The 54,375-nt window shown below is 65.6% G+C and carries 60 protein-coding genes, 1 tRNA gene and 1 other RNA gene (2 of these 62 running past the window's edge); 32 read left to right on the top strand and 30 right to left on the bottom strand.

Annotated elements, in window-relative coordinates; translation table 11 throughout:
- On the bottom strand, positions 1-928 hold the 5' portion of the coding sequence (locus C3E99_RS19690) for a P-loop ATPase, Sll1717 family (RefSeq protein WP_158682170.1). The gene continues 164 nt to the left of window position 1, outside the view; 928 of the gene's 1,092 nt are visible here — the first part of the coding sequence; its start codon is at positions 926-928; the stop codon falls past the left edge of the window.
- A gap of 57 nt (positions 929-985) precedes the next feature.
- Here C3E99_RS19690 and C3E99_RS06810 point away from each other — a divergent pair, with 57 nt between their 5' ends.
- A complete protein-coding gene (locus C3E99_RS06810) occupies positions 986-1,642 on the top strand; it encodes a hypothetical protein (protein WP_158682169.1) in 657 nt (218 codons plus the stop codon).
- 335 nt (positions 1,643-1,977) lie between these two features.
- Here C3E99_RS06810 and C3E99_RS19685 read toward each other — a convergent pair whose 3' ends face one another.
- Genes C3E99_RS19685 through C3E99_RS19680 form a run of 3 tightly spaced genes read right to left on the bottom strand, consistent with a single transcriptional unit; the run spans position 1,978 to position 3,572 of the window.
- Positions 1,978-2,148, bottom strand: coding sequence for a hypothetical protein (locus C3E99_RS19685; protein WP_156878228.1), 171 nt, complete (start codon positions 2,146-2,148; stop codon positions 1,978-1,980).
- Entirely contained in the window at positions 2,145-3,059 is a 915-nt protein-coding gene (locus C3E99_RS06805; RefSeq protein WP_104959575.1) for an IS1595 family transposase, read from the bottom strand. The genes C3E99_RS19685 and C3E99_RS06805 overlap by 4 nt, the downstream gene beginning before the upstream one ends.
- 36 nt (positions 3,060-3,095) lie before the next feature.
- Positions 3,096-3,572, bottom strand: coding sequence for a P-loop ATPase, Sll1717 family (locus C3E99_RS19680; RefSeq protein WP_158682168.1), 477 nt, complete (start codon positions 3,570-3,572; stop codon positions 3,096-3,098).
- 204 nt (positions 3,573-3,776) lie between these two features.
- On the opposite strand from C3E99_RS19680, the gene C3E99_RS06800 reads away from it, so the two are divergent.
- The 6 genes from C3E99_RS06800 (at position 3,777) to phoB (ending at position 9,817) form a co-directional block, all read left to right on the top strand.
- A complete protein-coding gene (locus C3E99_RS06800) occupies positions 3,777-4,826 on the top strand; it encodes a substrate-binding domain-containing protein (RefSeq protein ID WP_076075584.1) in 1,050 nt (349 codons plus the stop codon).
- A 137-nt stretch (positions 4,827-4,963) separates the two neighbouring features.
- Positions 4,964-6,340: a phosphate ABC transporter permease subunit PstC gene (pstC, locus tag C3E99_RS06795; protein ID WP_076075586.1), complete on the top strand. Its 1,377-nt coding sequence runs from the start codon at positions 4,964-4,966 to the stop codon at positions 6,338-6,340.
- Complete coding sequence (gene pstA / locus C3E99_RS06790; protein ID WP_076075589.1) at positions 6,333-7,589, top strand: phosphate ABC transporter permease PstA; 1,257 nt, start codon at positions 6,333-6,335, stop codon at positions 7,587-7,589. The genes pstC and pstA overlap by 8 nt, the downstream gene beginning before the upstream one ends.
- A gap of 2 nt (positions 7,590-7,591) precedes the next feature.
- A complete protein-coding gene (gene pstB / locus C3E99_RS06785; protein ID WP_067110142.1) occupies positions 7,592-8,374 on the top strand; it encodes a phosphate ABC transporter ATP-binding protein PstB in 783 nt (260 codons plus the stop codon).
- A 25-nt stretch (positions 8,375-8,399) separates the two neighbouring features.
- Entirely contained in the window at positions 8,400-9,119 is a 720-nt protein-coding gene (gene phoU / locus C3E99_RS06780; protein WP_076077882.1) for a phosphate signaling complex protein PhoU, read from the top strand.
- On the top strand, positions 9,119-9,817 hold the full coding sequence (gene phoB, locus C3E99_RS06775; protein ID WP_067183957.1) for a phosphate regulon transcriptional regulator PhoB: 699 nt from the start codon (positions 9,119-9,121) through the stop codon (positions 9,815-9,817). Before phoU ends, phoB begins: the two co-directional genes overlap by 1 nt.
- A 298-nt stretch (positions 9,818-10,115) precedes the next feature.
- Here phoB and C3E99_RS06770 read toward each other — a convergent pair whose 3' ends face one another.
- Complete coding sequence (locus C3E99_RS06770) at positions 10,116-11,462, bottom strand: OprO/OprP family phosphate-selective porin (RefSeq protein WP_104959574.1); 1,347 nt, start codon at positions 11,460-11,462, stop codon at positions 10,116-10,118.
- 196 nt (positions 11,463-11,658) lie between these two features.
- Here C3E99_RS06770 and C3E99_RS06765 point away from each other — a divergent pair, with 196 nt between their 5' ends.
- Together C3E99_RS06765 and C3E99_RS06760 are read left to right on the top strand one after the other, a co-directional pair.
- Positions 11,659-12,561 carry an SDR family oxidoreductase gene (locus C3E99_RS06765; protein ID WP_067107670.1) on the top strand — a complete coding sequence of 301 codons (903 nt, stop codon included), beginning with the start codon at positions 11,659-11,661 and terminating at the stop codon, positions 12,559-12,561.
- A gap of 124 nt (positions 12,562-12,685) precedes the next feature.
- Entirely contained in the window at positions 12,686-13,747 is a 1,062-nt protein-coding gene (locus C3E99_RS06760) for a hypothetical protein (protein ID WP_076075594.1), read from the top strand.
- On the opposite strand, the gene C3E99_RS06755 is transcribed toward C3E99_RS06760, so the two are convergent.
- From C3E99_RS06755 to C3E99_RS06730, 6 genes are all read right to left on the bottom strand, one after another.
- A complete protein-coding gene (locus tag C3E99_RS06755) occupies positions 13,719-14,072 on the bottom strand; it encodes a DUF2794 domain-containing protein (protein ID WP_076075597.1) in 354 nt (117 codons plus the stop codon). The two genes, C3E99_RS06760 and C3E99_RS06755, sit on opposite strands and share 29 nt — an antisense overlap.
- Positions 14,072-14,791 carry a serine O-acetyltransferase EpsC gene (gene epsC, locus C3E99_RS06750; protein WP_067107799.1) on the bottom strand — a complete coding sequence of 240 codons (720 nt, stop codon included), beginning with the start codon at positions 14,789-14,791 and terminating at the stop codon, positions 14,072-14,074. Before epsC ends, C3E99_RS06755 begins: the two co-directional genes overlap by 1 nt.
- 85 nt (positions 14,792-14,876) lie before the next feature.
- Entirely contained in the window at positions 14,877-15,509 is a 633-nt protein-coding gene (locus C3E99_RS06745) for a hypothetical protein (protein ID WP_067183968.1), read from the bottom strand.
- Between the two features lie 111 nt (positions 15,510-15,620).
- Complete coding sequence (locus C3E99_RS06740; RefSeq protein ID WP_104959573.1) at positions 15,621-17,030, bottom strand: pyruvate dehydrogenase complex E1 component subunit beta; 1,410 nt, start codon at positions 17,028-17,030, stop codon at positions 15,621-15,623.
- Position 17,031: 1 nt separating this feature from the next.
- Positions 17,032-18,102 carry a pyruvate dehydrogenase (acetyl-transferring) E1 component subunit alpha gene (gene pdhA / locus C3E99_RS06735; protein WP_067107687.1) on the bottom strand — a complete coding sequence of 357 codons (1,071 nt, stop codon included), beginning with the start codon at positions 18,100-18,102 and terminating at the stop codon, positions 17,032-17,034.
- Between the two features lie 138 nt (positions 18,103-18,240).
- Positions 18,241-18,567, bottom strand: a complete 327-nt coding sequence (locus C3E99_RS06730) for an FtsB family cell division protein (protein ID WP_067107690.1) — start codon at positions 18,565-18,567, stop codon at positions 18,241-18,243.
- Between the two features lie 124 nt (positions 18,568-18,691).
- Between C3E99_RS06730 and C3E99_RS06725 the strand changes: the two genes are divergently transcribed.
- A complete protein-coding gene (locus C3E99_RS06725; protein WP_076075601.1) occupies positions 18,692-19,450 on the top strand; it encodes a class I SAM-dependent methyltransferase in 759 nt (252 codons plus the stop codon).
- Between the two features lies 1 nt (position 19,451).
- On the opposite strand, the gene eno is transcribed toward C3E99_RS06725, so the two are convergent.
- The gene (gene eno / locus C3E99_RS06720) at positions 19,452-20,726 is read right to left on the bottom strand and encodes a phosphopyruvate hydratase (RefSeq protein WP_076075604.1); all 1,275 of its coding nucleotides are present in this window, start codon (positions 20,724-20,726) and stop codon (positions 19,452-19,454) included.
- A 216-nt stretch (positions 20,727-20,942) separates the two neighbouring features.
- On the opposite strand from eno, the gene C3E99_RS06715 reads away from it, so the two are divergent.
- The 6 genes from C3E99_RS06715 (at position 20,943) to pyrF (ending at position 23,997) form a co-directional block, all read left to right on the top strand.
- Positions 20,943-21,485 carry a hypothetical protein gene (locus tag C3E99_RS06715; RefSeq protein WP_076077885.1) on the top strand — a complete coding sequence of 181 codons (543 nt, stop codon included), beginning with the start codon at positions 20,943-20,945 and terminating at the stop codon, positions 21,483-21,485.
- A 6-nt stretch (positions 21,486-21,491) separates the two neighbouring features.
- A complete protein-coding gene (locus tag C3E99_RS06710; RefSeq protein WP_076075607.1) occupies positions 21,492-21,944 on the top strand; it encodes a phage holin family protein in 453 nt (150 codons plus the stop codon).
- Entirely contained in the window at positions 21,944-22,330 is a 387-nt protein-coding gene (locus tag C3E99_RS06705; RefSeq protein ID WP_067107699.1) for a hypothetical protein, read from the top strand. The genes C3E99_RS06710 and C3E99_RS06705 overlap by 1 nt, the downstream gene beginning before the upstream one ends.
- Positions 22,308-22,667 (top strand): hypothetical protein, encoded by a 360-nt coding sequence (locus C3E99_RS06700; protein WP_234002627.1) that lies wholly within the window; start codon positions 22,308-22,310, stop codon positions 22,665-22,667. The genes C3E99_RS06705 and C3E99_RS06700 overlap by 23 nt, the downstream gene beginning before the upstream one ends.
- A 156-nt stretch (positions 22,668-22,823) precedes the next feature.
- The gene (locus C3E99_RS06695) at positions 22,824-23,042 is read left to right on the top strand and encodes a DUF4170 domain-containing protein (RefSeq protein ID WP_067107700.1); all 219 of its coding nucleotides are present in this window, start codon (positions 22,824-22,826) and stop codon (positions 23,040-23,042) included.
- Between the two features lie 133 nt (positions 23,043-23,175).
- Positions 23,176-23,997: an orotidine-5'-phosphate decarboxylase gene (gene pyrF / locus C3E99_RS06690; protein WP_199775074.1), complete on the top strand. Its 822-nt coding sequence runs from the start codon at positions 23,176-23,178 to the stop codon at positions 23,995-23,997.
- A gap of 58 nt (positions 23,998-24,055) precedes the next feature.
- Here the strand turns inward: pyrF and C3E99_RS06685 are convergent, their stop codons facing one another.
- The 3 genes from C3E99_RS06685 to C3E99_RS06675 all read right to left on the bottom strand — a co-directional run bounded on the left by C3E99_RS06685 (position 24,056) and on the right by C3E99_RS06675 (position 27,901).
- Positions 24,056-24,334, bottom strand: coding sequence for an ETC complex I subunit (locus C3E99_RS06685; protein WP_067183988.1), 279 nt, complete (start codon positions 24,332-24,334; stop codon positions 24,056-24,058).
- 71 nt (positions 24,335-24,405) lie between these two features.
- Complete coding sequence (hrpB, locus tag C3E99_RS06680) at positions 24,406-26,880, bottom strand: ATP-dependent helicase HrpB (RefSeq protein ID WP_104959572.1); 2,475 nt, start codon at positions 26,878-26,880, stop codon at positions 24,406-24,408.
- 7 nt (positions 26,881-26,887) lie between these two features.
- Positions 26,888-27,901, bottom strand: coding sequence for a polyprenyl synthetase family protein (locus tag C3E99_RS06675; RefSeq protein ID WP_067107808.1), 1,014 nt, complete (start codon positions 27,899-27,901; stop codon positions 26,888-26,890).
- 104 nt (positions 27,902-28,005) lie between these two features.
- Here C3E99_RS06675 and C3E99_RS06670 point away from each other — a divergent pair, with 104 nt between their 5' ends.
- A complete protein-coding gene (locus tag C3E99_RS06670) occupies positions 28,006-28,293 on the top strand; it encodes a chorismate mutase (RefSeq protein WP_067107705.1) in 288 nt (95 codons plus the stop codon).
- On the top strand, positions 28,290-28,985 hold the full coding sequence (locus tag C3E99_RS06665) for a glutathione S-transferase N-terminal domain-containing protein (RefSeq protein ID WP_076075620.1): 696 nt from the start codon (positions 28,290-28,292) through the stop codon (positions 28,983-28,985). The genes C3E99_RS06670 and C3E99_RS06665 overlap by 4 nt, the downstream gene beginning before the upstream one ends.
- Positions 28,986-29,254: 269 nt before the next feature.
- Here C3E99_RS06665 and C3E99_RS06660 read toward each other — a convergent pair whose 3' ends face one another.
- The 9 genes from C3E99_RS06660 to ffs form a co-directional block, all read right to left on the bottom strand.
- Entirely contained in the window at positions 29,255-30,559 is a 1,305-nt protein-coding gene (locus C3E99_RS06660) for a sensor histidine kinase (RefSeq protein ID WP_076077888.1), read from the bottom strand.
- Between the two features lie 109 nt (positions 30,560-30,668).
- Complete coding sequence (locus C3E99_RS06655; protein WP_067107710.1) at positions 30,669-31,334, bottom strand: response regulator transcription factor; 666 nt, start codon at positions 31,332-31,334, stop codon at positions 30,669-30,671.
- A gap of 118 nt (positions 31,335-31,452) precedes the next feature.
- Positions 31,453-31,761 carry a hypothetical protein gene (locus C3E99_RS06650; protein ID WP_067183997.1) on the bottom strand — a complete coding sequence of 103 codons (309 nt, stop codon included), beginning with the start codon at positions 31,759-31,761 and terminating at the stop codon, positions 31,453-31,455.
- A gap of 88 nt (positions 31,762-31,849) precedes the next feature.
- A tRNA-Val gene (locus tag C3E99_RS06645) sits at positions 31,850-31,924 on the bottom strand.
- Positions 31,925-32,076: 152 nt separating this feature from the next.
- Positions 32,077-32,349 (bottom strand): HU family DNA-binding protein, encoded by a 273-nt coding sequence (locus C3E99_RS06640; protein WP_067107716.1) that lies wholly within the window; start codon positions 32,347-32,349, stop codon positions 32,077-32,079.
- 157 nt (positions 32,350-32,506) lie between these two features.
- A complete protein-coding gene (gene lon / locus C3E99_RS06635) occupies positions 32,507-34,903 on the bottom strand; it encodes an endopeptidase La (RefSeq protein ID WP_076075625.1) in 2,397 nt (798 codons plus the stop codon).
- Positions 34,904-35,056: 153 nt separating this feature from the next.
- Entirely contained in the window at positions 35,057-35,392 is a 336-nt protein-coding gene (locus C3E99_RS06630) for a YbaB/EbfC family nucleoid-associated protein (protein WP_067107723.1), read from the bottom strand.
- Positions 35,389-37,095: a DNA polymerase III subunit gamma/tau gene (locus C3E99_RS06625; protein WP_082797028.1), complete on the bottom strand. Its 1,707-nt coding sequence runs from the start codon at positions 37,093-37,095 to the stop codon at positions 35,389-35,391. The genes C3E99_RS06630 and C3E99_RS06625 overlap by 4 nt, the downstream gene beginning before the upstream one ends.
- 102 nt (positions 37,096-37,197) lie before the next feature.
- An RNA gene (ffs, locus tag C3E99_RS06620) (signal recognition particle sRNA small type) lies at positions 37,198-37,295 on the bottom strand.
- Between the two features lie 182 nt (positions 37,296-37,477).
- Between ffs and C3E99_RS06615 the strand changes: the two genes are divergently transcribed.
- On the top strand, positions 37,478-37,834 hold the full coding sequence (locus C3E99_RS06615) for a nuclear transport factor 2 family protein (protein WP_199775073.1): 357 nt from the start codon (positions 37,478-37,480) through the stop codon (positions 37,832-37,834).
- A 7-nt stretch (positions 37,835-37,841) separates the two neighbouring features.
- Here C3E99_RS06615 and C3E99_RS06610 read toward each other — a convergent pair whose 3' ends face one another.
- Positions 37,842-38,180 (bottom strand): 2Fe-2S iron-sulfur cluster-binding protein, encoded by a 339-nt coding sequence (locus tag C3E99_RS06610; RefSeq protein ID WP_104959571.1) that lies wholly within the window; start codon positions 38,178-38,180, stop codon positions 37,842-37,844.
- Positions 38,177-39,262 (bottom strand): cysteine desulfurase family protein, encoded by a 1,086-nt coding sequence (locus C3E99_RS06605; protein ID WP_076075634.1) that lies wholly within the window; start codon positions 39,260-39,262, stop codon positions 38,177-38,179. Before C3E99_RS06605 ends, C3E99_RS06610 begins: the two co-directional genes overlap by 4 nt.
- Before the next feature lie 241 nt (positions 39,263-39,503).
- Here C3E99_RS06605 and C3E99_RS06600 point away from each other — a divergent pair, with 241 nt between their 5' ends.
- A complete protein-coding gene (locus C3E99_RS06600; protein WP_067107735.1) occupies positions 39,504-40,160 on the top strand; it encodes an alpha/beta hydrolase in 657 nt (218 codons plus the stop codon).
- 23 nt (positions 40,161-40,183) lie between these two features.
- Here C3E99_RS06600 and C3E99_RS19965 read toward each other — a convergent pair whose 3' ends face one another.
- Complete coding sequence (locus tag C3E99_RS19965; protein ID WP_169799658.1) at positions 40,184-40,348, bottom strand: hypothetical protein; 165 nt, start codon at positions 40,346-40,348, stop codon at positions 40,184-40,186.
- Between the two features lie 114 nt (positions 40,349-40,462).
- On the opposite strand from C3E99_RS19965, the gene rpiB reads away from it, so the two are divergent.
- From rpiB to C3E99_RS06575, 5 genes are read left to right on the top strand one after another with little or no spacing between them, the layout of a single operon-like run.
- Positions 40,463-40,912, top strand: coding sequence for a ribose 5-phosphate isomerase B (rpiB, locus tag C3E99_RS06595; protein WP_067107737.1), 450 nt, complete (start codon positions 40,463-40,465; stop codon positions 40,910-40,912).
- Positions 40,909-42,216 carry a serine hydroxymethyltransferase gene (gene glyA, locus C3E99_RS06590; protein ID WP_067107740.1) on the top strand — a complete coding sequence of 436 codons (1,308 nt, stop codon included), beginning with the start codon at positions 40,909-40,911 and terminating at the stop codon, positions 42,214-42,216. Before rpiB ends, glyA begins: the two co-directional genes overlap by 4 nt.
- A gap of 4 nt (positions 42,217-42,220) precedes the next feature.
- Positions 42,221-42,439 carry a hypothetical protein gene (locus C3E99_RS06585; RefSeq protein WP_076077890.1) on the top strand — a complete coding sequence of 73 codons (219 nt, stop codon included), beginning with the start codon at positions 42,221-42,223 and terminating at the stop codon, positions 42,437-42,439.
- A 3-nt stretch (positions 42,440-42,442) separates the two neighbouring features.
- A complete protein-coding gene (nrdR, locus tag C3E99_RS06580) occupies positions 42,443-42,913 on the top strand; it encodes a transcriptional regulator NrdR (protein ID WP_067107743.1) in 471 nt (156 codons plus the stop codon).
- A complete protein-coding gene (locus tag C3E99_RS06575) occupies positions 42,910-43,650 on the top strand; it encodes an RNA methyltransferase (protein WP_104959570.1) in 741 nt (246 codons plus the stop codon). Before nrdR ends, C3E99_RS06575 begins: the two co-directional genes overlap by 4 nt.
- On the opposite strand, the gene C3E99_RS06570 is transcribed toward C3E99_RS06575, so the two are convergent.
- A complete protein-coding gene (locus tag C3E99_RS06570; RefSeq protein ID WP_067107749.1) occupies positions 43,647-43,952 on the bottom strand; it encodes a chorismate mutase in 306 nt (101 codons plus the stop codon). The two genes, C3E99_RS06575 and C3E99_RS06570, sit on opposite strands and share 4 nt — an antisense overlap.
- A 200-nt stretch (positions 43,953-44,152) precedes the next feature.
- On the opposite strand from C3E99_RS06570, the gene rpsD reads away from it, so the two are divergent.
- Complete coding sequence (rpsD, locus tag C3E99_RS06565; RefSeq protein ID WP_067107752.1) at positions 44,153-44,764, top strand: 30S ribosomal protein S4; 612 nt, start codon at positions 44,153-44,155, stop codon at positions 44,762-44,764.
- Positions 44,765-44,821: 57 nt separating this feature from the next.
- Here rpsD and C3E99_RS06560 read toward each other — a convergent pair whose 3' ends face one another.
- Positions 44,822-46,807: a S9 family peptidase gene (locus tag C3E99_RS06560; protein WP_104959569.1), complete on the bottom strand. Its 1,986-nt coding sequence runs from the start codon at positions 46,805-46,807 to the stop codon at positions 44,822-44,824.
- A gap of 226 nt (positions 46,808-47,033) precedes the next feature.
- On the opposite strand from C3E99_RS06560, the gene C3E99_RS06555 reads away from it, so the two are divergent.
- The 4 genes from C3E99_RS06555 (at position 47,034) to C3E99_RS06540 (ending at position 51,483) form a co-directional block, all read left to right on the top strand.
- On the top strand, positions 47,034-48,710 hold the full coding sequence (locus C3E99_RS06555) for a M28 family metallopeptidase (protein ID WP_104959568.1): 1,677 nt from the start codon (positions 47,034-47,036) through the stop codon (positions 48,708-48,710).
- 138 nt (positions 48,711-48,848) lie between these two features.
- Complete coding sequence (locus tag C3E99_RS06550; protein ID WP_104959567.1) at positions 48,849-49,832, top strand: agmatine deiminase family protein; 984 nt, start codon at positions 48,849-48,851, stop codon at positions 49,830-49,832.
- Positions 49,833-49,889: 57 nt separating this feature from the next.
- Positions 49,890-50,741: an N-carbamoylputrescine amidase gene (aguB, locus tag C3E99_RS06545; protein WP_076075646.1), complete on the top strand. Its 852-nt coding sequence runs from the start codon at positions 49,890-49,892 to the stop codon at positions 50,739-50,741.
- A 46-nt stretch (positions 50,742-50,787) separates the two neighbouring features.
- Positions 50,788-51,483, top strand: a complete 696-nt coding sequence (locus C3E99_RS06540; protein WP_067107764.1) for a Crp/Fnr family transcriptional regulator — start codon at positions 50,788-50,790, stop codon at positions 51,481-51,483.
- On the opposite strand, the gene C3E99_RS06535 is transcribed toward C3E99_RS06540, so the two are convergent.
- A complete protein-coding gene (locus C3E99_RS06535) occupies positions 51,484-52,155 on the bottom strand; it encodes an OmpW/AlkL family protein (protein ID WP_076075652.1) in 672 nt (223 codons plus the stop codon).
- Between the two features lie 229 nt (positions 52,156-52,384).
- On the opposite strand from C3E99_RS06535, the gene ccoN reads away from it, so the two are divergent.
- Positions 52,385-54,043, top strand: a complete 1,659-nt coding sequence (ccoN, locus tag C3E99_RS06530) for a cytochrome-c oxidase, cbb3-type subunit I (protein ID WP_067107770.1) — start codon at positions 52,385-52,387, stop codon at positions 54,041-54,043.
- A gap of 11 nt (positions 54,044-54,054) precedes the next feature.
- Positions 54,055-54,375: the beginning of a cytochrome-c oxidase, cbb3-type subunit II gene (gene ccoO, locus C3E99_RS06525; RefSeq protein WP_067107773.1), read on the top strand. It continues 429 nt past the right edge of the window; only the first 321 of its 750 coding nucleotides appear in the window; the start codon lies at positions 54,055-54,057; its stop codon lies off the right edge, out of view.

Raw genomic sequence — 54,375 nt, 5'->3', positions numbered from 1 at the left:
CGTCACGGGTCATTCCCCAAATCGAAGAAAGGCTTTCTGGAGTTTGCTCTGTTTTTTCTCCCCTCAATTTTTCCAGAAACGGCCGTTCGTCGGGATACTCCGCAAAAAGATACGTATTGAGCCGAGTTTCAGAAACTCGGGGTAGTGCCTGCTTGAACACCGATCGGTCAAAAATCTGTAGATCAGGCGCCGGGTTTTCGCCTCTCTCCAGACGCCGAATCTCTTCATCTCTCAAACAATTTAAAAGATGAATCAACTCGCGAGGAGCCGTATTTCCCGAAGCATCCGCACATCGTCCCACCATCCAATCAAAGGTCGCCGCCTTCCTTGAGCCTTGATCGACTTGGAGCGGGAAAACCTTGTCGAATACCTCCTTCTGCCTATCGGCAGAAGATAGGATTTCATCCCTGTCTAATCCATATTCATCACAAATAACATCATTACTCAATAATCTCCGCATAATAAGATTTAGGAGCATGGGAGCAGTCCATTGCATCACCTCATAGCGAACTATGTGGCTTGCTTCCCGAAAACCTGCATCCGTTACTCTTTTCCAAATGTCTTCGCGCAGAAAAATTTTTAGGCTTATACGATCAAAAGCATTCAGATCGCTATAAGCTCTAATCAGCGCCCTGATGGCATTCGCTTCTAATTCATGGCTGTCAGCAAAGGCGACATCGAGCCGATCAAGCAATACCCAGATCGTTAGCTTCCGCTCTGCCAAAGCCTTGTTGAGCTTCTCAAACATGCCATCGATGGAATTTATACCTGCGCTGCGAAGTTCACCGGAAGGCTCTGCTAGCGAAATCTTTCCCACGACGCCTGTCGGGAGCCCCGTAATCGCATCGATATTCAGGCCGCCTTCAAGAGCCGTGATTCCCAGCAGCCTTCGAGCAAAGCTCTGCGTACTTCGGAGCAAACCCGCCAAATTGAGGGGGCCTATATACCTGTTTGACCCACGATCCGAATGCGGCAATATCGGCCAATGGCAGGGGGCGATTCGAGCAAGCATAGCGACATCGAACCGATCAGCGCTTCGCAGTATGAGCGCTGGGTTCAGCCGCGTATTGCGATCCAAAAACTACAGCCATTTTTGGATGACTTCGGTGCTCGGAGGGAGATTTACCAGCGATTGTGCGGTGGCGCGCTACTTTGCGTTGCAAGAACGGCCAATTGGTATGGAAAAGGCTCTGTTGAAGTGCGGGAATACGGAAAGCTCGGTGCATTCCTCTGGAAGACTAATAGCGAACCGAAAGAGTATGAGAATTTCTGGAAGAGCGGGACCCATACGCTCACCCGCCCGATTGACCCTTACAGAACGGATAACCGCTATCCCATCGAATGCTTTGGCATCCGCCTCGACCCGGCGGGGATAGACACGATCCTTCGAGATTCCGGCGCCTCGACGGACGGCGAGCCAAGAGAGCAAAAGCCTCCGTCCAGTCCGTTGTCGGATGCCGAGGCAAGGCGGTTCGCAGCGGCGATTGTCGCTGGGTGGCCAGAGGCTTCACAAGACTGGGCGCACGAAAAAGCGCAGCTCTTTTTTCCCGACAAATCCATATCTCGCGACAATTTCCGCGTGATATTCCGCGCAATTCAGGGGCCGAAAACCCCCGGAAAAACCAAGAAAACTGGCAATTAGGCGGATAAATTCCGCTTAAATGCCGCGCAATTGCCGCGCAAATTGACCGCGCAATTCGCGAACGGCAGATTTGCTCCATCAACCCGGAAAGCCGGGCAACCGATGGAGCGAAACATGGGACCATGATCTAGCAGAAACGAAAAAGGCCACCCTCGCGGGTGACCTTTCGTGCCGGTGCCGAAGCGACCGATCTAAGCAATCAAACAGTCGCACCAATCGGACCCGGATGCAACCCACATCATGCGATGGAGGGACCGATGGTCTATATCCAAGCGTATTTCCGCATCAGGTTCGGACGTGTTGAATACGTCCGCGCCCACTTCCGCACCCAGTAGCTAAGGTTGCTCGGCTTCGGTTTCGTCACCTGGCCCCCGCTTCGGCGGGGGCTTTTTTCGTGTCAGCTTCACCTTATCGGGCAGCTCTTTGGGATCGGTCCCTATGAACCGCTCCAGTGCCTCACCAAATGGCATGTCCAGCCCCAAGGGCCGCTCGCGCTGGCCGGTCATGCGATCAGCGCCTTGTAGGTCAAGCGGCCATTGGTCTGCGACAGGAGCGCGTTCACGCGGTCGCCTTCGTCGATCGAGCGGAGATTGAAGCGCCACGTCATTTCGCCAAGGTAGGCGTTAATGTGCTTCGGCGAAAGCCAATGATGGGTGCCGACAATCTGGCGCTTGAACAGCGCCCACACGCTTTCGATGCCGTTCGTGTGAAGGCAGAAGTGGCGGACATATTCGCCCGCCGAATGATTGACGCGATGGTGGCTGTAATCGCGACCAAGGCCGACGAAAGAACCATGCTCGTCGGTCATCAGGGCCGAACCCGGCTCGACTTGGCTGCGAATGACGCTCTGCACATTGCGGGCCGACAGCGTGGGGGTGGTGCCGGTGCGAAGTTCACCGTCGCGCTCTAGGATGCCCAGCACCGCAATCTTGCCCTTGCCGCCCTGCTTGCCGCCGGTGCGCTGCCAAGCGTGCTTGTTCTTCTCTTTGCCGCCTATGAAAGTCTCGTCGGCCTCGACCTCGCCAGCTAGCGGGCGATTGAACGATTGGGTGCGGATCGCATGACGAAGGCGATGGGTGACGAACCACGCGCTCTTTTGCGTGATCCCCAAATCCTTCGCCAGCTGGGTGCTGGCGATGCCCTTCTTGTGGGACGTGATAAGCCAGATCGCCAGCATCCAAGTGCGGAGCGGCAATTTGCTATCCTCAAAGATGGTGCCGACACGGATGGAAAACCGCTTGCGGCAGTCGCCGCACTTGTGCGTTTTGCCGTCGGAGAAATGATAGACTTTGGTCGATTGGCAATGAGGACAGAACGCGCCGTTTTTCCACCGGATGCCGGTGAAATGGTCAATCGCCGCCTGTTCGTCGGGGATGGCTTGCATCATCTGGAGCAGGCTGTTGAAAGTCGTCGTCATCGCGGTTCTCCGTGTCGATGACGCTGTTATAGGTGTTTAATTGACCCAAGTCAATGGGTCACACAAGTATATAGGCCCCAAATTGAGCTCTCGCTCAAGAAGACCTGCTTCTTCTAGCGCGCCGTAGACGCTGCGAGCATCTGCCGTCGAAATGTCAAAGCTGCGCATTTCATGTGCGATCAAAGAAAGTATATACAGTTTCCAAAGAACGATAAACTCGCGTTCCGTTGCCGGAGGATCAGCAATAAGGTCTTTGAAAACGGTGGCACCCCTAGGGTTCTCACCGCTAACTATTAAAACACCTCGATCAAAAAGTGCATCCTTCCTCTTATCGAGAAGAAGATACAGCGCGCTTTTTCCAGCACCTTTTTCACCCCTGACAATGTCGATATCGCCACGCTCTATCCGATTCCATTGGTCTGTTTGAACGAAGTACTCTTGAAGCTTGGCAACTTCATCTTCGGCCACCTGCGAACCGAAAGACAAAGATTTCAATAAGTCTAGCCGCTCCAAGTCAAATCTCCAAAATCACCAGTGGCAGTAGTTAACGAAGGTTAGCCCGAACGAATGATCAGGACAAGAAGGCCAAACACTCCATGACACTTCCATGACACTCCCTGTCACAAACACGTCACACAGAACCCCCATTGGCGGCTCAGCGAGTCGCCCTCGGGGGTGGCGGCTTGGTTGGATAGCGACTCCCGACAGGATTTTTCCATGGCCAAGACATTTGCCCTTGCCATCGGCGCCGCGACCTGCGCGCTGGCGCTGTCCGCTTGTCAGGATCAGGCGGCATCGGGCGGCGGCGCGCGCGATTATATCAGCGCGGTCGGCTCCTCCACCGTCTATCCCTTTGCCACCGCGGCGGGCGAGAAATTCGCCGAGGCGACCGGCAACAAGGTGCCGAAGATCGACTCGACCGGCACCGGCGGCGGTTTCGAGCGCTTCTGCCAGGGCGTCGGCGGCGACACGCCCGATATCGCCAACGCCTCGCGCCGGATCAAGAAGAAGGAATTCGACAGCTGCGCCGCGAACGGCGTCAAGGACATCGTCGAAATCCAGATCGGCATCGACGGCATCGCGCTGGGCGAAGCGGCGCGCGGCCCCGGTTTCAAGCTGACCGAGGAAGACGTCTACAAGGCGCTCGCCGCCAATCCCTATGGCAAGCCGAACACTGCGAAGACGTGGAAGGACGTCAACCCCGCCCTCCCCGCGGTCGGCATCTCGGTCTTCGGTCCGCCGTCGACCAGCGGCACCTATGACGCGTTCAAAGAACTGATCATGGGCAAGGGCTGCGACGCCGACCCCGCGATGAAGGCGCTGAAGGACAGCGACAAGGACAAGCATGAAGCGGTCTGCACCGGCCTGCGCGGCGCGCCCTTCTATGTCGAGCAGGGCGAGAACGACAATTTGATCATCTCGAAGCTCGACAAGAACCCGAGCAGCCTGGGTATCTTCGGCTTTTCCTACCTTGATGCCAACAAGGACAAGATCAAGGCGGTGCCGGTGCAGGGCGTGTCGCCGACCTATGCGACGATCGCCGACGGCAGCTATCCCGGATCGCGGCCGTTGTTCATCTACGTCAAGAAGGCGCACGTCGGTGTGGTGCCCGGCCTGGCCGGGTATGTCGCCGAAATCCTGAAGGGCGGCGCCGAAGGCGGCTATCTGGCGCCAAAGGGGCTGATCGTGTCGCCGAAGGCGGTGGCGGATGCGGCCAACGCGGCGGCGAAGGCGATGACGCCGCTCGACGGGTCGGTGCTGAAATAAGCTTCTCCCCCGCCACCGATTTTCCCTGACCCCGTTCGTGTCGAGCGAAGTCGAGACACCCATCGAAGACGCGCAAGGCCGAGGGGCATCTCGACTTCGCTCGATGCGAACGGAACAAGATAGGCCGAAATTACTCCGTGACCTTCAACCCTGCTGCCCTTCTGCTCCTGATCCTCGGCCTTGCGCTGATCGGCTGGCTGGCCGGCCGCGCGCGTTCGGCGATGCTCGCGGGCCGCACGGGTGCGAAGCTGCATTCGCGCCCGCAATATCACGGCTGGTACGTCGCGCTGTGGCTGTTCGCGCCCGCCGCGATCTTCCTCGCCGTGTGGACAAGCGTCTCGCCGGCGCTGATCACCAACGAGGTGCTGACCAGCGAAGCGGCGAAGGACCTGCCCGCCTTCGGTTTCGAGCGCGGGGCGATCCTGTCCGACGCGCGGGGCGTCGCGCAGGGCAGGCAGGCTGCGGTGCGCCTCCCCGCCGCCGCGCCGCTGGTCCGGCCCTATGCCGAGGCGACGCGCGAATATGCGTGGATCGGCATCGCGGCGATGCTCGCGCTGGGGCTGGCGGGCGGGCTCTATGCCTTCACGCGCATCCGCCCCGATTTTCGCGCGCGGACGCGGGTCGAGCGGATCGTGATGGGGGTGCTGCTGCTCGCGTCGCTGGTCGCGATCCTCACCACCTTCGGCATCGTGCTGTCGCTATTGTTCGAATCGATCCGCTTCTTCCGCCTCGTTCCGGCGACCGAGCTGCTGTTCGGCACCAACTGGAACCCGCAGAGCGGCGCGCCGCAGCCCGGCACGTTCGGCGGCATTCCGCTGTTCTGGGGAACGGTGTTGATCGGGGCGATCATCGCGATGATCGTCGCGATCCCGATCGGCATGATGACCGCCGTCTACCTGACCCAATATGCCGCGCCGACGGTGCGCAAATGGGTGAAGCCGTGCCTCGAGATCCTCGCGGGGGTGCCGACCGTCGTCTATGGCTATTTCGCCGCGCTGACCGTCGCACCGGCATTGCGCGAGTTCGCGGTGATGCTCGGCATCCCCAACGCGTCGACCGAGAGCGCGCTCGCGGCGGGCATCGTGATGGGCGTGATGATCATCCCCTTCGTCTCGTCGATGGCCGACGACAGCATCAACGCGGTGCCGCAGGCGATGCGCGACGGCAGCCTCGCGCTGGGCGCGACGCCGAACGAGACGATCCGCCAGGTGTTGATCCCCGCCGCGCTGCCCGGCGTGATGGGCGGCATCCTGCTCGCCGTCAGCCGCGCGATCGGCGAGACGATGATCGTGGTGATGGCCGCCGGGCTGTCCGCCAACCTGACCGCCAACCCCTTCGCCAGCGTCACCACCGTGACCGCGCAGATCGTCAAGCTGCTCACCGGCGACCAGGAATTCGACAGCGCCAAGACGCTCGCCGCCTTCGCGCTCGGCCTCGTGCTGTTCCTCGTCACTTTGCTGCTCAACATCGTCGCGCTGCGCGTCGTCAAAAAGTATCGCGAAGCCTATGAATAGCGAGACCGCCCCCACCGACTGGAAAGGCCGGGCGATGCAGGCCCGCATCGCCAGGCGCTACGCCGCCGAGCGCCGCTTCAAGGCGCTCGGACTGGGCGCGGTGCTGCTTTCGGGCGCCTTCCTCGCCTTCCTGCTGATCGTCATGGTCGGCAATGGCGCGCGCGGCTTCACCTATACGCATGTCGCGGTGCCGGTCGATTTCCGGACGACGCCGCTGGCGATCGACCCCGCCCGCCTGTCCGATCCCGACGCCGATCAGGCGATCGCGGGCGCCGGCCTGTCCGACATCGTCGCCTTTGCCGCCGACGAGGCGCTGGGCGATGGCGGATCGGCGCTGATCAGCGAGAATGCCTGGAAAGAGGTCCGCAACGCGATCAAGGCCGACCCCGATCTCCTCAAGCGCCGGACGGTGTTCGAACTGCCCGCGTCGAGCGCCATCGACATTGCCGCCAAGGAGGACGCGAAGGGCGAACTGGGCGCGCGGGTCGATGCGCTTGAACGCGACGGACGGCTGTCGACCGGAATCCACTGGCCCTTCTTCCGCAACGCCGATGCCACCGATCCGGCGGTCGCGGGCATCTGGGGCGCGCTGAAAGGGTCGGTGCTGACGATCGTCATCGCCTTCCTGATCGCCTTTCCGACCGGGGTGCTCGCGGCGCTCTATCTCGAGGAATATGCGCCCAAGAACCGCTGGACCGACCTGATCGAAGTGTCGATCAACAATCTGGCCGCGGTGCCGTCGATCATCTTCGGCCTGCTCGCGCTCGCGGTGTTCATCAACTGGTTCGGGCTCTGCCAGGCGAGCGCGCTGGTCGGCGGGCTCACGCTGGCGCTGATGACGATGCCGGTGATCGTCATCGCCGCGCGCAACGCGATCAAGGCGGTGCCGCCGTCGATCCGCGACGCGGCGCTCGGCGTCGGCGCCAGCCCGGTGCAGGTGGTGTTCCACCACGTCCTGCCGCTCGCGCTGCCCGGTATCCTGACCGGCACGATCATCGGCATGGCGCGCGCGCTGGGCGAGACGGCGCCGCTGCTGCTGATCGGGATGCGCGCCTTCATCGGCGACGTGCCGAACGGCATCTGCGCCCCCTCGACCGTGCTGCCGATGCAGATTTTCCTCTGGTCGGACGAGGTCGACCGCGGTTTCGTCGAAAAGACCTCCGCCGCGATCATCGTGCTGCTCATCGTGCTACTGTCGATGAACGCGCTGGCCATCTATCTTCGCAACAAGTTCGAAAAACGCTGGTGATCATGACTCAAGACGATCTTATCATCGCCGACCCCAAGATGCGGGCAGAGGGCGTCGACGTCTTCTACGGCGAAAAGCAGGCCATCAAGGACGTGTCGATCGACGTCGGCACCGACCTCGTCACCGCCTTCATCGGTCCGTCGGGCTGCGGCAAGTCGACCTTCCTGCGCTCGCTCAACCGGATGAACGACACAGTCGCGAGCGCGCGCGTCACCGGACGCATCGAACTCGACGGCGAGGATATCTATGCGCCGTCGATGGACGTGGTGCAGCTTCGCGCGCGCGTCGGCATGGTGTTCCAGAAGCCGAACCCCTTCCCCAAGTCGATCTACGACAATGTCGCCTATGGCTCGCGCATCCACGGGCTCGCGGCGAACAAGGCCGACCTCGACGTCATCGTCGAGCGCGCGCTTACCCGCGCCGGGCTGTGGGACGAGGTCAAGGACCGGCTGAACGAAAGCGGTACCGCGCTGTCGGGCGGCCAGCAGCAGCGCCTGTGCATCGCACGCGCGATCGCGGTCGATCCCGAGGTGATCCTGATGGACGAGCCCTGCTCGGCGCTCGATCCGATCGCGACGGCGAAGATCGAGGAGCTGATCCACGAACTGCGCGGCAAATATGCGATCGTGATCGTCACCCACAATATGCAGCAGGCGGCGCGCGTGTCGCAGCGCACCGCCTTTTTCCACCTCGGGACGCTGGTCGAATATGGCAAGACCACCGACATCTTCACCAACCCGAAGCAGGAACGCACCAAGGATTATATTACCGGCCGCTATGGTTGAGCCATAGGCGCGAAAGGACAGCATGATGGCAATAGTCAACGATCATACCGTCAAGGCCTTCGACGAGGACCTCAACCGCCTGCGCGGGTTGATCAGCGAGATGGGCGGCCGCGCCGAACAGGCGCTGCTCCAGGCGATGACCGCGCTCAACATGGGCGACCTCGACCTCGCGGCGCAGGTCGTGCAGGGCGACAAGAAGATCGACGCGCTCGAAACCGAGGTCGAGCAACTGACCGTCCAGACGATCGCGCTACGCGCGCCGATGGCCGACGACTTGCGCGAGATGATCGCGGCGTTGAAAATCGTGTCGGTGGTCGAGCGGATCGGCGACTATGCGAAGAATATCGCCAAGCGCGTCGCGCTGATGGACCAGACCCGCTCGATCGAGGCCATTCCGCTGCTGATGTCGATGTCGTCGCTCGTCGTCGAACTGGTCCATGACGCGCTCGACAGCTTCGCTGCGCGCGATGCCGACCTCGCGGTGCGGGTGACGATCCGCGACAAGACGGTCGACGATTTCTACAACAGCATCTTCCGCGCGCTCGTCACCTTCATGATGGAAAATCCGAAGCATATCACCGAAAGCGCGCACCTGCTGTTCGTCGCCAAGAATCTGGAACGGATCGGCGATCACGCGACCAACATCGCCGAAATGGTCCATTATGTCGTGACCGGCGAGCGGATGGAGGAGCGCGAGCGCGGCGAGCAGCCCGAGGATGGCGCCGCGGAGCAGGAGCAAGGCTGATGCCGCAGCCCGACCTGCTGCTGATCGAGGATGACGAGGCGATCGCCGAACTGATCGTCTGGCATTTCGCGCGCGAAGGCTTTTCGGTGCGCCAGACCCCCGACGGCGAACAGGCGCTGATCCTGGTCGAGGAACGGGTGCCCGACATCGTGCTGCTCGACTGGATGATCGAGAGCCTGCCCGGCATCGAGGTATGCCGCCGGCTGCGCCGCAACCCCAAGTCGGCGAACGTGCCGATCATCATGCTCACCGCGCGCGGCGAGGAAGAGGACCGCATCCGCGGTCTCGAAACCGGCGCCGACGATTATGTGACCAAGCCTTTCAGCCCGCGCGAGTTGGTGGCGCGCGTCCAGGCGGTACTGCGTCGCCTGCGCCCGGCGCTGGCGGGCGAGATGCTGACCTATGCCGATATCGAACTCGATTCGGTCGCGCACAAGGTGGTGCGCGACGGGCGGCTGGTGAGCATGGGCCCCACCGAGTTCCGCCTGCTGCGCCATTTCATGGAGCATCCGGGCCGCGTCTTTTCACGCGGGCAGTTGCTCGACAGCGTGTGGGGGCAGGACAGCGACATCGAACTGCGCACGGTCGACGTCCATATCCGCCGGCTGCGCAAGGCGATCAACCTGCCCGGCACCGCCGATATCATCCGCACCGTGCGCTCGGCAGGCTATGCGCTGGATGCGGCGAATAGCGTATAGGGATCATGGAGTGGCTGCAGGGATAGACCGGAGTCCCCCATCGTCATCCCGGACTTGATCCGGGATCCATTTGCTCGACGCGGGTGTGAATGGAACCCGGATCAAGTCGGCCATTATCCCTTTCCGGCAAGCAACCGTTCCCCGGCGAAAGCCGGGGTCCATGCGGAGCAGCGCTGTGCCATCTGGACCCCGGCTTTCGCCGGGGAGCAGCTCCTGACTTGCCTGAAGGGTGTATATGCCGATCGAGTTCGGGATGACGGAATTTGGGGAACGCTCGCCGCCCCTTCAAAGCCGCCCGTCAGAAATCGATCTGCGTCCGCAGTCCGAACGTATCCGCCGAATAATCGCGGTCGCCCGCCGCCGTCGCGATGCGTGCGTCGTCGATCCACAGCCTGCCGTAGTTGGCGGTGATGCGGACATAGTCGATCGGTGCCCAGACCAGCCCGACCAGGGCCGCTCTCTGCCGTCCCCCGACAATGCCCGCATCATTGAGGTCGAGATGGTCGTACCGCGCGTTCACTTCGAACGCGCCGATCCCGCCCGCGGTGATCGGGCTGGACGGTTTCAGCCGGTCGAAGGCGCCGTCCTTGTAGGTCCGGCTCTCGCCCGTCAGCACCATACCGACCTCCGCATAGCCGCCGAAGAAGGTCGGATCGGGAAGCCCCGGCCGCCGCACCGTCTGCCAGAAGGTTTCGCCCGCGGCATGGAAAGGCCCCGACAACAGCGCCGCCTCCAGCCCCAGCCCGCGCTCGCCGGTCGCCGCGATCGCGCCGGTATCGACCAGCCGGACGTCGGTGGTGTGCGCGAACGGGCGCGCGCGATAACGGGTCGTCGTCGCGGAATCGTTGAAGTCGCGCCAATGCGCCGACCCGCCGAGATGAAGTTGCGTGTCGCCGAACTTCGGCATCCACACGGCGCGGCCGTCGACGCCGAAACTGTTGTTGGCATCGTCGAGCAGGTCGTTGGCATTGTCGCCGAAGACGCCCGCCTGCGCGAGGAACGCCTTACCCTTATACTGCGCCGACAGCCCCAGACGGCGCTCGAATCCGAATGCCTGGGTGAAGGCGGCGCGCTCCATGACGCTGGTGAACAGGTCGCTCGTCATCTCGTCGAGCGACCAGAAGGGCTTGATCTGCCCCGCCGTGACCGACAGCGGTCCCGGACCATAGGTCAGGTAGACGTCGGTCAGTTCCACCGAACCGTTCGCCAGGTCCGCCTCGATCCGATAGGAGAAACCGCCCGGAATCTTGCCGTCGACGCCCAGATAGACGCGGCGGAATTCGCTCCCGATACCGCCGCGGTTCCCGGTCGCGCCGGGCGTGTCGATGCCCGCGACGTCGATCTGCACCCGCCCGCGCGGCTTGAAGCTCCACCCGTCGGCATTGCCGATCTCGGGCGCGCCCTTCCACGTCGTCACCGGTGCGGCGGATGCCGCGGGGGCCGGTGCGGATGCGCGCGGCGCGCCCGGCGATCCCGCGTCCGCCGCATCGAGCCGCGCCTCCAGCCTCTCCACCTGCGTCCGCAACGCGGCAAGTTCCGCGCGGAGAGCCGAAGCCTCCTCGGCGGTCATGGCCTGGGCGTGCGCGGTTGCAGGCAGACAAAGCATCGTGGTCGCGAGCAGGGCCGCTGGACAGGCGAGGCGCATCGAAATCGCTCCATTGCGAAAGGGTGGCTATTCGGGGGCCGTATGACCGATAGATGACAGTTGCACGTCATTTGAATGACATTTCGATGAATATCGCCCTTGTGTCCTTCCCCCTTGCCAGCACGGCCCGAACGGCTAAGGACATCCCCGTTTTCTTCCGCAACGCTTCGCGGACGGCTCAATTCAGGAGATCATCATGGCGATCAAATTCGACGGACGTGTAGCCATCGTCACCGGCGCCGGCGGCGGACTGGGCCGCGCCTATGCGCTCGAACTCGCGCGGCGCGGCGCAAAGGTCGTCGTCAACGACCTCGGCGGCGCGCGCGACGGCACCGGCCATTCGGACGCCGCGTTGCAGGTGGTCGAGGAAATCCGCGCCGCCGGCGGAACCGCCATGTCGAACGGCGGCAGCGTCACCGAATATGAGCAGATGGTCGAAATGGTCGCCAAGGCGAAAGAAGAATGGGGCGGCGTCCACGTCCTGATCAACAACGCCGGCATCCTGCGCGACAAGAGCTTCGCGAAGATGACGATGGACGACTTCGACCTCGTCGTGAAGGTTCACCTGCTCGGCAGCGCCAACGTCACCAAGGCGTGCTGGGACATCATGCGCGACCAGGCCTATGGCCGCATCCTGATGACCGCCTCGTCGACCGGCCTCTACGGCAATTTCGGCCAGGCCAATTACGGCGCGGCGAAGCTCGGCCTGGCCGGCCTGACCAAGACGCTGCATCTCGAAGGCGCGAAATACAACGTCCGCTGCAACACGATCGCCCCGGTCGCGGGCACGCGCATGACCGAGGATATCTTCCCGCCCGAACTGTTCGAGAAGTTCACGCCCGAAAACGTCGTGCCCGCCGCGCTGTTCCTCGTCAGCGAGGACGCCCCGACCAACATGATCGTCGGCGCGGGCGCCGGGGCCTTCCATGCCGCCTATGTCACCGCCACGCCGGGCGTCGCGCTGCCCGAGGACGAGCGCACGCCCGAGGGCATCGCCGCGGCATGGGAGAAGATCATCGACCGCAACGGCGAAATCGTCCCGCAATCGGGCAGCGAGCAGTCGATGATCGTGATGAAGGCGTTGCAGGCGCTGGGCTGACGCGAAAAACCCTCCCTGTCGCATAGCGATGGGGAGGCCGCAGCGCTTCACCGTATTGACACACTAACACGCCCATGCGATAACCGTCGCGGGGCAAGGGGATCGGACGAAAAGGACGACCCCGATGTATAGTGAAAGCGACCTGCAAGCCGCGGTCGATGCGAAGGTGTTGACGCCGGAAGCCGTTCAGGCCTTTCGGTCGCATGTTGCATCGGTGCGCGACGCCCCCGGAGCGGACGAGGAATCCTTCCGTCTCATCACCGGATTCAACGATATTTTCGTCAGCATCGCGGCGGTCATCCTGCTCGTCGCGGTGGGCTGGATCGGCGAATCGATCCACACGGCGCTTGCGGGCGCCTTCGTCGCGGCGTCGGCGTGGCTGCTCGCCGAATATTTCACCCGGCATCGCCGGATGGCGCTCCCCAGCATCGTGCTCGTCCTCGCCTTTTCGGGCGGCGTCTGCGCGGCGATGCTCGGCTTCCTCTTCCGGCACGGCGAGGCGCTGTTCGGTCCGCGTCTCGGCGACACGGCCGGCGCCCTGCTGATCGGCGGCATCGCGCTCGTCACCGCGGCGGCGACCTGGCTGCACTGGAAGCGCTTCATGGTGCCGATCACCGTCGCCGCCGGCACCGCCGCGCTCGCCGCGACGGCGGTCGCGCTGATCCTGTCGGTCGTCGGCAGCTTCGGGTCGCCCGACCTGGTGATGGCGCTGGTGCTGGTCGCGGGGCTCGGCGTTTTCGCGCTCGCCATGTGGTGGGACCGCAGCGACCGCACGCGCACGACGCGCCGCAGCGACGTCGCCTTCTGGCTGCACCTGCTCGCGGCGCCGATGATCGCGCACCCGATCTTCCACCTGCTCGGCGTGACGCAGGGCGACGATATTTCCAGCGCCGCCGCGGTGATGGTCGTCGGCATCTATGTGCTGTTCGGGCTGATCGCGCTGGCGGTCGACCGCCGCGCGCTGCTCGTTTCGGCGCTCGCCTATGTGCTCTTCGCGCTGACCCAGCTTTTCCGCACCTTCGGCGCCGTCGAACTCAACGTCGCGCTGACCGCTTTCGTGATCGGATCGGCGCTGCTGCTGCTTTCCGCCTTCTGGCAGAACGCCCGCGCGGTGATCGTCGCGATGCTGCCCGCCGGGCTGGCGGAACAGCTTCCCGCTACGATCCGCCCACAACCAGCTTCATAAGCTTGCGCTCGACGGGGGCGAGCACATTCGTCAGCTCGTCCCCGCGCTTCAGCACCGCCCCGCCCTCGGACACCAGCGCCCACATGCCCTGGCGGCTCCGCAAGGCGGGGCGTTTCTCTATGCGATATTCGGGACGCTCGGCGCTGCGGCGAAAGGCGGAGAAGATCGCGACGTCGTGATGGAAGTCCATCGCATAGTCGCGCCACTTCCCGGCCGCGACCATGCGGCCGTAGAGATCGAGGATGCGGGTCAGTTCGTGCCGGTCGAACCCCGTCTGCCGCGGAGCGGCGCGACCGGCGAAGGGGAGCGGCGTGACCGTCCCCATCAGGCGCTTTTCCGACCTCCCTTGCGCCGCGGCGCATTGTCCTCGGCCCCGTCGGCATCGCGTTCCGCGATCAACGCGGCGAGCTGCTTCTGAAGCTGGTCGAGCTGGCACTGGAGCAGCTCGATCTTCTGCGTCGCCGGATCGAAGGTTTCGCTGCACGGCGTGCCATAGGGCACGAACTCGCGCGCATATTCGGTCGCATCGACCAGCGTCGAGCGCGCCGGAATGCCGACCATCACCGCACCTTCGGGCACGTCCCTGGTCACCACGGCGTTGGCGCCGACGCGCGCGCGGGCGTTGACGACGACCGGCCCCAATATCTGCGCGCCCGATCCGACGATGACATCGTCGCACAGCGTCGGGTGCCGCTTGCCGCCGATGCCGTTGGCGGGATCGGTGCCGCCCAGCGTCACGTCCTGATAGATGGAGACATTGTCGCCGATCTCCGCCGTTTCGCCGATGACGACGCCAAAGCCGTGATCGATGAACAGATGGCGGCCGATCGTCGCGCCCGGGTGGATGTCGATCCCGGTCAGCCAGCGTGCCAGATGATTGACGAAGCGGGCGAGGAAGAACAGGTCGGCCTCGAACAGCCAGTGCGCGATGCGGTGCATGCCGACCGCGAGCAAGCCCGGATAGAGCAGGATTTCCCAGCGGGTCCGTGGCGCGGGGTCGCGCGCCTTGATCGAATCCAGATAGGCGACGAGCCCGTTGAACATCGCATTTTTCCCCTGCGACCCTGTCTTGTTCGCGGCAAGATAGAGGTTCGGCGGGCGCATTTCCACCCCCGGCGCCGCACTTTCGTCAGCGGCCCAGAAGCCCGATCCGGAAAAGCAGCAGTTCCTCGCGGCGCCAGCGGCGCTCGCCCCCATGCGCGGCGATCGCCCCAGCCCAGCGATCAAGCATCAGCAGCGCGCGATGACCGACGGCGGCCCGCGACGGTCGCGGACGGTCGCGGGCATCGGCGAACAGCCGGTGCGCCGCCTCCGCTTCGCCCTGCAATGTCGCTGCCCAGACGAGGCCCCAGCGCTCACCGCCGCCGCCGCCCGACAGAGCGAAAAGCGCCGTGCCGAAGTCGCACGCGGCCGCGCTCCGTACCGCACCATCGTCGGCAAGCAGCAGCGCCTCGGCGGCATCGGGAAGCGCGCCAAGCCCGGCCTTCCCCGCCCAGTCCGTCTGCAGTTCGGCGAGCAGCGGCTCGCCCTTCGGCAGCGCGGTCGGGTCGTTTTCGAGCGTCGCCATCATGTCGCGCCACCAGGCGAGCTTGATCTGCGCGATCAGCGGCTCGCGCGCATCGCGGACCAACTTGCCCAGCCGCTCGGCCAGCGCCCACAGCGCCGTCATCGCGGCGCGGCGGTCGCGCGGCACGGCGACCATGACGCGCGGATCGCGCAGGTCGGGGTAGAGGCTTACCTCGGATTCGTCGTCGCCGGTCATGTGCGGCGCGCTATCATTTCAAAGCCGTCATTGCGACCTCGACACACTCATCGCTTGCCGCCCGACCGTCGCCCCGCCTCCGCGCGGGCGACGGTCATGGCAAAGATGCGGTCAACCGCGGTTGCACGCGGCCTTCACCGCCGCGATCACGCGCGGCGTGTCGACCAGCGCCGCCTTTTCGAGATTGGCAGCATAGGGCAGCGGCACATCCTCGTCGGTCACACGCATCACGGGCGCATCGAGATCGTCGAACCCCTGCTCCATCGCGACCATCGCCAGTTCGCTGGCGATCGAGCAGGTCGGCCAGCCTTCCTCGACGACGACCATGCGGTTCGTCTTCTTCAGGCTGGCGAGCACCGTCGCGGTGTCGAGCGGGCGCAGCGTGCGCAGGTCGATGACCTCTGCGTCGATGCCCTCGCCCGCCAGCGCCTCGGCCGCCTCGAGCGCGAGCCCGACACCGATCGAATAGCTGACGATCGTGACGTCGCTGCCTTCGCGCATGATCCGCGCCTTGCCGATCGGCAGCACATAATCCTCGACATCGGGAACCTCGAAGCTGCGGCCATAGAGCAGCTCGTTCTCGAGGAAGACCACCGGGTCCTCGCTGCGGATCGCGGCCTTGAGCAGACCCTTGGCATCGGCCGCGTCATAGGGCGCGATCACGATCAGGCCGGGGACGCTCGCATACCACGGGGCATAATTCTGGCTGTGCTGCGCCGCGACGCGCGATGCGGCGCCGTTGGGGCCGCGGAACACGATCGGACAGCGCATCTGTCCGCCCGACATGTAATTGGTCTTTGCCGCCGAGTTGATGATGTGGTCGATCGCCTGCATCGCGAAGTTGAAGGTCATGAACTCGATGATCGGACGCAGCCCGCCCATCGCCGCGCCGGTGCCCAGCCCGGCAAAGCCATATTCGGTGATCGGCGTATCGACGACGCGCCGCGCCCCGAACTCGTCGAGCAGCCCCTGCGTGACCTTGTAGGCGCCCTGATATTCGGCGACCTCCTCGCCCATCACGAAGATGCGATCGTCGGCGCGCATTTCCTCGGCCATAGCATCGCGCAGCGCCTCGCGGACGGTGAGCTTGACCATCGCGGTGCCGGCGGGAATATCGGGGTCCGCGACCTGCGCCTTCGCCTTGACGGCAAGCTGATCGGTGCCCGATTCGGCCTTCTTCGGCGCCTCCTCGCTCTCGCTCTTCGCCTCGGCCGCCGTCGGCGCCTGTTCCGCGGGAGCGGGGGCGGGGGCAGGCGCAGTTGCCGTAGCGGCCTCCTCCCCCTCGCCCGCGATCAGCGCGATCACCGTGCCGACCTTCACATTGTCGGTGCCTTCGGGGATCAGGATCTGCGCGACCGTGCCTTCGTCGACCGCTTCATATTCCATCGTCGCCTTGTCGGTCTCGATCTCGGCGAGGATATCGCCCGACTTCACTTCGTCGCCTTCCTTGACGAGCCATTTGGCGAGCGTGCCTTCTTCCATCGTCGGCGACAGCGCCGGCATCTTCAGTTCGATCGCCATCTCAATATTGCTCCACCAGCACATCGGTATAAAGGTCGGAAAGCTCCGGTTCCGGCGCGCTTTCGGCGAAGTCTGCGGCCTCGTTCACGACCTGGCGGATTTCCTTGTCGATCTCCTTGATCTTTTCCTCGCCGATCCCGGCATCGAGCATCAGCTTCTTCAGCCCCTCGATCGCGTCCGACTTGTCGCGCACCGCCTGCACCTCTTCGCGGCTGCGGTATTTGGCGGGGTCGGACATCGAGTGGCCGCGATAGCGATAGGTCTTGAGTTCGAGCAGGATCGGTCCCTTGCCCGCGCGCACCCATTCGAGCGCCGCCTCGGCCGCGCCGCGCACCGCGAGCACGTCCATGCCGTCGATCTGCATGCCGGGAATGCGGAAGCTCTCGCCGCGGCGATAGAGCTGATCCTCGGCCGACGAGCGGTTGACTGACGTGCCCATCGCATACTGGTTGTTCTCGATCACGAAGATGATCGGCAGCTTCCACAGCTCGGCCATGTTGAAGCTTTCGTACACCTGACCCTGGTTCGCGGCGCCGTCGCCGAAATAGGCCATGGCGACGCCGCCGTCGCCGCGATATTTGTGCGCGAAGGCAAGACCGGTACCGAGCGCGACCTGCGCGCCGACGATGCCGTGACCGCCATAGAATTTATGCTCGACGCTGAACATGTGCATCGAACCGCCCTTGCCGCGCGAAATGCCCGCGGCGCGGCCGGTCAGTTCGGCCATGATCACCTTGGGATCGATGCCATAGGCGAGCATGTGGCCATGGTCGCGATAGCCGGTGATGACGCTGTCCTTGTCGCCGTCGAGCGCCGATTGCAGGCCGACCGCGACGGCCTCCTGCCCGATATAGAGGTGACAGAAGCCGCCGATCAGGCCGAGGCCGTAGAGCTGGCCGGCCTTCTCCTCGAAACGCCGGATGAGCAGCATCTCGCGATAGAATGTCTCGAGTTCCTCCGGTGTCGCCTCATAGGGGGCGGGATCGCGCGGTGTTTCGCGGTTGGATGTGGGGGCTGGGGTGGATGCAGTTTTTTTTGGCGCGGCAGTCTTGCGCGCAGGTGCTTTGGCCAAGGCGGTTTCCTTTGCGTTTAGCCGTTACGGCAAGGCCTCCTATAGGACTGCCCAGCCATGATTGGCAACGCCCGCTTCGGGCCGCCCGATATGCCTTTCCGGGTTTTTCCGTCCCGTCGGGACGTCTAGGTCTGTGACCTAGGGCTTTTCCGATCCGTCCATCGGAATGATCACCTCGTCCTGGTGATTGACGCCCAGTTTCTCGCGCACATATTCGTCCGCCAGATCGGGGTCGACGCGCCGGCGATCGAGCAGGTTGACGCGGTTCTGCAGTTCGTTCTGCTTCTTGGCCAGTTCGCTCAGCACGACGCGCTTCTTCTCGACCGACTGGCTGTAGTCGCCCCAGGCGTAGAGCCCGGTCGGACCGAAGATGATATAGCCGATCATCGCCAGCACCGCGATCAGCGCCACGGCGGGACCGACGGCCCGGCTCATCGACTTGCGGAATTTGTGGCGCTGCGTCATTCGGGCGTTGAATCACAAGTGATTCCAGACGTCAAGCGGCATGATGCGATCCTCCTCCGCCTTCGGACGAAACAGGCGGGAACCGGGCTTGCGCGGGGCAAAAGCCTGTGGGAAGACGCCCGAAATGAGCAGCCATCACGATGATCGCGTCCGCGAACAGTTCGGCCCGACCGCCCGGTCCTATGTCACCAGCGCCGTGCATGCGACGGGGGACGATCTTGCGCGGATCGCCGCGCGCGCCGCGGCGTTGCGTCCGCGGCGCGCGCTCGACCTCGGTTGCGGCGGAGGCCATGTCGCCTATGCGATCGCGCCGCACGCGGGTGCCGTCACGGCGTGCGACCTGTCGTCCGACATGCTCGCGGCGGTCGAGGCCGAAGCCGCGCGGCGGCAGATCGGCAATATCGAGACGATCGTCGCCTCGGCCGAAGCCCTGCCCCTTCCCGACGGCGGCTTCGACTTCCTCGCCTGCCGCTTTTCGGCCCATCACTGGCGCGACGCCGAGGCGGGGCTGCGCGAAGCGCGGCGCGTGCTGGCGCGCGGGGCCCCGGCCCTGTTCATCGACATCGTGTCCCCCGGCGAAGCCGCCCGCGACACGCATCTTCAGTCGGTCGAGCTATTGCGCGATACGTCGCATGTCCGCGATTATTCCCAGGCCGAATGGACCGCGATGCTGGCGCGCGCCGGCTTCTCGGTCGGCGCCGTCGTCACGGCGCGGCTGCGAATGGATTTCGCCGACTGGACCGCGCGCATGCGAACGCCGCCCGTCCAGGTCGAAGCGATCCGCGCGTTGCAGGCGGCGGCGAGCGATACGGTCGCGCGCCATTATGCGATCGAGGCCGACGGCTCCTTCACGATCGACATGGCGCTGTTCGAAGCCGCGTAGCTCAACCGAAGATCGACGCACCCGGATAGCGCGCCATATCGCCCAGTTCCTCCTCGATGCGGATGAGCTGGTTGTATTTGGCGAGCCGGTCGGACCGCGCGAGGCTGCCGGTCTTGATCTGGCCGCAGTTGGTCGCGACGGCGAGATCAGCGATCGTCGCATCCTCGGTCTCGCCCGAACGGTGCGACATCACCGCCGTGTAGCGCGCGCGATGCGCCATATCGACCGCGTCGAGCGTCTCCGACAGCGTGCCGATCTGGTTGACCTTGACGAGCAGCGAATTGGCGAGCCCACTCTTGATCCCCTCTTCGAGGCGCGCCGGGTTGGTGACGAACAGGTCGTCGCCGACGAGCTGGCACCGGTCGCCAATCAGATCGGTCAGCGCCTTCCAGCCGGTGAAATCATCCTCGCTCATCCCGTCCTCGATCGACTTGATCGGGTAATCCCTGACCAGCGCGGCGAGATAATCGGCCATTTGTTCGGGGGTCAGCGACAGGCTTTCGCCACTGATCTCATATTTGCCGCCCTTGAAGAATTCGGTCGCGGCGCAATCGAGCGCCAACACGACGTCGCTGCCCAGCTTGAACCCGGCCTGCTCGACCGACGCGGCGATGAAGTCGAGCGCGTCGCGCGTCGAGGCGAGGTTCGGGGCAAAGCCGCCCTCGTCGCCAACCGCGGTCGCGAGCCCCTTTTGCGCGAGCCCCTTCTTCAGCGTGTGGAAGATTTCGCTGCCCCAGCGCACGGCATCGGCGATGCTGCCCGCGCCGACCGGCATGATCATGAATTCCTGCACGTCGATCGGATTGTCGGCATGCTCGCCGCCGTTGATGATGTTCATCATCGGCACCGGCAGGGTACGCGCCGACACGCCGCCGACATAGCGGTAGAGCGGCAGGCCGCGCGCATCGGCCGCGGCCTTCGCGGCGGCCAGGCTGACGCCCAGGATCGCATTGGCGCCGAGGCGACGCTTGTTCGGCGTGCCGTCGAGGTCGATCATCGCCATGTCGAGTTCGCGCTGGTCCTCGGCATCGAGGCCGATCAGCGCCTCGGCGATCTCGCCGTTCACCGCCGCGACGGCCTTGGTCACGCCCTTGCCCAGATAGCGCGCCTTGTCGCCGTCGCGCAGTTCGACCGCCTCGTGCGCGCCGGTCGAGGCGCCCGAGGGCACCGCGGCGCGGCCGAAGCTGCCGTCCTCCAGCAGCACATCGACTTCGACGGTGGGATTGCCGCGGCTGTCGAGGATTTCGCGGCCGTGGATGTCGATGATCGCGGTCATGGGTCGGGTCCTGTTGAAAAGGCCATCGCTGGCCGGATGAGGAAGGCGCCCGCCTGTTATCGACGCCGCGCCGGCAAGGCAACCGGTGCCGCGGGAATTTTCGCGGGAAATTCGCGGCGCTATGGAACCATTCGGCGCGCCTTGCTATATAATGGGGACAGGATCATCGACGGCACGGCAGGCGTGGCGTTCGACACAGATGAAGAGGATGACGTGATGGCCAAAGCCGCTACTCCCGCGACGAAAAAGGCTGCTCCCCGCGCCAAGGCACCGGCAAAGGCCGGTGCGACCAAGGCTGCCCCGGCTCGCAATCCCGCGACCGTGAAGGCGGCGAAGGACCATCCGATCCGCGATCAGCTTGCCGCGACGCGCGACACGATCAAGACCGAAGCCGGCAAGAAGGCCGCCTCGCTGAAGGACGAAGCGACGACGCTCGCCAACCAGGCATCGACGAAGGCCCGCGACGCGGCAGCCAAGGGCAAGGACAAGGCCGCCGAAGCCGTCGGCAGCCTCGCCAAGATGCTCGAGGACAGCGCCGGTACCGTCGACAGCAAGTTCGGCAAGCAATATGGCGACTATGCTCGCTCGGCCGCCTCGACCGTCGCGGGCCTCGCCTCGACGCTCGACCAGAAGGACCTCGACGAACTCGCTGCTTCGACGCGCGATTTCGTCAAGAAGAGCCCGGCGGTCGCTGTCGGCGCCGCGGCGGTGATCGGTTTCGTTCTCGCCCGGATGCTGAAGGGCTCGAACAACGGCTGATCTGTCTTGCCGCCGCACGATCCCGACACGCCGCCCGCCTCCGATAGGCGCGCCTTCGATGGCGTAAGCCACGGTTACGCGCCCAACGGTCCCGCCGCGCCGCCGCCACCGGTGCCGATCGAGGACATCGTCCGCGATGTCGTCGACAATCTGTCGACGACCGCCAGAGCGGAACTGGCGCTGCTCGAAGCACGCGGCGCGCTCGCCGGACACGGAATCAAATGGGCGTCGGCTTGGGGTTTCGTCGCCGCCTGCGCGCTGCTCGTGGCGATGCTGGCGGTGGCGTTCGGCGCGATCCTGGTCCTCGCCCCGCACGTCGGACCGCTGCTCGCGACGCTGATCGTCTTTGCGTCGCTGATCGCGCTTGCGGGCTTCGCCGGCTGGCGCGCGAAGGTCAGCGTCGGCGATGTCAGGACGGCGCTGCGCCGCGATCTGATGCACGAGGGAGACGACGACTGATGCCCGCATCGCGCAACCGCCTGATCAACGCCGCGCGCCGGTCGATGATGCAGCGCGCGCAGCTGCGCCGCAAACTGGACGTGGCGCAGCAGGCCTTCAAACCGCAGGCGCTCGTCGATCGCGGCAAATATCGCCTGAGCGCCGCGGTCGACGACACCGCGCACGCGGTCCGCAAGCAGTTTCGCGACAACCGCCTGCCGATCACGCTGGCCGCCGTCGCCGGGCTCGCATGGATGTTTCGCGAACCGATCAGAACGTACGCCCCCACGGTCGGGCGCAAGGCACGCGATCTCGCGAACGCGCTCGCCGAACGACTGCGCCCCGCCGACACGGCTGCGGACGAAAGTGCACAGACGATGGAGAATGACGATGAAGCCCTTCGGTGAAACCGCCCGCGACGCGCAGGCGAAAGCGAATGAACTTGCGGAGAAGACCGCCGAAAATGCTCGCGCAACCGCCGAGGCGGCAAAGGCGCGCATCCAGGAAGGCTATGGCCGCGCGCGCGCGGCGACGAGCGAGCTCGCGTCCAAAGGCCGCGAACAGGCTGACGCGGCACGCGAGGCCGCTGAGCAAGCCTATGAGAAGGGCAAGGCCCAGGCGAAGCGCGCGGGCGGCAAGCTCAAGACCGTGGCCGAGGAACAGCCGCTTGCGCTGCTCGCGGGTGCCGCGGCGGTGGGGGCGCTGCTCGGCTCGCTGCTGCCGAAGCGCGGGGATTCCGAATAGGCCGTCATCCGCACTGAGCCGGCGCGCTGAGCCGGGAGCGCCGAAGCAGGTCCGCGGTGGTCTGCTGCGACCATGGCGGCCCCTTGCCGTAACGGCGCGGGGCTGTTAGGGGCGCGCCCTTCCCTCCCCAGCGCTGCACGCCAAGGAATATAGACAATGAGCAAGCTGCACCTCGTCTTCGGTGGTCGCGTCAGCGATCCCCAGGGCCTCGATTTCGTCGACCTGAACAACCTCGACATCGTCGGCCTGTTCCCCGACTACAAGGCCGCCGAAAAGGCATGGCGCGCCGCCGCGCAGCGCACCGTCGACGACGCCGAGATGAAATATGTCGTCGTCCACCTGCACAAACTGCTGCAGCCCGACGCCGACGCCTGATCCGTCGTTCTGCCGCAAGCCGCGATCACTCGTTTCCTTTCCCACATCCGCCGTCTGCTCCGTCCACGCTAATCGTTTGCGGATTTGGCGACGAAGTGGCAGATGACCGGCGCTGGATCGGTGGGAACGGGATATGCACTGGGGCGACACCGTAAAATCGAAGATCGAAACGGTCGGCTCCCTCGTTCTGGGAATCGATCCGGCGCCGGATCATGCGCCCTTGTCGCTGTGCGACCGGTCCGATCTGTTCCTGGAACGATACGTCACGGCCCTTCTCGACGGCGCGGAAGGCAAGGTCGGCTTCGTCAAATTCCAGTCGGCTCATTTCGAGGCATTCGGCAGCGACGGGGTGGCCAGCCTCGCACGATGCATCGCGATCGCGCGCGAACGTAGGATGGCGGTGATCCTCGATGCGAAGCGCGGAGATATCGGATCGACCGCCGATGCTTACGCGCGCGCCTATCTGGTGCCGGGCGGCTCGGACCTTGAAGTCGACTGCCTGACGGTCAACCCGTTCCTGGGGCCGGAAACGCTCGAGCCCTTCGTCAATTGCGCCCGCGATTACGGCAAGGGGCTCTTCATTCTCGTCAAGACCTCCAATCCCGGATCGGGTTGGCTTCAGGATCAAAGCGTGGACGGCGCTCCCGTGTCGGAGCGCGTAGCCGAAACCGTGGCCGAGTGGGCGGACGAAACCCTTGGCGATTGCGGGATAGGCGCGGTCGGCCGTTGTCGGCACGACTTACCCGTCGCAGGGGCAACGATTGCGAACCGTCATGCCGCGCTCGATCTTTCTCGCGCCGGGCTTGGGTTTTCAGGGCGGGGACCCGCGCGCGACTTCCGCCCTCGCGACGCCGACCGGGCCCGTGCTCATTTCCGCCTCGCGCGGCGTCGCAGCCGTCGAAGATCGCGAGATGCCGCTCGATGCCTATCGCGCCCTGATCCGAAGCCGCCTTGACGGATTTCGCCAGACCCTCAGCCCCGCCGCGATACCCGCTTCCTTGCCGGGATGATGGTCAGCGAAAATTGTCGGCGTAGGCCTGGATCTTCAGACGGCGCGTCGGCGTCGGGATGATTTCGACCTCCAGACCCTCGCGCTCGGCATAGGCGAGCGCCTCGTCGCGGCTCGCAAAGCCCAGGCGAAGCTGACGCTGCGTGTCGCCGCTGCCCGCCCAGCCCATCAGCGGATCGGCCTTGCGCGGTTCGGCGGGGGCGAACTCCAGCATCCAGCGCTGCGTTCCGGCGCGGCCGGACTGCATCGCATTCTTGGGCTTCTGGAAAATCCGCGCTTTCATGGTTCGTCCTCAACTGGTGCTGGTGCCGATGCCGCCGCCTTAGCCATTTGCGGCGCGCCCGGAAAGAGGGCTTATCGCGCGTCGCGCCGCGCCTGCGCCGCCTTGGTGAGCAAGGTCGGCCGCGCGCTCGCCGGGTCGTCGGGCCAGCTGTGTTTCGGATAGCGTCCGCGCATCTCGCGCGCCACCTCGTGCCAGCTTCCTTTCCAGAATGAAACGATGTCGCGCGTCGTCTGGATCGGGCGATGCGCCGGCGAGGTCAGCGCAAGGACGAGCGGCATCGGCGGATCGCCGACGGTCGGATGGCGCGCGAGGCTGAACATCTCCTGCACCCGCACGCTGACCGCCGGCCCGCCCTCGGCGCCATAGTCGATCGCGTGGCGGCTGCCCGCCGGCGTCGCATAGTCGGCGGGCGCCAGCTTTTCGAGCAACTGCCGCGCCGGCCAGTCGAGCAGGCCCGCCAACGCGTCGGCCAGCCGCCGGTCGCCGATGTCGCGCAGCCCCCGGCAACTGCCGAGCAACGGTTCGAGCCAGATGTCGAGGCTGTCGGCAAGCGCGGCCGTCGACAGCGCGTCGAGTCCGGCGAAAGAAGCCCGCTGACGCAGCGCCTGCGATGCCGGGCCCCAGCCGATCAGCCCGAGCCCCTTGTCGCGCACCGCGGCAAGCCGCACCGCACCGTCGTCCTCGGCCCCGGCCTCGCGCGCCGTCCGGCCGCTTGTCAGCACAACCGCGCCCAGCCGCCGTTCGCGGCGGTGATCGACGCGGTCGCTATCGGCGTCGTAGCGGCTCGCCGTCTGCTGAACGATGCGGTCGGCGAAGATCGCCTCGACCTCGGCCGCGTCGATCGCCGCCGCGGCGAGGATGCGCACGCCCGCCGCATGCCCTTGCGCATCGGCGATGGCGAGCCATTCGCTACCCGCGAGCGGATCGACGGGGTCGATGCGATAGGCGCGCCCGCCGACGCTCAGATATTCGCCGCGCTGGCCGGCGCGCCGGCGCGCGACGCGGTCGGGCCACGCCGTCGCGATCCAGCCGCCGATCGAGCGCGTTTCGCCCGACCCGGACGGTTCCGCCAATCGCTCGCCCAGCGCGACAAGGCGCCGGGCCAGACGTATCGCGCCCTCGGCGCGGTCGCCCTTCATCGCCTTCCAGCGGCCGAGCCGCGCCTCGATATCGACGCCGCGACCGCCAAGCCCCGGCTCGGTGAGCAGCACCGCGAGCCGCGCCGCGAGACCGGCCTCACCCGCCCCCGCCGCGTCGAGCAGCATGTGCGCAAGCGGCACCGGCAGCGGCACGGCCGCGAGCGCCTGGCCATGCGGCGTGATCCGCCCGTCGTCGCCGAGCGCGCCGATCGCCTGCAATCGCCCCTTGGCCTCGGCGACCGCGGCCGGCGACGGCGGATCGAGCCAGCCGAGCTGCCGCGGATCGACGATGCCCCAGCTCGCGCAATCGAGCACGACCGGCATCAGGTCGTTCTCGTGGATTTCGGGCGGGTCGAACGGCGGCATGCCCGCGGTCGCCGCCGCTTCCCACAGCCGATAGGCAACCCCCGGCGCCTGACGCGCCGCACGCCCCGCACGCTGGGTCGCCGATGCCTGGCTTGCCCGTTCGGTGACGAGCCGCGCGATCCCCGCCGCCTTGTCGAAACGCGGGCGGCGCGACAGACCGGCGTCGATGACGATGCGCACGCCGTCGATGGTCAGGCTGGTCTCCGCGATGCTCGTCGCGAGGATCAGCTTGCGCCCGCCATCGGGGTCGCGCACCAGCGCCTTGCGCTGCTGCGCCGGGTCGACCTGCCCATGGAGGCGATGGACGACGAGAGGCAGGCCGGCCGCCTCGACCGCCGCCGCGGCGCGCTCGATGTCGGCAGCGCCGGGCAGGAAGGCGAGCATGTCGCCCTCCGGTTCGTCGGCCATCGCCTGCCGCGCCGTCGCCAGCAGCGATGCTTCGAGCCGATCCTCGGCGCGGCGGCCGACATGCCGCAGGTCGAGCGGCCAGCTTTTCCCCTCGCTCCGGATCACCGCCGCGTCGCCGAGCAGGGCGCTAAAGCGTGCGCCATCGAGCGTCGCCGACATGGCGACGAGACGCAGGTCGTCGCGCAGCCCCTGTTGCGCGTCGATGGCCAGCGCGAGCGCGAAATCGCCGTCGAGGCTGCGTTCGTGGACCTCGTCGAACAGCACCGCCGACACGCCCTGAAGCTCCGGGTCGGCGAGGATGCGATTGCGGAACAGGCCGGGGGTCATCACCAGCAGCCGCGTCGCGGGCGACTGGCGGCTGTCGAGCCGCGTCGCATAGCCGACGAGCCCACCGACCGCGGCGCCCATTTCCTCGGCGATCCGTTCGGCCGCGGCGCGCGCCGCGAGCCGGCGCGGCGAAAGCAGCCATATCGCGCCCTTGCACCACGGTTGGTCGAGCAGGGCGGGCGCGACGCGCGTCGTCTTGCCCGCACCGGGCGGCGCGACGACGACAGCATTGGGTTTCAGGGTCAGCGCCGCCAATATGTCGGGCAGCACCGCGTCGATCGGCAGGATCGTCGACCCGCGCGTCATCCCCGGTTCAATAGGCGCGGGCGACCGCGAAGGCGACGGCTTCGGTCAGCGCCGCCTTGGCCCGGCTGGCACGGAAGCCGCCGATCGCATCGACCGCGCGCTGGCCGTAGTGACGCGCCCGCGCCAGCGTGTCGGCAATCGTGTCGTGCTTCAGCAGCAGCGCGGTCGCATGGGCGAGGTCGTCGTCCGAGGTCCGGTGGCCGACGATCGCCTGCTTCCAGAATTCGCGCTCCTCCGCCGTGCCGCGCGCATAGGCGAGGATGACGGGCAGCGTGACCTTGCCATCGCGGAAATCGTCGCCGACCCCCTTCCCCATCGTCGCCTCGTCGGAGACATAGTCGATCGCATCGTCGACAAGCTGGAAGGCGATGCCGAGATTGCGGCCATAGGCGTCGAGCGCCGCCTCGGTCGCCTCGTCGCGCTCGGCGACCACCGCCGCGATCTTGCACGCCGCGGCGAACAGTTCGGCGGTCTTGGCGTTGATGATCTCGAGATACTGGTCCTCGCTCGTCTCGATCCGGCGCTGCGCCGAAAGCTGGTTCACCTCGCCCTCGGCAATCACCGCGGACGCGCGGGAGAGGATCTTCAGCACCTTCAGCGAACCGTCCTCAACCATCACCTCGAAGGCGCGGCTGAACAGGAAATCGCCGACGAGGACCGACGCGCTGTTGCCCCAGATGATGTTCGCGGTCTTGCGGCCGCGGCGCAGGTCCGACCCATCGACGACATCGTCGTGGAGCAGCGTCGCGGTGTGGATGAACTCGACCGCCGCGGCGAGCTTGCAATGGCGGTGGCCCGGATAATCGAGCAACTTTCCGCACGCCAGCGTCAGCATCGGCCGCATCCGCTTGCCGCCGCCCGCGATCAGATGACCCGCCAGCTCGGGGATCAAGGGCACCTGCGACTGCATGCGGTCGAGGATGACCGCATTCACCTCGTTCATATCGGCGGCGACGAGCGCCATCATCGGGTCGAGCGAGGGCGGCCGGTCGCCGTGGAGCTGGAGGATTTCGGCAGTCATGACGCGGCGAGCCTTGGCCGCGCCATCCCGATTTTGCAACGACTTTCGGCTTGCCAGCCGCCCCCCGCCGGTGCCAAGCGTGCCGGGCACGAGAGGAGCCGCGCATGGACGACCAGTTGAGCCGTTACCGCCAGAGCATCGACAATATCGACGCGGCGCTGATCTATATGCTCGCCGAACGGTTCAAGGTGACGAAGGCGGTGGGCGAGTTGAAGGCACGGATCGACCTGCCGCCTGCCGATCCCGACCGCGAGGCGCGCCAGGTCGAGCGGCTGCGCGGCCTGGCCCGGGAGGCCGACCTCGACCCCGAGTTCAGCGAGAAATTCCTCCGCTTCATCATCGACGAAGTGATCCGCCACCACGAACATTTCAAAAGGGAGGCCGGTGCATGACCCTCGATCACCCCATTTTCGCCAAATGGCCGGCGCGCCATCCCGAGCGGCTGCAACTCTTCACCGCGCCGACCCCCAACGGCGTCAAGGCGAGCATCATGCTCGAGGAAACGGGCCTGCCCTATGAGGCGCATCGCATCGACATCATGGCGAACGAAAGCCATGACCCGGCCTTTCTGGCACTGAACCCCAACGGCAAGATTCCGGCGATCTACGATCCCGACGGACCGGGCGGAAAGCCGCTGGCGCTGTTCGAATCGGGGGCGATCCTGATCTATCTCGCCGACAAGACGGGGATGTTCCTGCCCGCCGATCCCAACGCCCGCTACGAAACGATCCAGTGGGTGATGTGGCAGATGGGCGGTGCCGGCCCGATGTTCGGCCAGCTCGGCTTCTTCCACAAGTTCGCCGGACGCGACTATGAGGACAAGCGTCCGCGCGACCGCTACGCGGCCGAATCCGCGCGGCTGCTCGGGGTGCTCGACGACCGGCTCGATGGACGGACGTGGATCATGGACGAGGGTTACAGCATCGCCGACATCTCGCTGCTCGGCTGGGTGCGCAACCTGATCGGGTTCTACGACGCCGCCGACATCGTCGGGTTCGAGCGGTTCCGCAACGTGCAGGCTTGGCTCGACCGCGGGCTCGCGCGGCCGGCGGTGCAGCGCGGGCTGGAGGTCGGGGCGGCTTAAGCCACAAAAGCCCCGTATGCGCGATTGGGCAGGCGAACGGCGAACGGGTCAAAGAGTCATCGTCATGCCGGCACGGCCGGATAATGCAGGACAGCGGAATTTCGCGCGGGTTCGGTGAGCCGGGAGGTGGAGCGCCCTTCTTACTTTCACCTTGTCGTTCCCGCGAAAGCGGGAAGCCAGGGAAAGGTCAGCTGGCGCATGCTCTGGACCCCCGCTTTCGCGGGGATGACGAAGATGGGGAATGTCCACCGCTCCAGCAACCTGTACCGCTACCCCGCCGGTAGCCGTAGGCGCACGAGCGCGCCGCCCAGGTCCTCGCTTTCCTCCAGCGCGACGCTGCCGCCATAGATTTCGGCGACGTCGCGGACGATCGCCAGGCCCAGACCGGTTCCGGGCTTGTTGCTGTCGAGCCGTACGCCGCGGTCGAAGATGCGATCGCGATCGGTCGGCGAAATGCCCGCGCCGTCGTCCTCGATCAATATCTCTGCCATGTTGCCGTCGCGCTGCACCGTGACGAAGACGCTGCCGCCACCATATTTGGCGGCATTGTCGAGCAGGTTGCCGACCAGTTCGTCGAGGTCCTGGCGCTCGACGCGCGCGACGACATTCCTGTCGCCCGCGGCGTCCAGCCGCACGTCGGGATAGAGTGCGGCGACCGCGCGCGACACGCTGTCGACGCTGGCGAAGACATTGGCGCGCGCCTGCGCCGCGCCGCGCCGACCGACCGCGCGCGCGCGCGCCAGATGATGGTCGACCTGCCGCCGCATCGCCGCCGCCTCGCGCCGCACGATGTCGGCGAGGTCGCTCGTCGAACCGGTGGCGCTAGTGAGCAGGACGGTCAGCGGCGTCTTGAGAGCATGGGCGAGGTTGCCGGCGTGCAGCCGCGCCTCCTCCGCCTGCTTTTCATTGTGCGCGAGCAGCGCGTTGAGTTCATCGACCATCGGCTGCACCTCCAGCGGCAGCGGCGCGATGATGCGGCGATTTTCCCCGCCGCGCATCGCCGCGATCGCGCGGCGGATATGGCGCAGCGGCCACAGGCCATAGAAGGTCTGCAAGCCCGCGAGCACGATCAGGCCAAGGCCGAGCAGCGCCAGGCTGGGGATCAGCGTCGCGCGCACCGCCCGGATCTGAAGGTCGAGCGCCTCGCGCGACTGGGCGATCTGGAAGCGCCAGTTGACCCTGCTGCCGGGCAGCACGACATCACGCTCGAGCACGCGCAGTTCCTCATCGGGGAACTGGCGGCTGTCATAGGTGTGGAGTTGCCGGTCGTCGTGCTTGTCCGACGTGTCGAGGCGACGCTCCCACAGCGAGCGCGACGGATAGGGTTCCTGCCCGCCGCCGCTGATCTGCCAGTAAAGGCCGCTGTACGGTTCGAGGAATCGCTGATCGCCGAGCGGCTCGATCATCCGCACCTCGCCGTCGGGACCGATTTCCGACGAGCGGATCATCGCGATCAGCACATATTCGAGGTTCGAATCGAAATTGCGCGTTATCGCGCCGGTCAGCACCCGGTCGAGCGCGAAGCCGCCGCCGATCAGCAGCAGCGATATCCACAGCGCGGCGATCGCGATCATGCGCCGCGCCAGCGAGCCGGTGATGCGGCTCGTCAGCGCCGGGCGCGATGCGAAATCGTCGCTCGCCGCTTCCGCTTTCGCCGCATCCCCCTCGGTCATCGGCCGACGGTCAATCCTGTGGATCGTCGAGCTGGTATCCGAGGCCGCGGATGGTGGTGATGATGTCGGCGCCCAGCTTCTTGCGGATGCGCGTCACGAAAACCTCGATCGTGTTCGAATCGCGGTCGAAATCCTGATCGTAGATATGCTCGATCAGCTCGGTGCGCGACACCACCTTGCCCTTGTGGTGCAGGAGGTAGGAGAGCAGCTTATATTCCTGCGCGGTCAGTTTCACCGGCTCGCCGCCGAGCGTCACGCGGCCCGAGCGGGTGTCGAGGCGCACCTTGCCCGCGACGAGTTCGCTCGACGCATTGCCCGAGGCACGGCGGATCAGCGCGCGCAGCCGCGCGATCAGTTCCTCGGTCTGGAAAGGCTTGGCGAGATAGTCGTCGGCACCGGCGTCGAGCCCGGCGACCTTGTCCGACCAGCTGTCGCGCGCGGTCAGGACGAGCACGGGGAAATTGCGCTTTTCCTTGCGCCAGCGGTCGAGCACGGTCAGCCCGTCGATCTCCGGCAGGCCGAGGTCGAGGATCGCGGCATCGTAGCTTTCGGTCGAACCCAGGAAATGCCCCTCCTCGCCGTCGGTGGCAAGGTCGACGGCATAGCCGTTTGCTTCGAGCGTCGCCTTGAGCTGCGGCCCGAGCGTGGGTTCATCTTCAACAATCAGGATCCGCATTCAAAGGCCTTTCTGCCGCGGACCGGCACCCGCCGGCCGCCTGGGTTGCGACTGTCTAACAACTCCGAACGATCATCGCAAAATGTCGTTGCACGAAGCGGGATTCAGCGGAAGGAATTCAGGGCTTGCGGCCCACGATGCGGCCGGTGCGCGCGTCGACATAGACGACGACGACCTGGCTGCCGTCCATGAACTTGAGCGCATAGACCATCTGGCTGGCGATGAACTGCGGCCCGCCGAGATAGGTCATTCCATTATAGGGCGGACGCGAGCGCACCTCCGCGATCAGCTTGTTGAGCGGGATCACCTCGCCCTGCGCCGCCGCCTCGCGCAGATGGTCCTGATCGCGGTCGCCGCGCGCGGCCGCGGGGGCGCCCGTCGAAAGCAGGACCGCCGAAGCGAGCGAAAGGATCAGGGCGCGGGTCATGACCGCATCCTGTAAGTCCGACGCATTGAATAGGCGATGAATGACGTGGTCAGCCCCCATATCGCTTCGGGTTCGGCCGTCCGGATCATGGTGGGCGCGGCAAGGATTGAACTTGCGACCCCACCCGTGTGAAGGGTGTGCTCTACCACTGAGCTACGCGCCCGTTCCGGCATGTTGCGGCTGATGCCGCGTCCGAAAGCGGGTCGTCCATAACCGCTGCGGCGATGATTGCAACGGGCTTTTGCACGCACCGCATGCAAATCGGGCCGCGACTTGCGCCGCGGCCCGAGATTTGTTCGCCAAAAGGCGCCTGCCTTAGTTGCAGGCGTCCTTGAGGGCCTTGCCGGCCTTGAACTTCGGCTGGTTCGACGCCGCGATGGTCATCGTCTCGCCGGTGCGCGGGTTGCGGCCGGTCGACGCCTTGCGCTTGCTGACCGAGAACGTCCCGAAGCCGACGAGACGGACTTCGCCGCCCTTCTTCAGCGATGCGGTAATCGCGTCGAAAACGGCCTCGACCGCCTTGCTCGCATCGCCCTTGGTCAGGCCGCTCGAGTCAGCGACGGTGGCGATCAGGTCTTGCTTGTTCATGCCTAAGGAACCCCTGTGAGTGGTTGTAAGTGATTCATGGCCTTGCCATGGCGCGTCACTAACGCCGTTTCACCCCGCCTTGTCAAAGCAAAAAACGGGGAAAAACGCCCCGAATCGGCGTTTTTGCGACGAAAAGCGCTCCGTACGCCACGCCCGGTCAGTGCCGGATCGCCGATTCGGGGTCGGCGCCGGGCGCCAGCGGCGGCGACGCGGCCAGTTCGTCGGCCTCGGTCCACTCGATCGGTTCGACGGGTCCGGTCAACGCTTCGGCCAGGACCTGGTCGGCGTGACTGACCGGCACGATCCGGAGCTTCTCGGTGATATTCGCCGGAATCTCGACCAGATCCTTCTCATTCTCCTCGGGAATCAGGACGGTCGTGATGCCGCCGCGCAGCGCCGCGAGCAGCTTTTCCTTGAGCCCGCCGATCGCGAGCACCCGCCCGCGCAGCGTCACCTCGCCGGTCATCGCGACATCCTTGCGCACCGGGATGCCGGTGAGCGTCGACACCATCGCGGTGACCATGCCGACGCCCGCCGACGGACCGTCCTTGGGCACCGCGCCTTCGGGCAGGTGGATATGGATGTCCTTGCGCGCGAACAGGCTGGGCTTGATGCCATAGGCCGGGGCGCGCGCCTTCACGAACGACAGCGCCGCCTGCACCGATTCGGTCATCACCTCGCCGAGCTTGCCGGTCGTCCGCACCTGGCCCTTGCCGGCGACGGTCACCGCCTCGATCGTCAGCAGTTCGCCGCCGACCTCGGTCCAGGCAAGGCCGGTGACCGCACCGACCTGATCCTCGCGATCGCCGACGCCGTGGCGGAATTTCTGCACGCCGGAAAACTCGGCCAGATTCTCGGGCGTGATGGTGACGCTCGTCACCTTGCCTTCGAGAATCCGGCGCAGCGCCTTGCGCGCCAGCCGCGCGATCTCGCGCTCCAGCGTGCGGACGCCCGCTTCACGCGTGTAATAGCGGATGAGGTCGCGCAGCCCGTCTTCGGTCAGTTCGAACTCGTCGGGCTTCAGCCCATGCGCCTCGACCTGCTTGGCGATCAGGTGACGCTTGGCGATCTCGACCTTCTCGTCCTCGGTATAGCCTTCGAGCCGGATGATCTCCATGCGGTCGAGCAAAGGCTGCGGCAGGTTGAGCGAGTTGGCCGTCGTCACGAACATCACGTCCGACAGGTCGACGTCGATTTCCAGATAATGGTCCTGGAACTTCGCATTCTGTTCGGGATCGAGCACCTCGAGCAGCGCCGACGCCGGGTCGCCGCGGAAATCCTGGCCGAGCTTGTCGATCTCGTCGAGCAGGATCAGCGGGTTCATCGCCCCCGCCTTCTTGAGGTTGGTGACGATCTTGCCCGGCAGCGAGCCGATATAGGTGCGGCGATGGCCGCGAATCTCGGCCTCGTCACGCACGCCGCCCAGCGACTGGCGCACGAACGCGCGGCCCGTCGCCTTGGCGATGCTGCGGCCCAGCGAGGTCTTGCCGACGCCCGGCGGGCCGACGAGGCACAGGATCGGCCCCTTCAGCTTGTTGGTCCGCGCCTGCACCGCGAGATATTCGACGATGCGGTCCTTGACCTTTTCGAGCGCATAATGGTCGTCGTCGAGCACCGCCTGCGCGGTCGCGATATCCTTCTTGAGCTTCGACTTCTTGCCCCAGGGCAGGCCGAGCAGCGTGTCGAGATAGTTGCGGACGACCGTCGCCTCGGCCGACATCGGCGCCATCGCACGCAGCTTCTTCAATTCGGCTTCGGCCTTGGCCTTGGCTTCCTTCGACAGCTTGAGCGTGTCGATCTTCGTCTGGAGTTCGGCAAGATCGTCGCCACCCTCGCCATTGTCGTTACCGAGTTCGCGCTGGATCGCCTTCAACTGTTCGTTGAGATAATATTCGCGCTGGCTCTTCTCCATCTGCCGCTTCACGCGGCCGCGGATCTTCTTTTCGACCTGCAGCACGCCGAGTTCGCCCTCCATGAAGGCGAACACCATTTCGAGCCGCTTGGCGGGCGCCTCTTCCACAAGCAGCGCCTGCTTGTCGGCGACCTTGATGTTGAGGTTGCCGGCGACCGAATCGGCGAGGCGCGAGGCGTCGTCGATCTGCGAGAGTTGCACCGCGGTTTCGGCGGGCATCTTCTTGTTGAGCTTCGCATATTGCTCGAACTGGTCGACCACCGACCGCATCAGCGCGGCGGTGTCGACGCTGTCGTCGACCGCGTCGGCGGTGGGATCGACGGTCGCCATCACGGCCTTGTCCTCGGTCGCGAGGTCGATCAGCCGGGCGCGCTGCTTGCCCTCGACGAGCACGCGGACGGTGCCGTCGGGCAACTTCAGGAGTTGGAGCACCGTTGCAATTACGCCGGTATCGTAGAGGTCGTCGCGTACCGGATCGTCCTCGCCCGGATCGAGCTGGGCGACGAGGAAGATTTCCTTGTCGGCCTCCATCGCCGTCTCGAGCGCCGCGACCGAACGGTCGCGGCCGACGAACAGCGGAACGATCATGTGCGGGAAAACGACGATGTCACGTAGCGGAAGAAGGGGAAAGGTCTGGCTCATCAGGGCTCCTGGAAGGCGCTCCGAGCGGACGCGCCTCCCTGTTCATAGGGTCGTTATCGCTAATATGGCGTAACCTGCCGCCTATTCAATGACACGGGGCTGAACGGCGACCTCCCAACTCCGCGAACGGGGGTTCAGGGCGCCGGGGAGACCTCAGAACGGCAGCTTGAAGCCCGGGGGCAGCGGCAGGCCGCTCGTCATCTTGCCCATTTCCTCGTTACTCGCCTGGTCGGCCTTGTCGCGCGCGTCGTTGAAGGCGGCGGCGAGCAGGTCCTCGAGCATCTGCTTCTCGCCCGGGACCATCAGGCTGTCGTCGATCGCGATGCCCTTGATCCGCCCCTTCGCGCTGGCGCGAATCCGCACGAGCCCGCCGCCCGAGACGCCTTCGACCTCGATCGTGTCGAGCTTGGCCTGCGCCTCCTGCATCTGCGCCTGCACCGAAGCGGCCGCTTCCTGCGCCGCCTTCATCATTTCCTCGATGGATTTCATGACTGGAACCTTTGCTGATGATGCTCGTCCTCGACAAGCCTTGCGTCGGGAAAAGCCGCCAGGGCAGCCTTCACGACAGGCAGTTCGCGAATCCGCGCGTCATTGTCGGCGCTCTTCGCTTCCGCCACGTCCTTCAGGCTCGGGCGCGCCTCGCCTTCGCCGGCGCGCACTTGCCAATGACTGCCCGTCTGCGCGCGCAGCACCTCCCCCAGCCGGCGCGCGAAATCGCCGTCGAGCGTCGGGACCGCGGCGAACACCAGCAGCCCGGGCTCCAGCTCGATCACGCGCACCTCGTCATGGACCTGCCGTGCGAGCTGCTGGTGCCCGCTGCTGTCGAGAAGATGATGAATCTGCCGGATCGTGAGCGCCACCGCCGGAGTCTCGGCGGGCGCCACTGCCGCGCTCTCCGGTCCGGCCGCCGCGGGACCCGGCGAAGGGGGCGCCGACAGGGCGGACGCACCGCCCGCCTCGATGCGCTTCGCGAGCTCGCCCGGATCGGGCAGCGAGGCGGCGTAGATGACGCGCAGCAGCAGCATTTCGAGATGCTCGAGCGGATTATTCGCGCGCAGCACCTCCTCATGCCCCTTGAGCAGGAGCTGCCAGAGGCGGTTCAGCGGCGCGAAGCCCAGCTTCTGCGCCCAGTCGCCGATGCGCGCGCGGTCATCGTCCGACAGCGCCGGGTCCTCGTGGCGCGACACCTTGGCAAGGGTGACGGCATGCGTCAGGTCCATCAGCCCGCGCACCATCGCGACCGGTTCGATCCCCAGCGCATATTGGGCGCGGGCGAGGTCGATCGCGCCGCCCGCATCGCCCTCCAGGATCGCCGCCATGAGTTGCGCGATCGTCGAGCGATCCGACAGGCCGAGCATCGTGCGCACCTGCTCGGCGGCGATCCGGCCACCGCCGCCGCCGGATTCGAGATCGGCGTGCGCGATCGCCTGGTCGAGGATCGACAGCCCGTCGCGCACCGAACCCTCGGCCGCATTGGCGATCAGCCAGATCGCCGGCGCCTCCGCCTCCACCCCTTCCTTCTGGAGGATGGCGCTGAAATGCGCGAACAGCATGTCGGGGGTGATGCGGCGGAGGTCGAAGCGCTGGCAGCGCGACAGCACCGTCACCGGCACCTTGTTGACCTCTGTCGTCGCAAACAGGAACTTGACGTGCGGCGGGGGTTCCTCAAGCGTTTTCAGCAGCGCGTTGAAGGCGTTGCGCGACAGCATGTGCACTTCGTCGATGATGTAGATCTTGTAGCGTGCCGACACCGCGGCGTAGCGCACCGCCTCGATGATCTCGCGCACGTCGTCGACGCCGGTGTTCGACGCGGCATCCATCTCGATCACGTCGATATGGCGGCCTTCGGTGATCGCGCGGCACGGTTCGCAGACGCCGCACGGATCGATCGTCGGCCCGCCCTGCCCGTCGGGACCGATGCAGTTGAGCGCCTTGGCGATCAGCCGCGCGGTCGAGGTCTTGCCGACACCGCGCACCCCGGTCATCAGGAAAGCATGCGCGAGCCGATCGCGGGCGATCGCATTGCCGAGCGTGCGGACCATCGCGTCCTGGCCGATCAGTTCGGCAAAGGTCTGCGGCCGATATTTGCGCGCAAGGACGCGGTAAGGCCCGGCCTGCGCGGCGGGCTGCGCCGGCGTTTCGGGCAGGTCCATTCCCGGCATCGCGGGTTCATCGTCGGCGGAATCGCTCATGCGCCCGTCTTAGGGGCGGCCGGAGCGCTTGTCGAAGGGGAATGCGAGGCCGCCGCACCCACATGCTTACGTCATCCCGGGGTGACGATTCAGACATGTCGTGAGGGTGGGAGCCGGAACGACCCGCAGCGAATTCGTTGCGGCTGCTTCCTTCCGGACCTGACCGGGTTGGCGAAGACTGCGTCCGCCCGACTCCCGGCGCGGATATGGCGGCGGATCGCGCGAAATGCAAGCAGGAGCCGTTCTGTAGACATCTTTCGGATTTGAATTTCCATTTCCGGCTTCCTACAGATCATGGCGGCACCCGGAGGACGGACGATGGAAGCCAGCGTAAGAAGGATATGAGAGCGTCTTCAACCGCTCCCTCGCCGGCGACACCGATATGACGGAGGTCGCGGCGCTATATGCGTCGGAGTTCATCGCAGCATCGCCTGCGGGCGTGGTGACCGGCAAGAACGACGATCAGCTGAAACAGGTCATGGCGCAGGGCTATGAACGCTATCGGGCGATGGGGACGAAGGAGATGCGGATACGCGACATCCGCGTTTCCCCCATGGATGAGCATCATTGCGTGGCCCATGTCGCCTGGACGGCACATTATGCCCGCAAGGATCGACCGGATGTGGCAATAGACTTCGACGTTCACTACTTCGTTCAGAAACTGGAGGACGAACCAAAGGTTTTCGGCTGGGTATCGGGCGACGAACGGGCGCTTCTGAAAGAGCATGGTATCGTCTGAGGTCGATTCAACGCGCGCCCTGCATGTTGCGGCTTTCCCCCGGGATATGCACGGTCAGTCCGTCGAGCGCCTCGGTCAGCACGATCTGGCACGACAGGCGGCTGGTGCGGCGGGCGCCGGCGGCGAGGTCGAGCATATCCTCTTCCTCTTCGCTCGCGGGCGGCAGGCGGTCGAAATCCTCGCGCACGACGATGACGTGGCAGGTCGAGCAGGCCATCTGGCCTTCGCATGTGCCCTCGAGCGGCATCAGATGCGCCTGCGCGACGTCGAGCAGGACGTCGCCGGGGACCGCCTCGGCCTCGGTGCGACCCTTGCCATCGGCGTGGATGAAAGTGACGCGCATCAATCGACTCCCTGCAGCCGCGCCGCGTCCCTGATCGCGGTCAGGCCGTCGCGCAATTCCGCCTCGCTGGTATAGCGCCCCCAGCCGAGGCGGATCGAGGCGCGCGCATCGGCCTCGCTTACCCCCATCGCGCGAAGCACATGGCTGACCTTTCCGGAGCCGCTGCCGCACGCGCTGCCGAGCGAGAAGGCGACGTTCCGCGCATCGGACATCAGGCGCAGTCCGTTCACCCCCTCGCGCCGGATGTTGAGATTGCCGTGATAGCGCCGCTCGACCGAACCGTTCACCGTCCATCCGGGCAGGCCGTCGAGCGCAAGCGACCAGAGGCGCTCGACATGGCGCGCGTCGGTGTCCGCGCGCTCCGCCATCAGTGCCGCCGCCGCGCCGAAGCCGGCGCACAGTGCGGGCGACACGGTGCCCGACCGCATTCCCTGTTCCTGCGCGCCGCCGAGCAGCAGCGGCGGCAGGTCGACGCCGTCCTTCACCCACAGCGCGCCGATCCCCTTCGGCCCGTGGATCTTGTGCGCCGACAGCGCGATCAGGTCCGGCCCATCGGGAATCGCGACGCGGCCGTAACCCTGCACCGCATCGCACAGCAGCAGGCTTTGCCTCGCATGCGCGGCGGCGACGAAATCGGCGACCGGCTGGATCGTCCCGACCTCATTGTTGACGAGCATCGCCGCGACGATGCCGCCCTCCGGAATCAGCGCCGCATCGGGGGGGAGCGCCAGCCCCTCGCCATCGACCGGCAGGACCGCCGCATTCAGGCGTTCGAGGCATTGCAGCGACGCGGCATGTTCGATGGCGAGCCCCGCGACGCCGCCCGGCTTCGCCTCCGCGCCGCGCAGCAGCGCCCAGTTGAGCGCCTCGGTCGCGCCCGAGGTGAAGAAGACGCGCCCTCCCTTCGGCAGCAGCGCCGCGACCTGGTCGCGCGCGACCTCGACCGCGGCGGCGGCGGCGCGGCCGGCCTTGTGCGTGCTCGACGGATTGGCGAAGCTGTCGCCGTCATCGGACAGCCAGCGCAGCATCGCCTGGCGCGCTTCGGGGGCGAGCGGCGTCGTGGCCTGGTAGTCGAGGTAGATCATTCCGCCGGTCTCTGCTCTTCCATCTCTCATCATCGTCACCCCGGACTTGATCCGGGGTCCATTCACGCAGCGTCGAAAGAATGGACCCCGGATCAAATCCGGGTGACGAACAAGCACTTATTGCGAACGATTCGCAAAAGTTGCAACTTGCCACCGATTTTCTATATAGGCGCCAATTCCGCTCCGCCACCCCGTACCCCACGCGAATCGGTGGCCAGCCCGACACAGATAAAGGTGCTCCATGCCCGACGTCATTTTCCCCGGCCCCGAGGGCCGCATCGAAGGCCGCTTCTCTCCCCCGCCGCGCCCGCGCGCGCCGGTCGCGCTGATCCTGCATCCGCATCCGCAGGGCGGAGGCACGATGAACGACCGCATCACCCAGGCGATGTACAAGAGCTTCGTCGCGCGCGGCTTTGCGACGTTGCGCTTCAACTTCCGCGGCGTCGGACGCAGCCAGGGGACGTTCGACAACGGCATCGGCGAACTCTCCGATGCCGCGTCGGCGCTCGACTGGGTGCAGTCCATCCATCCCGAGGCGCAGACGACCTGGGTCGCCGGCTTCAGCTTCGGCGCCTGGATCGGCATGCAGCTTCTGATGCGCCGCCCCGAAATCCGGGGCTTCCTGTCGGTGGCGCCGCCCGCGAACATGTATGATTTCAGTTTCCTCGCGCCCTGCCCTTCGTCGGGGATCATCGTCGCGGGCGGCGCGGACGAGATCGTGCCGCCCACCGCGGTGCAGAAGCTGGTCGACAAGCTGCGGACGCAAAAGGGCATCACCATCCATCACGACGAGATTCCGCGCGCGAACCACTTCTTCGAGCATGAACTCGACCAGTTGATGAAGAGCCTCGACAATTATCTGGACATGCGGCTCGCGCCCGATTCACCGATCCGGTAACAACCCGTCGCGGGGGCGACGCATCAGGTCGTCGGGATCAGCCAGATCGCGACATTGGCGAACATCACCAGCGCCGCGACGAACATCAGCAGCGCGCGGCGCCGGTCTCCCTTGCGAAAGAGATAGGCGCCGCCGCCGGTCAGCGCGACCCCGGTGAACACCAGAACGGACATGATCGTGTCGGACATCGCGCCGCCTTATCGCCCGCGTCACAAATTTACCACCTCGCTTATGGCAAAGCGGGGCGGCTTCGCCTAAAGCGCGCTCATCCGATTCCCTCGAAACCCAGCGGGAGACGCGCCATGCGCATCGCCATTGCATCCGACCATGCCGCATATGAGCTGAAGGCCCTGCTGGCGGAATGGCTGCGCGGCGAGGGGCACGAGGTTGCCGACCTCGGCACCAACGGGCCGGAATCGGTCGATTATCCCGATTATGGCTACGCTCTCGCCGATGCGGTCGCGACCGGCGGCGCGGAGCGCGGCGTCGCGCTGTGCGGGTCGGGCATCGGCATCTCGATCTCGGTCAATCGCAACCCGGCGTGCCGCTGTGCGCTCGTTTCCGAACCGCTGTCGGCGAGGCTCGCACGCGAGCATAATGACGCGAACGTCATCGCGATGGGCGCGCGGCTGACCGGCATCGACATGGCGAAGGCGTGCCTGACCGCCTTCCTGTCCACCGATTTCGCCGGCGACCGCCACGCGCGCCGCGTCGACAAGCTTTCCAACCCGCAACTGGAGACCAGCCGATGACCACAGACACGCTCGACAAGCCCATCAAATCGGCCGGTTATTTCACCGACGGCGTCGGCACGACCGACCCCGCGGTCGCGGCGGCGATGCAGCATGAGCTGGAACGCGAACGCTATCAGATCGAACTGATCGCGTCCGAGAACATCGTCTCGAAGGCGGTGCTCGAGGCGCAGGGATCGGTCTTCACCAACAAATATGCCGAAGGCTATCCGGGCCGCCGCTATTATCAGGGCTGCGGTCCGTCGGACGAGGTCGAGACGCTGGCGATCGACCGCGCGAAGCAGCTTTTCGACTGCAATTTCGCCAACGTTCAGCCGCATTCGGGCGCGCAAGCGAACGGTGCGGTGATGCTGGCGCTGACCAAGCCGGGCGCGACGATCCTCGGCATGAGCCTCGACGCCGGCGGCCACCTGACGCACGGCGCCGCGCCGGCGCTGTCGGGCAAATGGTTTAACGCCATCCAATATGGCGTGCGCGCCGACGATCATCTCGTCGATTTCGACCAGGTCGAACGCCTTGCCAAGGAGCATCGGCCGGCGCTGATCATCGCGGGCGGTTCGGCCTATCCGCGCACGCTCGACTTCGCGCGCTTCCGCGCCATCGCCGACGATGTCGGCGCGCTGCTGATGGTCGACATGGCGCATTTCGCGGGCCTCGTCGCGGGCGGCGCGCACCCGTCGCCGATGGAACATGCGCATGTCGTCACCACGACGACGCACAAGACGCTGCGCGGCCCGCGCGGCGGTATGGTGCTGACCAATGACGAAGCGATCGCGAAGCGGATCAACTCGGCGGTCTTCCCGGGCCTGCAGGGCGGCCCGCTGGTGCATGTCATCGCCGCGAAGGCGGTCGCCTTCGGCGAAGCGCTGCGCCCTGAGTTCAAGACCTACGCCAGGGCGACGATCGCCAACGCGCAGGCGTTGGCGAACCGGCTGAAGGCTCGGGGCGCCGATATCGTCGCGGGCGGGACCGACACGCACCTTGCGTTGATCGACCTGCGCCCGCTCGGCATCACCGGCCGCGACGCGGACGAAGCGCTCGAACGCAGCGCGATCACCTGCAACAAGAATGGCGTCCCCTTCGACCCGCTGCCGCCGGTCAAGACCAGCGGCATCCGCGTCGGATCGCCCGCCGGCACGACGCGCGGCTTCGGCATCGCCGAATTCGAGGCGATCGGCGACATGGTCGCCGACGTGCTCGAAGCGCTGCGCGACAAGGGCGAGCAGGGTGACGCCGATGTCGAGGCCGACGTCCGCGCGCGCGTCCGCGCCCTGTGCGAACGCTTCCCCATCTATCAGGGATAGGATGATGGCGCGCCAGCACCCCGAGGAGCCGACGCTGGTCGAACTGACGATCGAAGAGGTCAAGGCGATGGGCCGTCAGGGGATGGACCATCCCTCGACGCGCCCGGTGCTGACCGGCGGGGCGATCGGCGCGGTCGCCGGTGCGTTGCTGCCCGTCGTGAGCTGGCCGGTCGGCCTGCTCGCGGGGGCGGCGATCGCGCTCTATGGCCGGGTGAAACGCTGAGCGATGCGCTGTCCCTATTGCGGCCATGAAGACAGCCAGGTGAAGGACAGCCGTCCGACCGAGGACGGCGCCGCGATCCGCCGCCGCCGCCAGTGCGAGGACTGCGGCGCGCGCTTCACCACCTTCGAGCGCATCCAGCTTCGCGAGGTTGCGGTGCTCAAGGCGGGCGGCAGCCGCGAACCCTTCGACCGCGAGAAGCTGATGCGCAGCGTCCAGATCGCGTGCCGCAAGCGCCCGATCGATGGCGCGCGCATCGAGCGGCTGGTGTCGGGCATCCAGCGTCAGCTCGAAACATCGGGCGAGAATGAGGTGAAGGCCTCGCAGATCGGCGCGATGGTGATGGAGGCGCTGAAAGGCTTCGACAGCGTCGCCTATATCCGCTTCGCCAGCGTCTATCGCGATTTCACCGAAGCGAAGGATTTCGAGGAATTCGCCTCGACGATCAACGAAGCAGCGCACAAGGGCGGCTCGTGACCAAGGCGCCCGTCCCGGTTATCGTCCTCGTCCGTCCGCAGCTCGGTGAGAATATCGGCACCGTGGCGCGCGCGATGCTCAACTTCGGGCTGACCGAACTCCGCCTCGTCGCCCCGCGCGACGGCTGGCCCAATCCGGCCGCCGGCCCCGCGGCGTCGGGCGCCGACGTCGTGCTTGCCAACGCCCGGGTCTTCGGCACGCTCGCCGATGCGGTCGCCGACTGCACTCACGTCTACGCCACGACCGTGCGCAAGCGCGGCGTCACCAAGCCGGTGCTGACGCCCGAAGCCGCCGCGACGCAGGTTCATACCACGTCCGGTCGCTCGGCCTATGTCTTCGGCCCCGAACGGTCGGGGCTCGACAGCGACGATGTCGCGCTCGCGCACAACATCGTCACCGTGCCGATCAATCCTGCTTTCGGATCGCTGAACCTCGCGCAGGCGGTGATCCTGATCGCCTATGAATGGTCGAAGGGCGAAGCGCTCGCGAGCCCGCCCGACGTGCCGCTCGATCCCCCTGCTCCGCATCGGGAACTGGAGGATCTGATCGATCACCTCGTCCGCGATCTCGATGCGGCGGGCTATTTCTTTCCGCCCGAACGCACCACCGCGACGCTGCGCACGCTGCGCACCGCGCTGACCAAGACCGGATGGTCGCACAATGATATCAGGATGATGCACGGCATCGTTACGACGCTGGGGAAAGCGCGGAAATCGGCTCGCGGCGACGATAATTAGGCGCGCAGATCGTCCCAGCGGTCGAACTCGTGTGCGATCGACTGTTCGACCAGTTCGTTCCACACCGCCCGGATGCGCGCCGCGTCGAGCCCCGCCGCTTCGGCCGCGCGCCCCACATTGTCGAGCACCTGCGCCTTGCGCGGCTCGTCGCGGACCGCGCCGCGCTCGGCCTTGATCCGCGCCGCCGCGTCCATATAACCGAAGCGACGCGCCAGCAGCGCGACCAGTTCGCGGTCGACCTGGTCGACCCCTTCGCGCACCTCGATCATCGTCTGGCATTGTTCGGGCGGTTTGGCTGTCATGTGCGTCGCCTTTAGCGGCTTTTTCGGCGCTGTCGAGCGGGTCGCCGCACTTGACTCGGACACACGCTCCGTCTAACGGCGCGCCTTCGCAATGGACCCCGCACCCCGGTGAAGCGGCGGTCGCGCAGGAAGGCTTTCCTGTGGTGCGACCCGGGACACAAGCCGAAATCCCTCGGCACACAGCAGATTGGAGACGACCGATGTCGAAGCGCCACAGCGCCAAGTACAAACTCGACCGCCGCATGGGCGAGAATATCTGGGGCCGCCCGAAGAGCCCGGTCAACCGCCGCGAATACGGCCCCGGCCAGCATGGCCAGCGCCGCAAGGGCAAGATGTCCGACTATGGCATCCAGCTTCGCGCCAAGCAGAAGCTGAAGGGTTACTACGGCGACATCACCGAAAAGCAGTTCAAGAAGAACTATATCGAAGCCGCGCGAATGAAGGGCGATACGAGCCAGAATCTGATCGGCCTGCTCGAACGCCGCCTCGACGCGATCGTCTACCGCGCCAAGTTCGCGCCGACGATCTTCTCGGCCCGCCAGCTCGTCAGCCACGGCCACGTCTATGTGAACGGCGTCAAGTGCAACATCGCGAGCCGCCTCGTGAAGCCGGGCGACGAAGTCACGCTGGGCAAGAAGGCCCAGGAAATGGCGCTGGTCGCCGAAGCGCAGAGCCTGCCCGAGCGCGACCTGCCCGAATATGTCGCGGTCGACGGCACCAAGGCGACCTTCGTCCGTGTCCCCGCGCTCGACGAAGTGCCCTATCCGGTGAAGATGGAACCGAACCTGGTCGTCGAATTCTATTCGCGCTGATCGTTCCGGATCACGAAATCAAAGAGGCGGTCCGGCAACGGGCCGCCTCTTTTCGTTTCAGCGCGGCAGGAAGGCTGCAATGCGCGTGAGCATCTCGGTCCGGCTCTTGCTGTCAGACAAACTGTGCGCCAGCCCCGGATATTCGATGAGTTCCACCCGGCCGCCCGCGGCCGTGAGCGCGCGCTTCATCGCCCGCGATTGTTCGATGTCGACATTCTGGTCGAACGTGCCATGCACCATCAGCACGGGCACCCGGATCGCAGCAGCGTTCCGTAACGGCGACCCTTCGCGGACGTGCGGCCCGGACCCGATGTAGTCGCGCACGATGCGCTCCGAAGTGTATTTCTTGCTGTCGTTCTTCAGCATTTCGAGATCGGTAACGGGCGCGATCGCGACGATGGCCTTGAATAGGCCGGGATCGACGACGCCCGATTGCAGCGCCGCATATCCACCATAGGACCAGCCGACGATCGACAGGCGGGCGGGATCGGCGCCCTGCGACAGCAGCCAGCGGCCCGCATCGTCGATGTCGCCGATCGCGGTCCGCCACGACTGGAAACCATTGATCACGAACCATTCGTCGCCATAGCCGGCCGAACCGCGAAAATTGGGCTGCACGACGGCGAAACCCTTGTGCGCGAGATATTGCGCGAGCCAGTCGAAGCCCCATTCATCGCGCGCAGATGGGCCGCCATGCGGCATGACGATGGCGGGAAGCCCTTTCGCGTCGCTGCGCCCCGGCGGGAGCGTCAGATAGCCAGGGATCGACGTGCCGTCGGCCGAAGCATAGCGGATCGGACGAACGGGAGAGAGAGTGATATCCGCCAGCAGCGGTCGCTCATCGAGCAACGGACGCAATTCCTTGGCGGCAGGCGTATAGCGATAATAGCGTCCGGCGTCGGTGTCGGATCCCACCCACAGCAACCAATGCTTTTCGTCGGCCGACGCATCAATAAAATTGACCTGCTTGTCGCCGAGCGCGCGCGCCAGCGCCTGGGCCATCGCCTCCACCTTGGGATCGGTCACGACCATCTGGCGCTTTTCGGTGGCGAAAGTCACGCCGACAACGCGCTGATCGCGGCCCACGCGAACCAGCCCGTCAACATCAACATGCGGATGCGCGAAGAGGGTTTCGGTGGCCCCCGATCCATCGAGTCGCCTGGCGACCGCCGCGCGGCGCCCGTCGACCTTGTCGAAACCGATGGCACGATCGGTCGCGGCATCGACGGTATAGGGATCGAACCCGTCCGACGTCAGCACGTCGACCGTCGACAGCGGCTGCCAGTTGCCGCCGGCGGCAGGTTGGAAAAGATAGGTAAGCGTGCGGCTCAGATTATCGGTCCGCCCCTTAATCGGATGCGTCCCCATGATACGCAGACGCCCCTTGCCGTCGGTGATGAATTCGACGGCATCGGGGTGCGGCTTTTCAACCACGCGCACGCTGCCCGACTGCACGTCGACTCGGTCGACTCCCAGCCCCTCCGCATCCTTTGTAATCAACGAGGATGTATAGCGGTTGACCTCCGGAACATGGCTGCGCGTCATCAGGATCGAATCCTCCTGATCGGGCAGCCAGTCGATGACGCCTCCGCCCCGCAGATCATAGCCCAGTGCGTTGCGTCCGCGGCGAACGCTCAGCGATTTCGCATTGCGACCGTCGGCATCGACTCCGACGATGTTGCTGAACCCCAGCAATTCGTCGCCATATTTCTGCACACCGCCGACCTGGCAGATGAGCCGCCGGTCGTTGGCCCATCGACACCAGTACAACCATTCGGGATCACCGCTCGACCGCAATATACGCCGAGGCGCACTGTTATCGGCGATGTCGACGACATAGAGGTCATTCGCCTGCCCCTTGTTGGGAGCGATAAACGCCAGCCGCTGTCCATCGGGCGACAGGCTGGCCTGCATGACGCCGGGAAGCGTTCCGAAGCGCCGCGCCGCATCGTCCTCCTGTGCTGACGCCAATCCGCAAAATGGTGCCATCGCCGCGACCGCAACACCGCACGCGAGCACCCGCCTACGCTTCAGACCCGTCATCTTTTGCCCCCTTTTCTTTTGCCCCCGCCAAATGCGACCCTCCCCAATGCTCCGCCCGCCCTCCAAAAAGGGGGCGAAAACGAGAGCGGCATGGCAGACTCCCTTCATGGGTCCTGCTGCCGGGCATCGTCAAGCCACCCTGTTCATGTGTGGTCTCCACGCCCTTGCATCGGTCCGACCGGGCTGCCAAAAGACGCCCTTCGTCGATTTTCGAGAAGGAATTTCCATGCCCCGCACCTCTCTGGTCGCGCTTTCGGTCACGGCGCTGCTCGCCGTTGCCGGGTGCAGCGCTCCCGACAAGGCGGCCTCTTCCGCCCTGCCCGACGTGCAGTTTCCCGAACTGTCGCTCCAGACGCTTCAGGACGCGACGAAGGAATTGTCGTCGGACGCCTATGAAGGGCGCGCGCCGGGCACCGCGGGCGAGGAGAAGACGCTCGCCTATCTGATCAGGCAGTTCGAGGCGGCGGGCCTTCAGCCGGGCAACGACGGCAAGTGGACGCAGGACGTGCCGCTGGTCGAGATCACCGCGAAGAATGCGACGCCGCTGACCTTCACCGGCGGAAAGATGCCGGTAACGCTGCAATATGCGAAGGATTATGTCGCGTTCAGCTATCGCGTCCAGCCGAAGACCGAGGTCAAGGACAGCGACGTCGTCTTCGTCGGCTATGGCATCAACGCCCCCGAAAAGGGGTGGAACGACTATGCCGGGCTCGACGTCAAGGGGAAGACGGTCATCATCCTCGTCAACGATCCTGATTGGCAGACGAAGGAAGCGAAGGGCGAGTTCAACGGCCGCGCGATGACCTATTACGGCCGCTGGACCTATAAATATGAGGAAGCGGCGCGGCAGGGCGCGGCCGCGGCGCTGATCGTCCACGACACCGAACCCGCCGCCTATGGCTGGAACGTCGTCGAGTCGAGCAACACCGGCACGCAATATCTGGCCGACAGCCAGAATGGCGGCGCCGACCAGACCGCCGCCAACGGCTGGATCCAACTCGGCAAGGCGAAGGAATTGTTCGCGAGCGCCGGGCAGGATTTCGACAAGCTGCGCGAAGCCGCGGGCAAGAAGGGCTTCAAGGCGGTTCCGCTGACCGGGGTCAAGGCCTCGCTAGGCTTCGACAACGCCATCACCAAGAAATTGTCGCACAATGTGGTCGGCATCCTGCCGGGCGCCAAGCGGCCCGACGAATATGTGCTCTATACCGCGCATTGGGATCATCTCGGCCGCTGCACGCCGGTGAACGGCGACGGCATCTGCAACGGCGCGGTCGACAATGCGACCGGTACCGCGGCACTGATCACGCTCGCGCAGGCCTATCAGAAGGCCGGGGCACCCGACCGCAGCGTCGTCTTCGTCGCCGTCACGGCCGAGGAATCGGGGCTGCTCGGATCCGAATATTATGCCGCCAATCCGATCTTCCCCCTCGCCCAGACGGTCGGCGGGGTGAACATGGATGCGCTGAATCCCAGCGGCCCCGCCAAGGACATCGTCGTCGTCGGGCGCGGCAAGTCGGAACTCGATACCTATCTCGAAAAGATCGCCAAGGCGGCGAACGTCACGATCGTCGACGAACCGACGCCGGAAAAGGGCTTCTATTACCGGTCCGACCATTTCAGCTTCGCCAAGCGCGGCGTGCCTTTCTTCAACTTCGGCGCCGGCCAGGATCTGGTCGAAGGCGGCACCGACGCCGGCAAGAAGGCGTCGGAGGATTATGAGAAGAACCGCTATCACGCCCCCGCCGACGAATATGCGGCGATCAAGAACTGGGACGGCATGCTCGCCGATCTCAAGCTCTTCTATGCCGCCGGCCGCATGCTCGCATCGACCGACGCCTGGCCGAACTGGGTGAAGGGCGACGAGTTCCGCGCCGCGCGCGACAAGTCGCGCCCGACGAAGTAGGCCGGAGTCCGCTCCTCGTCATGGCGAGGGGCGACGCGGCACGGTAATCTCCGGCTGCCGTCCCGAAAGGGGCGCCGGCTGGAGATTGCTTTGCCCTGCTCGCCATGGCGGAGCAGGAAACAAGGATCGAGAGCAGACATGACGTTGCGCATGGCCGCCGAATGGGCGCCGCACGAAGCGGTGTGGATCGGCTTCCCGCACCTCGACGCGGAGTGGGCGGGCCGGATTGACGCCGCGCGCCGCGACGTCGCGGCGTTCGCCAATGCGGTCCACGACGGCGGCAAGGGCGAAGAGGTGCGGCTCGTCGTCAACGACGAGCGCCAGGCCGAGGTCGCGGCGGCGCTCGTCGATCCGGCGGCACGCATCATCGTCCAGCCGCTCGGCGACATCTGGCTGCGCGATACCGGGCCGATCGTCGCCGGAACCGGCGCGGCGCGACGGGCGCGAAACTTCGAATTCAACTGGTGGGGCGAGAAATTCGTCATGCCCGGCGATCAGGAGGTCGGCGCCGCGCTCGCGCATGCAGGCGGACTGCCGGTCGACGATCAGGACTGGGTGCTCGAAGGCGGCGGCATCGACGTCGACGGCACCGGCCTATGCGTCACGACCGAGGAATGCCTGCTCAACACGAACCGCAACCCGACGCTGACGCGCGAGGATATCGCGGTGCGGCTCCGCCAGTCGCTCGGCATCGAGCGACTGCTGTGGCTGGGCAATGGACTGATCGGCGACCATACCGACGGGCATGTCGACAATCTGGCGCGCTTCGTCGGCGAGGGGCGGCTGGCGATTCCCGTGGCGACAGACGATCATGACCCCAACGCCTCCGTCTATGCCGACGCGCGCGCGCGCGCCGCGGCGTTCGGCGGGATCGAGATTGTCGATCTACCCTCGCCCGGCCGCATCGAAATCGACGGCGACCTTGCGGCGGCGAGCTATATGAATTTCTATATCGGCAACAGCGTGGTGGTCGTCCCGACCTATGACGCCGCGAATGATCGCGCGGCGGTCGATACGATCGGCGCGCTGTTCCCCGATCGCCGCACGGTCGGGATCGATGCGCGCGGAATCATCGTCGGCGGTGGCAGCTTCCATTGCTCGAGCCAGCAGCTTCCGTCCTAGCATCGGGCGCAAAGCCCCCTATATTCCGGCTCGTTTCGAGCCCATCACGGATCCGCCATGCCCCGCACCCTCACCGTCGCCGCGCTGCAGCTTCCCCTGCCCGGCCCCATCGAACCCAATATCGCGGCCGTGTCGGCACTGGTCGAAGAGGCCGCGGCGCAAGGCGCGCAGGTCATCCTGCCGCCCGAACTGTTCGAAGGCCCCTATTTCTGCCAGGTCGAGGAAGAGGAATTGTTCGCCGGCGCGCGGCCAACCACCGAGCACCCGAGCGTCGTCGCGATGCAGGCGCTCGCCGCCCGACTGGGCGTCGCCATCCCGACCAGCTTCTTCGAGAAGGACGGGCCGCATTACTACAACACGCTCGCGATGATCGGTCCCGACGGCGCCATCATGGGAACGTACCGCAAGAGCCACATTCCCGACGGCCCCGGTTATGAAGAGAAATATTATTTCCGCCCCGGCAACACGGGGTTCAAGGTCTGGGACCTGTTCGGTACGCGGATCGGCGTCGGTGTCTGCTGGGACCAATGGTATCCCGAATGCGCGCGCGCGATGGCGCTGATGGGCGCCGAACTGCTTTTCTATCCGACCGCGATCGGATCGGAGCCCTATGACCCCGATCTCGATACGAGCCAGATGTGGCGCCGCGCGATGCAGGGGCACGCGGTTTCGAACTGCATGCCGGTAATCGCCGCCAACCGCATCGGCACCGAGGGCGAATCCGATTTCTATGGCCACAGCTTCATCAGTGACGAGTGGGGCAATTTGTCCAAGGCGTTCGGAGCGGTGGAAACGGGCGTGCTGATCGAGACGATCGACCTCGACCGCGCCGCTAAGCATCGGGCGGGAATGGGTTTCTTCCGCGATCGCCGCCCGCAGCTCTATGGCCGGCTGGTCGAGGACGTCTGACCCTCGCTCCATTGCGTCCGCGACGGACCGATGGTACCTTTAAATCATGAATTCTTGCGATGCCTGCGTCGTCCGCAACCGGTCGATATGCGCTGCGCTCGACTCCGTCGAGGTCGAGGCGCTTAATGCGATCGGCCGTCGCCGCACGCTGGAGCCGGGAGAGTCGTTGATCTGGGAGGACAGCGAGTCCGTCCTCGTCGCCAATGTCGTCGAAGGCGTGCTCAAATTGTCCACCGGTACCGAGGACGGGCGCGAGCAGATCGTCGGCGTCGTCTATCCTTCGGACTTCATCGGCCGGCCGTTCGGCGCCACGACGCCGCATTCGGTGACGGCAATGACCGAAGCGAAGGTCTGCGTCTTTTCGCGCACCGATTTCGACGGCTTCGCGAGCCGCCACCCCGCGCTCGAACACAAGCTGCTCCAGCGCACGCTGACCGAGCTCGACCGGACGCGACGCTGGATGCTGCTGCTCGGGCGCAAGAATGCCGAGGAACGGGTCGCGACCTTCCTGCTCGACATGTCGGAACGGCTCGTCGATCCGGGCTGCGACACGCCCGACCAGCCGCTCGACCGCTTCGACCTGCCCTTCTCGCGCCAGCAGGTCGGCGATATATTGGGGCTGACGATCGAGACCGTCAGCCGTCAGTTCACCAAGCTGAAGCGCGACGGAATCGTCGACCTGCCATCGCGCCGCGCGGTCGTCATTCGCGACCGCGCGGAGCTGAAGGCGCTTGCCGGCTGATCAGAAGCGCAGCGCGACCCCGGCACTGATCACCCACGGGTCGAGCTGGTGGCGCGTTTCCAGCACCTTCGTGGTGCCGGCGAACCAACGCGCATTGGTGTCGATGAAATAGCGCTTGGCATCGAGGCTGACCGCAAGCCCGCTGTTATTCACCGGAATATCGACACCCGCCTGCAGAGCGAAGCCGAGTTCGTTCGACATGTCGAAGCGCGTCGCGCCGAGCGTGCGCGTCGCGGCGCCGGGCTTTTCCTTGAAGAACAGGAAATAGGCCGGCCCCGCCCCGACATAGGGCGACACGCCGCCGGGATTGAAATGATATTTGACCGTGACGGTAGCGGGCACCAGCTTTGCGTTGGACACCAGTTCGGCGCCGGGAAGACCCGCGGTTCCGTCGACGTCATGCTGCGTCATGCAGCAGATGGTTTCGACCGACACGGCGGGCGAGACGAAATATTCGATGGCCAGCGTCGGGACGACATTATCGTTCGCGCTGGTCTGCGTGCCCGCCGGGAGGCCGATCAGGTCGGTGCGCACCTTGTCGATCTTGCCGTCGGGCAGCACGCCCGTCGCCAGCAGCTTGACCTGCAACCGGCCCTGCCCTTCCTGGGCATGGACGGGCTGGACGGCCGCGGCGAAGGCAGCGGTTGCCAGCAGGAGGGGAAGCTTACGCATTGATAGTCTCCGTGCGCCATAGCGGCCGCCCTTCGCGGCCCAGGGTGATTATGGCGCGGCGGCCTGCTGCGCCGCTTCACGACCCGCTACATTGATCCTGCGCAAAAAGGGTTCCGCCCCGCCGAAGCGGCGCGAAATATTGGTCGTTCCCGGCTTGATAATTGATCCGGATCAATGTTTCACCGACAGGCGGGGCGCAGGGCGGCCCCGTTCAGTAGGGGTAAGATTCATGGACAAAGTCGTAGCGCGCGGCGGCATCTGGATCGCCGTGATGCTGGTGGCCCTGGTGGCCGCGGCCACCGCGAAGGACGCCGGCTTCTCGATCCACATGACGATCGTCGCCTTCACGGCGCTGGTCATCATGGCGATCGGCGTCTCCAAGGCGGATTACAGCACGATCGCGCGCGGCGTCCTGCGGATGCCGTCGGGCGAGACAACCTATGACGACGATCCGGTGCGCTGGGGCGTGCTCGCGACCGTCTTCTGGGGAATCGTCGGTTTCCTGGTCGGCCTCTACATCGCCCTGCAGCTCGCCTTTCCGGCGCTGAACCTCGGCCTCGAATACACGACCTTCGGGCGGCTGCGGCCGCTGCATACCTCTGCGGTCGTCTTCGCCTTCGGCGGCAACGCATTGATCGCGACGAGCTTCTACGTCGTGCAGCGCACCTGCCGTGCACGGCTGGCCTTCCCCGGGATCGCCCGCTTCGTCTTCTGGGGCTATCAAATGTTCCTGGTGCTCGCGGCGAGCGGCTATGTCCTCGGCATCACGCAGTCGCGCGAATATGCCGAGCCCGAATGGTATGTCGACCTGTGGCTGACGATCGTCTGGGTCCTCTATGGCGCGGTGTTCGTCGGCACGCTGCTGAAGCGCAAGGAGCCGCATATCTATGTGGCGAACTGGTTCTACCTGTCGTTCATCATCACCATCGCGATGCTGCACATCCTCAACAATCTGGCGGTGCCGGTGTCGTGGACGGGATCGCTGTCCTATTCGGCCTTCTCCGGCGTGCAGGATGCGCTGGTCCAGTGGTGGTACGGGCACAATGCGGTCGCCTTCTTCCTGACCGTGCCCTTCCTCGCGATGATGTATTATTTCGTGCCCAAGCAGGCGCAGCGGCCGATCTACAGCTATCGGCTGTCGATCCTGCACTTCTGGTCGCTGATCTTCCTCTACATCTGGGCGGGCCCGCACCACCTGCACTATACCGCGCTGCCCGACTGGGCGCAGACGCTGGGCATGGTCTTCTCCGTCATCCTGTGGATGCCGAGCTGGGGCGGTATGATCAACGGGCTGATGACGCTAAACGGCGCGTGGGACAAGGTGCGCACCGACCCGATCATCCGCATGATGGTCGTCGCCCTCGCCTTCTATGGCATGGCGACGTTCGAGGGCCCGATGCTGAGCGTCAAGGTCGTCAACTCGCTGTCGCACTATACCGACTGGACGATCGGCCATGTCCACGCCGGCGCGCTCGGCTGGAACGGGATGATCACCTTCGCCGCAGTCTACTACCTCGTTCCGCGGCTGTGGAACCGTGAGCGGCTCTATAGCCTGCGCATGGTCAACTGGCACTTCTGGCTCGCGACGCTGGGGATCGTCTTCTATGCCTCGGCCATGTGGGTCGCCGGCGTGACCCAGGGGCTGATGTGGCGCGAATATGGCGCCGACGGCTATCTGGTGAACAGCTTCGTCGACACGGTCGCCGCGCTGCACCCGATGTACCTGCTCCGCGCGTTCGGCGGCGTGCTCTACCTCGCGGGCGGCGTGCTGATGGTCGTCAACGTCTGGCGCACGATCCAGGGTCGCCAGCGCGAGGAGGCCCCGATGTCCTCCGCTCCCTATGACGCGGCCGCCGATCGCCCGATCGCGCCCGCCCCGGCCGAATAAGGATAGTCGCCATGGCCAGTGTCACCCAACATCACAAGAAGCTGGAACGCAACGTCACCCTGCTCGGCGTCTTCGCCTTCATCGCGGTGGCGATCGGCGGCATCGTCGAGATCGCACCGCTGTTCTGGATCGACAACACGATCGAGAAGGTGAAGGGGATGCGTCCCTATACGCCGCTCGAACAGGCGGGGCGCGACATCTATGTCCGCGAGGGCTGCTATACCTGTCACAGCCAGATGATCCGTCCGTTCCGCGACGAGGTCGAGCGCTATGGCCACTACAGCCTCGCCGCGGAAAGCATGTACGACCACCCGTTCCAGTGGGGGTCGAAG

It is taken from the genome of Sphingopyxis sp. MG (assembly GCF_002953155.1).
In the GTDB taxonomy this organism is placed as follows: domain Bacteria; phylum Pseudomonadota; class Alphaproteobacteria; order Sphingomonadales; family Sphingomonadaceae; genus Sphingopyxis; species Sphingopyxis granuli.
Note: the sequence above shows the minus strand (reverse complement) of the source record. Positions and strands in the feature narration are given on the sequence as shown.

Coding starts and splice junctions, on each gene's coding strand:
- C3E99_RS06810 (WP_158682169.1), top strand. CDS start 986: ATGGCAGGGGGCGATTCGAGCAAGCATAGCGACATCGAACCGATCAGC.
- C3E99_RS19685 (WP_156878228.1), bottom strand. CDS start 2,148: ATGACCGGCCAGCGCGAGCGGCCCTTGGGGCTGGACATGCCATTTGGT.
- C3E99_RS06805 (WP_104959575.1), bottom strand. CDS start 3,059: ATGACGACGACTTTCAACAGCCTGCTCCAGATGATGCAAGCCATCCCC.
- C3E99_RS06800 (WP_076075584.1), top strand. CDS start 3,777: ATGGCCAAGACATTTGCCCTTGCCATCGGCGCCGCGACCTGCGCGCTG.
- pstA (WP_076075589.1), top strand. CDS start 6,333: ATGAATAGCGAGACCGCCCCCACCGACTGGAAAGGCCGGGCGATGCAG.
- pstB (WP_067110142.1), top strand. CDS start 7,592: ATGACTCAAGACGATCTTATCATCGCCGACCCCAAGATGCGGGCAGAG.
- phoU (WP_076077882.1), top strand. CDS start 8,400: ATGGCAATAGTCAACGATCATACCGTCAAGGCCTTCGACGAGGACCTC.
- phoB (WP_067183957.1), top strand. CDS start 9,119: ATGCCGCAGCCCGACCTGCTGCTGATCGAGGATGACGAGGCGATCGCC.
- C3E99_RS06770 (WP_104959574.1), bottom strand. CDS start 11,462: ATGCGCCTCGCCTGTCCAGCGGCCCTGCTCGCGACCACGATGCTTTGT.
- C3E99_RS06765 (WP_067107670.1), top strand. CDS start 11,659: ATGGCGATCAAATTCGACGGACGTGTAGCCATCGTCACCGGCGCCGGC.
- C3E99_RS06760 (WP_076075594.1), top strand. CDS start 12,686: ATGTATAGTGAAAGCGACCTGCAAGCCGCGGTCGATGCGAAGGTGTTG.
- C3E99_RS06755 (WP_076075597.1), bottom strand. CDS start 14,072: ATGGGGACGGTCACGCCGCTCCCCTTCGCCGGTCGCGCCGCTCCGCGG.
- epsC (WP_067107799.1), bottom strand. CDS start 14,791: ATGTTCAACGGGCTCGTCGCCTATCTGGATTCGATCAAGGCGCGCGAC.
- C3E99_RS06745 (WP_067183968.1), bottom strand. CDS start 15,509: ATGACCGGCGACGACGAATCCGAGGTAAGCCTCTACCCCGACCTGCGC.
- C3E99_RS06740 (WP_104959573.1), bottom strand. CDS start 17,030: ATGGCGATCGAACTGAAGATGCCGGCGCTGTCGCCGACGATGGAAGAA.
- C3E99_RS06730 (WP_067107690.1), bottom strand. CDS start 18,567: ATGACGCAGCGCCACAAATTCCGCAAGTCGATGAGCCGGGCCGTCGGT.
- C3E99_RS06725 (WP_076075601.1), top strand. CDS start 18,692: ATGAGCAGCCATCACGATGATCGCGTCCGCGAACAGTTCGGCCCGACC.
- eno (WP_076075604.1), bottom strand. CDS start 20,726: ATGACCGCGATCATCGACATCCACGGCCGCGAAATCCTCGACAGCCGC.
- C3E99_RS06715 (WP_076077885.1), top strand. CDS start 20,943: ATGGCCAAAGCCGCTACTCCCGCGACGAAAAAGGCTGCTCCCCGCGCC.
- C3E99_RS06705 (WP_067107699.1), top strand. CDS start 21,944: ATGCCCGCATCGCGCAACCGCCTGATCAACGCCGCGCGCCGGTCGATG.
- C3E99_RS06700 (WP_234002627.1), top strand. CDS start 22,308: ATGACGATGAAGCCCTTCGGTGAAACCGCCCGCGACGCGCAGGCGAAA.
- C3E99_RS06695 (WP_067107700.1), top strand. CDS start 22,824: ATGAGCAAGCTGCACCTCGTCTTCGGTGGTCGCGTCAGCGATCCCCAG.
- pyrF (WP_199775074.1), top strand. CDS start 23,176: ATGCACTGGGGCGACACCGTAAAATCGAAGATCGAAACGGTCGGCTCC.
- C3E99_RS06685 (WP_067183988.1), bottom strand. CDS start 24,334: ATGAAAGCGCGGATTTTCCAGAAGCCCAAGAATGCGATGCAGTCCGGC.
- hrpB (WP_104959572.1), bottom strand. CDS start 26,880: ATGACGCGCGGGTCGACGATCCTGCCGATCGACGCGGTGCTGCCCGAC.
- C3E99_RS06675 (WP_067107808.1), bottom strand. CDS start 27,901: ATGACTGCCGAAATCCTCCAGCTCCACGGCGACCGGCCGCCCTCGCTC.
- C3E99_RS06670 (WP_067107705.1), top strand. CDS start 28,006: ATGGACGACCAGTTGAGCCGTTACCGCCAGAGCATCGACAATATCGAC.
- C3E99_RS06665 (WP_076075620.1), top strand. CDS start 28,290: ATGACCCTCGATCACCCCATTTTCGCCAAATGGCCGGCGCGCCATCCC.
- C3E99_RS06660 (WP_076077888.1), bottom strand. CDS start 30,559: ATGATCGCGATCGCCGCGCTGTGGATATCGCTGCTGCTGATCGGCGGC.
- C3E99_RS06655 (WP_067107710.1), bottom strand. CDS start 31,334: ATGCGGATCCTGATTGTTGAAGATGAACCCACGCTCGGGCCGCAGCTC.
- C3E99_RS06650 (WP_067183997.1), bottom strand. CDS start 31,761: ATGACCCGCGCCCTGATCCTTTCGCTCGCTTCGGCGGTCCTGCTTTCG.
- C3E99_RS06640 (WP_067107716.1), bottom strand. CDS start 32,349: ATGAACAAGCAAGACCTGATCGCCACCGTCGCTGACTCGAGCGGCCTG.
- lon (WP_076075625.1), bottom strand. CDS start 34,903: ATGAGCCAGACCTTTCCCCTTCTTCCGCTACGTGACATCGTCGTTTTC.
- C3E99_RS06630 (WP_067107723.1), bottom strand. CDS start 35,392: ATGAAATCCATCGAGGAAATGATGAAGGCGGCGCAGGAAGCGGCCGCT.
- C3E99_RS06625 (WP_082797028.1), bottom strand. CDS start 37,095: ATGAGCGATTCCGCCGACGATGAACCCGCGATGCCGGGAATGGACCTG.
- C3E99_RS06615 (WP_199775073.1), top strand. CDS start 37,478: ATGACGGAGGTCGCGGCGCTATATGCGTCGGAGTTCATCGCAGCATCG.
- C3E99_RS06605 (WP_076075634.1), bottom strand. CDS start 39,262: ATGATCTACCTCGACTACCAGGCCACGACGCCGCTCGCCCCCGAAGCG.
- C3E99_RS06600 (WP_067107735.1), top strand. CDS start 39,504: ATGCCCGACGTCATTTTCCCCGGCCCCGAGGGCCGCATCGAAGGCCGC.
- C3E99_RS19965 (WP_169799658.1), bottom strand. CDS start 40,348: ATGTCCGACACGATCATGTCCGTTCTGGTGTTCACCGGGGTCGCGCTG.
- rpiB (WP_067107737.1), top strand. CDS start 40,463: ATGCGCATCGCCATTGCATCCGACCATGCCGCATATGAGCTGAAGGCC.
- glyA (WP_067107740.1), top strand. CDS start 40,909: ATGACCACAGACACGCTCGACAAGCCCATCAAATCGGCCGGTTATTTC.
- C3E99_RS06585 (WP_076077890.1), top strand. CDS start 42,221: ATGGCGCGCCAGCACCCCGAGGAGCCGACGCTGGTCGAACTGACGATC.
- nrdR (WP_067107743.1), top strand. CDS start 42,443: ATGCGCTGTCCCTATTGCGGCCATGAAGACAGCCAGGTGAAGGACAGC.
- C3E99_RS06570 (WP_067107749.1), bottom strand. CDS start 43,952: ATGACAGCCAAACCGCCCGAACAATGCCAGACGATGATCGAGGTGCGC.
- rpsD (WP_067107752.1), top strand. CDS start 44,153: ATGTCGAAGCGCCACAGCGCCAAGTACAAACTCGACCGCCGCATGGGC.
- C3E99_RS06560 (WP_104959569.1), bottom strand. CDS start 46,807: ATGACGGGTCTGAAGCGTAGGCGGGTGCTCGCGTGCGGTGTTGCGGTC.
- C3E99_RS06555 (WP_104959568.1), top strand. CDS start 47,034: ATGCCCCGCACCTCTCTGGTCGCGCTTTCGGTCACGGCGCTGCTCGCC.
- C3E99_RS06550 (WP_104959567.1), top strand. CDS start 48,849: ATGACGTTGCGCATGGCCGCCGAATGGGCGCCGCACGAAGCGGTGTGG.
- aguB (WP_076075646.1), top strand. CDS start 49,890: ATGCCCCGCACCCTCACCGTCGCCGCGCTGCAGCTTCCCCTGCCCGGC.
- C3E99_RS06540 (WP_067107764.1), top strand. CDS start 50,788: ATGAATTCTTGCGATGCCTGCGTCGTCCGCAACCGGTCGATATGCGCT.
- C3E99_RS06535 (WP_076075652.1), bottom strand. CDS start 52,155: ATGCGTAAGCTTCCCCTCCTGCTGGCAACCGCTGCCTTCGCCGCGGCC.
- ccoN (WP_067107770.1), top strand. CDS start 52,385: ATGGACAAAGTCGTAGCGCGCGGCGGCATCTGGATCGCCGTGATGCTG.